The 41,587-nt window shown below is 44.8% G+C and carries 42 protein-coding genes (1 of these 42 running past the window's edge); 3 read left to right on the top strand and 39 right to left on the bottom strand.

Annotated elements, in window-relative coordinates; translation table 11 throughout:
- The 20 genes from trmD to LH47_RS00430 all read right to left on the bottom strand — a co-directional run.
- Nucleotides 1-734: tRNA (guanosine(37)-N1)-methyltransferase TrmD (gene trmD / locus LH47_RS00525; protein ID WP_019418397.1), on the bottom strand; the 734-nt coding region annotated here is incomplete at its 3' end.
- Nucleotides 731-1,252 (bottom strand): ribosome maturation factor RimM, encoded by a 522-nt coding sequence (rimM, locus tag LH47_RS00520; protein WP_326938895.1) that lies wholly within the window; start codon nucleotides 1,250-1,252, stop codon nucleotides 731-733. The genes trmD and rimM, both read right to left, overlap by 4 nt.
- Entirely contained in the window at nucleotides 1,252-1,635 is a 384-nt protein-coding gene (locus tag LH47_RS00515) for a YlqD family protein (protein ID WP_043963705.1), read from the bottom strand. The genes rimM and LH47_RS00515 overlap by 1 nt, the downstream gene beginning before the upstream one ends.
- A gap of 48 nt (nucleotides 1,636-1,683) precedes the next feature.
- Nucleotides 1,684-1,911: a KH domain-containing protein gene (locus LH47_RS00510; RefSeq protein ID WP_043963703.1), complete on the bottom strand. Its 228-nt coding sequence runs from the start codon at nucleotides 1,909-1,911 to the stop codon at nucleotides 1,684-1,686.
- Between the two features lie 3 nt (nucleotides 1,912-1,914).
- Nucleotides 1,915-2,187 (bottom strand): 30S ribosomal protein S16, encoded by a 273-nt coding sequence (gene rpsP, locus LH47_RS00505; protein WP_004891099.1) that lies wholly within the window; start codon nucleotides 2,185-2,187, stop codon nucleotides 1,915-1,917.
- Nucleotides 2,188-2,282: 95 nt separating this feature from the next.
- A complete protein-coding gene (ffh, locus tag LH47_RS00500; RefSeq protein ID WP_043963700.1) occupies nucleotides 2,283-3,623 on the bottom strand; it encodes a signal recognition particle protein in 1,341 nt (446 codons plus the stop codon).
- 12 nt (nucleotides 3,624-3,635) lie between these two features.
- Nucleotides 3,636-3,968, bottom strand: a complete 333-nt coding sequence (locus LH47_RS00495; protein ID WP_042533855.1) for a putative DNA-binding protein — start codon at nucleotides 3,966-3,968, stop codon at nucleotides 3,636-3,638.
- Nucleotides 3,969-4,039: 71 nt separating this feature from the next.
- Nucleotides 4,040-5,038 carry a signal recognition particle-docking protein FtsY gene (gene ftsY / locus LH47_RS00490; RefSeq protein WP_043963697.1) on the bottom strand — a complete coding sequence of 333 codons (999 nt, stop codon included), beginning with the start codon at nucleotides 5,036-5,038 and terminating at the stop codon, nucleotides 4,040-4,042.
- 6 nt (nucleotides 5,039-5,044) lie between these two features.
- On the bottom strand, nucleotides 5,045-8,605 hold the full coding sequence (gene smc / locus LH47_RS00485; protein WP_043963695.1) for a chromosome segregation protein SMC: 3,561 nt from the start codon (nucleotides 8,603-8,605) through the stop codon (nucleotides 5,045-5,047).
- A 59-nt stretch (nucleotides 8,606-8,664) separates the two neighbouring features.
- The gene (gene rnc / locus LH47_RS00480; RefSeq protein ID WP_009732858.1) at nucleotides 8,665-9,381 is read right to left on the bottom strand and encodes a ribonuclease III; all 717 of its coding nucleotides are present in this window, start codon (nucleotides 9,379-9,381) and stop codon (nucleotides 8,665-8,667) included.
- Between the two features lie 69 nt (nucleotides 9,382-9,450).
- Nucleotides 9,451-9,687 carry an acyl carrier protein gene (acpP, locus tag LH47_RS00475; RefSeq protein ID WP_003394967.1) on the bottom strand — a complete coding sequence of 79 codons (237 nt, stop codon included), beginning with the start codon at nucleotides 9,685-9,687 and terminating at the stop codon, nucleotides 9,451-9,453.
- Nucleotides 9,688-9,745: 58 nt separating this feature from the next.
- Nucleotides 9,746-10,489: a 3-oxoacyl-[acyl-carrier-protein] reductase gene (gene fabG, locus LH47_RS00470; protein ID WP_043963691.1), complete on the bottom strand. Its 744-nt coding sequence runs from the start codon at nucleotides 10,487-10,489 to the stop codon at nucleotides 9,746-9,748.
- Entirely contained in the window at nucleotides 10,486-11,427 is a 942-nt protein-coding gene (fabD, locus tag LH47_RS00465; protein WP_043963689.1) for an ACP S-malonyltransferase, read from the bottom strand. Before fabD ends, fabG begins: the two co-directional genes overlap by 4 nt.
- Before the next feature lie 11 nt (nucleotides 11,428-11,438).
- On the bottom strand, nucleotides 11,439-12,428 hold the full coding sequence (plsX, locus tag LH47_RS00460; protein ID WP_043963688.1) for a phosphate acyltransferase PlsX: 990 nt from the start codon (nucleotides 12,426-12,428) through the stop codon (nucleotides 11,439-11,441).
- Entirely contained in the window at nucleotides 12,425-13,009 is a 585-nt protein-coding gene (gene fapR / locus LH47_RS00455; protein ID WP_043963686.1) for a transcription factor FapR, read from the bottom strand. Before fapR ends, plsX begins: the two co-directional genes overlap by 4 nt.
- Before the next feature lie 75 nt (nucleotides 13,010-13,084).
- Nucleotides 13,085-15,142, bottom strand: a complete 2,058-nt coding sequence (gene recG, locus LH47_RS00450) for an ATP-dependent DNA helicase RecG (RefSeq protein WP_200890833.1) — start codon at nucleotides 15,140-15,142, stop codon at nucleotides 13,085-13,087.
- Nucleotides 15,126-16,013 (bottom strand): L-serine ammonia-lyase, iron-sulfur-dependent, subunit alpha, encoded by an 888-nt coding sequence (sdaAA, locus tag LH47_RS00445; protein WP_042533838.1) that lies wholly within the window; start codon nucleotides 16,011-16,013, stop codon nucleotides 15,126-15,128. The genes recG and sdaAA overlap by 17 nt, the downstream gene beginning before the upstream one ends.
- Before the next feature lie 23 nt (nucleotides 16,014-16,036).
- Nucleotides 16,037-16,699 (bottom strand): L-serine ammonia-lyase, iron-sulfur-dependent subunit beta, encoded by a 663-nt coding sequence (gene sdaAB / locus LH47_RS00440; protein ID WP_043963682.1) that lies wholly within the window; start codon nucleotides 16,697-16,699, stop codon nucleotides 16,037-16,039.
- A gap of 84 nt (nucleotides 16,700-16,783) precedes the next feature.
- Nucleotides 16,784-18,442, bottom strand: a complete 1,659-nt coding sequence (locus tag LH47_RS00435) for a DAK2 domain-containing protein (protein WP_043963680.1) — start codon at nucleotides 18,440-18,442, stop codon at nucleotides 16,784-16,786.
- Nucleotides 18,443-18,459: 17 nt separating this feature from the next.
- On the bottom strand, nucleotides 18,460-18,822 hold the full coding sequence (locus tag LH47_RS00430) for an Asp23/Gls24 family envelope stress response protein (protein ID WP_006323120.1): 363 nt from the start codon (nucleotides 18,820-18,822) through the stop codon (nucleotides 18,460-18,462).
- A gap of 220 nt (nucleotides 18,823-19,042) precedes the next feature.
- Here LH47_RS00430 and rpmB point away from each other — a divergent pair, with 220 nt between their 5' ends.
- Entirely contained in the window at nucleotides 19,043-19,228 is a 186-nt protein-coding gene (gene rpmB, locus LH47_RS00425; RefSeq protein WP_003394988.1) for a 50S ribosomal protein L28, read from the top strand.
- Nucleotides 19,229-19,257: 29 nt separating this feature from the next.
- Here the strand turns inward: rpmB and spoVM are convergent, their stop codons facing one another.
- From spoVM to LH47_RS00345, 16 genes are all read right to left on the bottom strand, one after another.
- On the bottom strand, nucleotides 19,258-19,338 hold the full coding sequence (gene spoVM / locus LH47_RS00420) for a stage V sporulation protein SpoVM (protein WP_003394991.1): 81 nt from the start codon (nucleotides 19,336-19,338) through the stop codon (nucleotides 19,258-19,260).
- Nucleotides 19,339-19,412: 74 nt separating this feature from the next.
- Entirely contained in the window at nucleotides 19,413-20,051 is a 639-nt protein-coding gene (locus tag LH47_RS00415) for a thiamine diphosphokinase (protein ID WP_043963672.1), read from the bottom strand.
- Nucleotides 20,052-20,091: 40 nt separating this feature from the next.
- The gene (gene rpe / locus LH47_RS00410) at nucleotides 20,092-20,748 is read right to left on the bottom strand and encodes a ribulose-phosphate 3-epimerase (protein WP_043963671.1); all 657 of its coding nucleotides are present in this window, start codon (nucleotides 20,746-20,748) and stop codon (nucleotides 20,092-20,094) included.
- 2 nt (nucleotides 20,749-20,750) lie between these two features.
- Nucleotides 20,751-21,632 (bottom strand): ribosome small subunit-dependent GTPase A, encoded by an 882-nt coding sequence (gene rsgA, locus LH47_RS00405; RefSeq protein WP_043963669.1) that lies wholly within the window; start codon nucleotides 21,630-21,632, stop codon nucleotides 20,751-20,753.
- 12 nt (nucleotides 21,633-21,644) lie between these two features.
- Nucleotides 21,645-23,573: a Stk1 family PASTA domain-containing Ser/Thr kinase gene (gene pknB, locus LH47_RS00400; RefSeq protein ID WP_043963667.1), complete on the bottom strand. Its 1,929-nt coding sequence runs from the start codon at nucleotides 23,571-23,573 to the stop codon at nucleotides 21,645-21,647.
- A 6-nt stretch (nucleotides 23,574-23,579) separates the two neighbouring features.
- Nucleotides 23,580-24,329 (bottom strand): Stp1/IreP family PP2C-type Ser/Thr phosphatase, encoded by a 750-nt coding sequence (locus LH47_RS00395; protein WP_043963665.1) that lies wholly within the window; start codon nucleotides 24,327-24,329, stop codon nucleotides 23,580-23,582.
- A 41-nt stretch (nucleotides 24,330-24,370) separates the two neighbouring features.
- Nucleotides 24,371-25,420, bottom strand: coding sequence for a 23S rRNA (adenine(2503)-C(2))-methyltransferase RlmN (gene rlmN, locus LH47_RS00390; protein WP_043963662.1), 1,050 nt, complete (start codon nucleotides 25,418-25,420; stop codon nucleotides 24,371-24,373).
- Complete coding sequence (gene rsmB / locus LH47_RS00385) at nucleotides 25,417-26,763, bottom strand: 16S rRNA (cytosine(967)-C(5))-methyltransferase RsmB (RefSeq protein ID WP_043963660.1); 1,347 nt, start codon at nucleotides 26,761-26,763, stop codon at nucleotides 25,417-25,419. Before rsmB ends, rlmN begins: the two co-directional genes overlap by 4 nt.
- Nucleotides 26,756-27,700: a methionyl-tRNA formyltransferase gene (fmt, locus tag LH47_RS00380; protein ID WP_043963658.1), complete on the bottom strand. Its 945-nt coding sequence runs from the start codon at nucleotides 27,698-27,700 to the stop codon at nucleotides 26,756-26,758. Before fmt ends, rsmB begins: the two co-directional genes overlap by 8 nt.
- Nucleotides 27,697-28,170, bottom strand: coding sequence for a peptide deformylase (def, locus tag LH47_RS00375; protein WP_043963656.1), 474 nt, complete (start codon nucleotides 28,168-28,170; stop codon nucleotides 27,697-27,699). The genes fmt and def overlap by 4 nt, the downstream gene beginning before the upstream one ends.
- Before the next feature lie 17 nt (nucleotides 28,171-28,187).
- Nucleotides 28,188-30,602 (bottom strand): primosomal protein N', encoded by a 2,415-nt coding sequence (gene priA / locus LH47_RS00370; protein WP_043963653.1) that lies wholly within the window; start codon nucleotides 30,600-30,602, stop codon nucleotides 28,188-28,190.
- A complete protein-coding gene (gene coaBC, locus LH47_RS00365) occupies nucleotides 30,599-31,801 on the bottom strand; it encodes a bifunctional phosphopantothenoylcysteine decarboxylase/phosphopantothenate--cysteine ligase CoaBC (RefSeq protein ID WP_043963652.1) in 1,203 nt (400 codons plus the stop codon). Before coaBC ends, priA begins: the two co-directional genes overlap by 4 nt.
- A 68-nt stretch (nucleotides 31,802-31,869) precedes the next feature.
- A complete protein-coding gene (gene rpoZ / locus LH47_RS00360; protein ID WP_043963650.1) occupies nucleotides 31,870-32,079 on the bottom strand; it encodes a DNA-directed RNA polymerase subunit omega in 210 nt (69 codons plus the stop codon).
- Between the two features lies 1 nt (nucleotide 32,080).
- On the bottom strand, nucleotides 32,081-32,701 hold the full coding sequence (gmk, locus tag LH47_RS00355; protein ID WP_171334606.1) for a guanylate kinase: 621 nt from the start codon (nucleotides 32,699-32,701) through the stop codon (nucleotides 32,081-32,083).
- A gap of 24 nt (nucleotides 32,702-32,725) precedes the next feature.
- Complete coding sequence (locus LH47_RS00350) at nucleotides 32,726-33,604, bottom strand: YicC/YloC family endoribonuclease (protein ID WP_043963648.1); 879 nt, start codon at nucleotides 33,602-33,604, stop codon at nucleotides 32,726-32,728.
- 102 nt (nucleotides 33,605-33,706) lie between these two features.
- Nucleotides 33,707-36,376 (bottom strand): calcium-transporting P-type ATPase, PMR1-type, encoded by a 2,670-nt coding sequence (locus tag LH47_RS00345; protein WP_043963647.1) that lies wholly within the window; start codon nucleotides 36,374-36,376, stop codon nucleotides 33,707-33,709.
- Nucleotides 36,377-36,477: 101 nt separating this feature from the next.
- On the opposite strand from LH47_RS00345, the gene LH47_RS00340 reads away from it, so the two are divergent.
- Together LH47_RS00340 and LH47_RS16575 are read left to right on the top strand one after the other, a co-directional pair.
- Entirely contained in the window at nucleotides 36,478-38,190 is a 1,713-nt protein-coding gene (locus LH47_RS00340) for an Rqc2 family fibronectin-binding protein (RefSeq protein ID WP_043963645.1), read from the top strand.
- Nucleotides 38,191-38,293: 103 nt separating this feature from the next.
- Nucleotides 38,294-39,343, top strand: coding sequence for a hypothetical protein (locus tag LH47_RS16575; protein ID WP_152619583.1), 1,050 nt, complete (start codon nucleotides 38,294-38,296; stop codon nucleotides 39,341-39,343).
- Nucleotides 39,344-39,379: 36 nt separating this feature from the next.
- Here LH47_RS16575 and pyrE read toward each other — a convergent pair whose 3' ends face one another.
- The 3 genes in view from pyrE to LH47_RS00320 are tightly spaced (each overlapping or abutting the next) and all read right to left on the bottom strand, a layout consistent with a single transcriptional unit that may run on beyond the window.
- Entirely contained in the window at nucleotides 39,380-39,994 is a 615-nt protein-coding gene (pyrE, locus tag LH47_RS00330) for an orotate phosphoribosyltransferase (RefSeq protein WP_043963642.1), read from the bottom strand.
- On the bottom strand, nucleotides 39,994-40,707 hold the full coding sequence (gene pyrF, locus LH47_RS00325) for an orotidine-5'-phosphate decarboxylase (RefSeq protein ID WP_043963640.1): 714 nt from the start codon (nucleotides 40,705-40,707) through the stop codon (nucleotides 39,994-39,996). Before pyrF ends, pyrE begins: the two co-directional genes overlap by 1 nt.
- Nucleotides 40,679-41,587, bottom strand: the 3' portion of a protein-coding gene (locus LH47_RS00320) for a dihydroorotate dehydrogenase (RefSeq protein WP_043963637.1). It continues 30 nt past the right edge of the window; 909 of the gene's 939 nt are visible here — the last part of the coding sequence; its start codon lies beyond the right edge, outside the window; the stop codon is at nucleotides 40,679-40,681. Before LH47_RS00320 ends, pyrF begins: the two co-directional genes overlap by 29 nt.

The following is a 41,587-nucleotide window of genomic DNA, read 5'->3' as shown; positions in this document are numbered from 1 at the left end:
CGCTCATTTTTTTCCCATTGTTCAATCCATTTTTTTTGCTGTTCTGTTAGTTCATACGTCTCAAGTAAATCCGGTCGTCGCAACCACGTACGACGCAACGATTCTTTTTGACGCCATTCTTCAATTAAACGATGGTTTCCAGAAAGAAGAACGTCTGGTACTTTCATGCCTCGAAAATCCGCAGGACGCGTATAATGCGGATGTTCAAGTAAGCCAGAGCTATATGAATCAAGGACAGAGGAATGTTCGTTGCCGAGCACGCCGGGGAGCAAGCGAACGACGCTATCGATAACGACCATCGCTGCCAACTCTCCCCCTGTTAATACATAATCTCCTATTGAAATTTCATCCGTTACGACATGCTCACGAATGCGCTCATCATATCCTTCGTAATGGCCGCAAATGAAAATTAAATGTTGTTCTTTGGCGAGTTCCTCCGCCTTTTTTTGTGTGTACCGTTCTCCTTGTGGACAAAGTAAAATAATGCGCGGGCGATGTTCGCTCTGTTTCGTTAAATGATCGACCGCATCGAAAATCGGTTGTGGTTTTAATACCATCCCAGCTCCACCGCCATAAGGATAGTCGTCTACCGTTTGGTGTTTATTATCGGCAAACTCGCGGAAATTGACGAGCTGAAACGTAACCGCTCCTTTTTCTTGCGCTCGTTTCAAAATTGACTCTTGAAGCACGCCAGTAAACATCGTTGGAAATAAAGTGAGCACGTCGATTTTCATTCGTCAAGCAATCCTTCCATGACATGAATGGTAATCGTTTTATTTTCGACATCGACTTGTTTGACGACATCGGCAATATAAGGGATAAATACATCTCCACCTTTTTTCCGTTTCACGACCCATACATCGTTCGCCCCTGGCGTTAAAATTTCCTTTACTTCCCCAATCGTTTCACCATCTTCGGTCACAACTGTGCAGCCGATAATTTCGTGGAAATAATATTCTCCTTCGTCAAGCGGTTGAAGCTGGCTTTCTGGCACTTTAATCATCGCGCCTTTGAATTTTTCAACTAAATTGATGTTGTCATATCCTTCAAACGTCAATAAATCAAACGACTTATGAACACGATGGCTCGCCACTTTCACTTCAATTGGTGGCTCGTTTTCCATAAAAATATATAGTGCATTTCCGATTTTATACCGTTCTTGCGCAAAATCTGTGCGTGAAATGACGCGCACTTCACCGCGAATGCCGTGCGTATTGACAATTTTTCCGACATTAAACCATTTCACAACGATCACCCCTCGCGTATGTCAACAACAATTCCATCTTCAATAATAATCGTTTTTTGAGGCGACCAACGATCACCGATGTGAACGTCGACAATCCCCTGCACCTCTCGTTCTTTTATTTCGCTTCCTATCGGTAATATGCGCAATTGTTCGAGAAGGAAGTCAAGTTCCGCTATTTTTTGACGTCGAACTTGCATTTCCCGTTCAAACTTTTCTTTAATTTGTTTCGGTGGAAATGATGTTTGCTTTTCCATTCGTTTTTGTTCAAAAATAAGCTGCTCACATTGTTGTTCAAGCTGTCGCTTTTGTGCCGTCAATTGTTGAATGAGTTGTTGCTTACTTTTTTCTGTCAATCGTTGTCTCACTTCAACCGTTTGAATAATTTTCATGGCGCACCGCCTTTCTGAACGAAAAAAGGGGAGGTATCTCCCTCTCCCTTACTCTTCGATGCGTACGTCTATTCGCTTATTCGACTCGTTTGCTGCTTGAACAACGGTACGAATCGCTTGAATGATTCGTCCGTTTTTTCCGATCACTTTTCCAACGTCTTCGTGATGAAGGGCAATCGAATATGTGATCGATTGTTGCTGTTCCGTTTCGCGAATGACGACGCATTCCGGATGATCGACAAGTGACCGAACAATCGTCTCAAGCAACGTTTTCATACATTACTTTCCGTACTTTAAGTTGTGGAATTTTTCTAAAATTCCTTGTTTTGAAAGCAAGTTGCGCACTGTGTCAGATGGTTTCGCACCGTTTTGTAACCATTTTAACGCAAGCTCTTCGTTAATTTTAATTTCTGCAGGCTCTGTTAACGGGTTGTATGTGCCGATTGTTTCGATGAAACGACCGTCACGTGGAGAACGAGAGTCTGCAACAACGATACGATAAAATGGTGATTTTTTTGCACCCATACGTTTTAAACGAATTTTTACTGCCATAATTGTAGCACCTCCGAAAATATTTCACACAAGATAGTATATTAGCAATAAACGTTTTGTTTGTAAAGTGTTTTTTCTTAACACTATCATTTTGTTTACATGAACGGGAAACGGAACCCTTTCTTTTTCCCTTTTGGCATAGTTGTCATCATTTTCATCATTTTTTTCATTTCGTCAAACTGTTTCAACAAGCGGTTGACGTCTTGAACCGTCGTTCCGCTTCCTTTGGCGATTCGCTTTTTGCGGCTTGAGTTAATGATGTCTGGGTTCATTTTTTCTTCTTTTGTCATCGAGCGAATAATCGCTTCGACGCGACTAATTTGTTTTTCATCAATTTGTAAGTTGTTGAGCCCTTTCACTTTGTTCGCGCCCGGCAACATTTTTAAAATTTCATCAAGCGGGCCAAGTTTACGCACTTGTCCAAGCTGTTCTAAAAAGTCGTCAAGGGTAAATGAGGCTGTGCGCATTTTTTGTTCGAGCTCTTTTGCTTTTTCTTCATCGACGGCCGCTTGCGCTTTTTCAATGAGCGTCAGTACGTCGCCCATGCCTAAAATGCGCGATGCCATCCGCTCGGGATGAAACGGTTCAAGCGCATCGAGCTTTTCGCCCATACCGACGAATTTAATTGGCGTATTTGTGACAGCTTTAATCGACAATGCCGCTCCGCCGCGCGTATCGCCATCGAGCTTTGTCAAAATGACGCCCGTTAAGCCAAGCTGTTCGTTAAAGCTTTGCGCGACGTTTACCGCATCTTGTCCTGTCATCGCATCGACGACGAGGAAAATTTCATCCGGTTTCGTCACTTCTTTGATTTGTTTTAATTCATCCATGAGCGCTTCGTCGATGTGCAGTCGCCCTGCGGTATCGATTAGCACATAATCGTGGTGTTCTTCTTTCGCTTTTGCGATCGCTTGCTTGGCGATTTCAACTGGGCTTACTTGATCACCGAGCGAAAATACAGGGATGTTTAATTGTTTACCTAGCGTTTCAAGCTGTTTGATCGCCGCTGGACGGTAAACGTCAGCGGCGACGAGCAACGGTTTGCGATTATGTTTTTTGCGCAGTAAGTTCGCTAATTTCCCCGTCGTCGTCGTTTTTCCTGCCCCTTGCAAACCGACCATCATAACGACGGTTGGCGGACGACTTGCGACAGCAATTTTGCTATTTTCTCCTCCCATTAATTCCGTCAATTCTTCTTTGACGACTTTAATGACTTGCTGTCCCGGGGTCAAACTTTTTAACACTTCTTGTCCGACAGCTCGCTCGCTTACTTTTTTCACAAAGTCTTTGACGACTTTAAAATTGACGTCAGCTTCTAATAGCGCTAGCCGCACTTCGCGCATCATTTCTTTTACATCGGCTTCCGTGACTTTGCCTTTGCCACGAATTTTATTCATGACATGTTGCAGACGGTCGGCCAATCCTTCAAATGCCATCGTTACCGCCCCCTACTCTAATTTCTCCAACTCCACAACGAGCTTTATCAGCTCTTCATCGTTCGGATAGCGTTCGGCAATATGCGTTTTTAACGAATGCAATAGTTTTTGCCGCTGTTGAAATTTTTGAAACAGCAATAGCTTTTGCTCGTAATCTTCTAGCATCGCTTCCGTCCGTTTAATGTTATCGTATACAGCTTGACGACTCACTTCGTACTCTTCGGCAATTTCACCGAGGGAGTAATCGTCTAAGTAATAAAGGGACATATAGTTCCGCTGCTTCGGTGTCAACAACGATTGGTAAAAGTCATATAAGTAGTTCATTCTCGTTGTTTTTTCTAGCATGAAACTCCCCCCTGTTAAGTGAAACGCCTTTACATGACTTTAGTGTATATGTTTTAACCGATGCTGTCAAGTTATTCTCCTTGCACTTCTTCACGTTCCATAAACGATGAAAATAGTCCATAAACGAATTGTTCTGCTTGAAACGGCTCTAAATCGTCCATTTTCTCTCCTAACCCGACGAACTTCACCGGGATGTTTAGCTCATGGCGGATCGCTAACACGATGCCGCCTTTGGCCGTGCCGTCAAGTTTCGTGAGTACAATACCGGTAACATTCGTTGCTTCTTTAAACGTTTTCGCTTGGCTCATCGCATTTTGTCCCGTTGTTGCATCTAACACGAGCAACACTTCATGCGGTGCACCTGGCACTTCACGTTCAATGACGCGCTTCACTTTTTCAAGCTCTTTCATTAAGTTCACTTTATTTTGCAAGCGACCGGCTGTATCGCACAACAAAATGTCAACGTTGCGCGATCTCGCCGCTTGAATCGCATCGTACATCACCGCAGCCGGATCGGAGCCTGCTGACTGTTTAATCACTTCGACGCCTACTCGCTCTCCCCATACTTCTAACTGTTCAATCGCACCAGCACGGAACGTATCGCCTGCCGCAAGCATCACTTTTTTTCCTTCGTTTTTTAATTTATACGCGAGCTTTCCGATTGTCGTCGTTTTTCCGACGCCGTTTACACCGACAAATAAAATAACCGTTAAACCGTTTGGCTGAATGTTTAATTCTGTCGTTTCATCGCCGCTCGCTTGATATATATCGATGAGTTTTTCGGAAATGACGCTATACATTTCTTTCGGGTCTTGAATGTTGCGGCGCTTCACTTCCATTTTCAACTCATCAATGAAATCCATAACCGTTGCCACACCAACGTCTGACGCAATTAAAATTTCTTCTAGTTCTTCAAAAAACTCTTCGTCCACTTTGCGGTAGCGGGCAATTAAGTCATTCACTTTTCCTGCAAAAGAGTCGCGCGTTTTTTCTAAGCCGCGCTTAAACTTTTCGGTCACTGTATCCGCTTGTTTTGCAATTTTTTCTTTTAACTTTTTAAAAAAGCTCACCGTTTCTCATCCTTTCTTTCCAGCTGCTTCTTCCAATCGAACTGAAACAAGTTTCGATACGCCTGATTGTTGCATCGTTACTCCGTACAATACGTCCGCTTCTTCCATCGTTCCTTTTCGATGAGTAATGACGATAAATTGCGTCTCGTTGCTGAATTTCTTTAAATATTTCGCATATCGTTGCACGTTTGCTTCATCTAGTGCAGCTTCCACTTCATCGAGCACGCAAAAAGGAACAGGTCGAACGTTTAAAATAGCAAATAAAAGCGCAATCGCAGTAAGGGCTCGTTCACCGCCTGATAATAAACTTAAATGTTGCAGTTTTTTGCCCGGCGGCTGTGCGACGATATCGACACCTGTATGAAGTAAATCGTTCGGATCGGTCAGCTTTAAATCCGCTTTTCCTCCTCCAAACAATTCGACGAACACGCGCGCGAATTGGGTACGAATTTGTTCAAACGTCGCCGCAAATCTTCGCTTCATTTCATCGTCCATTTCGTCAATTACTTGATAAAGTGTATCTTTCGCGCGTTGTAAATCTTCTTTTTGTTCCGTTAAAAAGCGATGGCGCTCGAATACACGTTCATATTCTTCAATGGCGCCAAGGTTCACCGTCCCAAGCTCATCAATCGCCAGTTGAATGAGCTTTACTTTTTTTCGGGCTTCTTGCGCTGGGATGTGAAGCGGGAACGATTCTTTTGCCGCTTCAAACGATAGTTTATATTCTTCACGAAGTCGGTTCAACAAATGATCTAACTCCATATCAAAACGTGCAAGTTTCACTTCTTCGTCTTTTAACGTATCCGTTAACTGTTTATGTTGACGTTTCAGCTCTTTTATTTCTTTTTCGAGCTGTTCAAGCTTCGTTTGGTATTGTAGTCGCTGTTCACGCCGACTTGCGATCAGTTGAATCGTTTCTTCTTTTTGTTTCGTTTTTTCTTTACATATTCGTTCGAGCTGTTGTTCATCTTCCGTTTGCTCGTTCATATGCTGAATGAGTTCATGCCGCTCCTCTTCCATTTTTGCGCGCGTTCGTTTCGTTTCTTCCCATTCTTCGACAAGTCGACGCACATGTTGTTCTTCATTTCTTACGTGTTCTTGCTTTTCTGCGAGCGCGACTTTTAAAGCGGTCAGCTGTTCTTGCATTTGTTCTTTTGATTGTTGTTCGAGCTGTTTTTTTTCTGTCCATTGCTGTACTTGTTCGTCAATATGAGCGATGTTTTTCTCTAACTCATTAAGCTGCTTCATAACATCGTGAAGTCGGGCGGTCAGCTGTTGTTTTTCTTCTTCAAGCGTTTGTCGTTCATAGCGATACACAGCTAGTCGCTCATCCATATGTTTTTTCCGGAGGTCTAGTTCCGTCCATGCGCTTTTTTCTTCTTGCAGCGCCATACGGTTTGCTTCTAGTTCCGCATAAAGATGTTCCCGTTGCTGTTCTGCTTGGACGATCGCCTCTTTTTCACGCTGGATGCGCTGTTCGAGTTCAATCGTTTTTCGTTCGATTTCGCGAAAACTTGCTGTCACTTCTTCAAGTTCACGCGTGCGGCTTAATAATGAACTCGTCTGTTTGTTTACCGTTCCTCCCGTCATCGCCCCACCAGGATTCACAACATCTCCGTCAAGCGTGACGAAACGATAGCGGTATTGCAGTTGGCGGGCAAGCTCATTCGCTCCTTTTAAGTCACGCGTAATAATGACCGTTCCAAGAATGTTTGTCATCACTTGCGCGTACGTTGCTTCATACGAAATTAATTCGGAAGCGACGCCAACATACGCGGGATGTTTCATCATATCCGCTCGCACAGATGGAGGAAGCGATTTTCCTTGAATGACGTTGAGCGGTAAAAAAGTAGCTCGTCCGTACGCCTGTCGTTTTAAAAACTGAATGGCTTCGCGGGCGCTTTGTTCGTTCTCTACGACGATATGTTGCGCTGCTCCGCCAAGCGCCACTTCGATCGCCGTCTCTAGCTCAGACGGCACCGTCATCAGTTCAACGACAGCCCCATGAATGCCTGGAAGGCGATCTTTTGCTTTTAATACTTCTTTTACACCTTGGAAAAATCCAGCGTATTCTTGCTGCATCGCTTCAAGCATTTCTTTTTTTGATTTCATTTTTTGTACGTATTGGTACGCTTCATATAACGTCGCTTCTTTTTTGCGATATTGTTCTTTTTGCGCCGCTAATTGTTGTTCTTTTGTTTTTACTGCTTCTTCTTGCTCGGCGATGAGCTGTTGTAATTTGTGAACAAGCTGTTGCTTTTGTTCCCATTGTTGAGCGATTTGCTCGTATGCCTGAATATGCTCGTCGTTTGCAGCAATCAGCTGTCGTTGTTTCTCTTCGTTTTTTTGCAACTGTGCTTCCATGTGCGTCCGTTCATTTTTCAACGTCGCTTGCTCGTGAACGAGATCGATATATTCACTTTTGAGCCGTTCAATTTCTGCCTCTGCTTTCGGACCGTAAGCGGAAAGCACGTTGTTTTTTTCTTTTAATTCGGCTTGAAGCGCTTGCACATTTGTTTGAAGCTGTTGAAGCAACTTCTTTTTTTCTGCAATGGTCGCTTCCAGTACACGTTCGCGCTCAGCCAGTTGGGACACCGTTTGTTCCATTTGGTGTTGTTGCTTATGGGCGTTGTTTTTTCGCTCTTTTAATACTTGTTTTTTTCCTTCCATTTTTTCTAGCTCTTCGCTCACAAGCAATAACACTTGTTGTAAGCCGTCAATCGACTCATCGAGCGCCGTCAGTTCATGGCGCAATTCAGCGATGTGCGCTTCTTCTTTTTGTAGCGTCGTTGCTAATTCGATCTCGTTTTGTTCATGTATAGCGAGCTGTTCTTTTAACGTTTCCCATTTTTCATGTAGCTGTTCAATTTCATAGACGATTAGCCCGACTTCGTATGTTTGTAATTGTTCTTTTTTCTCGATATATTCTTTCGCAATGGACGCTTGTTGTTTCAACGGTTCTAGTTGTTGGTTTAGCTCATGTAAAATATCTTGCACGCGTTGTAAATGATCTTCTGTTTCGCTCAACTTGTGTTCAGCCTTTTTTTTCCTCATTTTATATTTTAACACACCGGCTGCATCTTCAAAAATCATGCGACGGTCTTCCGGTTTACTGCTTAAAATTTCTTCGACTTTTCCTTGGCTAATGATCGAAAACGCTTCACGACCAACGCCTGAATCCATAAATAAATCGACAATATCTTTTAAGCGACACGGCTGTTTATTAATAAAAAATTCGCTATCCCCCGAGCGATACACACGTCTTGTTACACTTACTTCTTCGTATTCAAGTGGCAAAAATTGATCGCTATTATCAAGCGTTAATGTTACTTCCGCAACGTTTAACGGTTTGCGCGATTCGCTTCCTGAAAAAATGACGTCTTCCATTTTTGCGCCGCGAAGAGACTTTGCCGATTGCTCCCCAAGCACCCAACGAATCGCATCTGTAATGTTGCTTTTTCCACTTCCGTTCGGACCGACGATGGCCGTCATACCCGGAACAAAATCGATTGAAATGCGATCTGCAAAAGATTTAAATCCGATAGCTTCTAATCGTTTGAGGAACACTTGTATCCCCCTTTATCTCAAAGATGTAACAACAAGCAAGGCTGTCCTTTCGCACCGGATCAGCCTTGTTGTGATTGTTTTAGCTTAGCTAATGCCATTTGTGCGGCGCGTTGTTCTGCCTCTTTTTTCGAGCGACCAATGCCAACGCCAAGCTCTTCCCCGTTTAACGATACGCGCGATACGAACTCTTTATTATGTGCAGGACCTCGTTCTTGTAAAATTTTATATTCTAAAATGCCGCTGCCATCACGTTGTACAAGCTCTTGTAGTTGACTTTTGTAATCCATCACATGAGAAAAAGCACCTTCGCGAATTTTCGGGAACATCGTTTTCCCTAAAAATTGCACGACTGCCTCGATCCCTTGATCTAAATAAAGCGCTCCAATAAAAGCTTCAAACACGTCCGCTAACAATGATGGACGCATTCGTCCCCCCGTCAACTCTTCTCCTTTACCGAGCAAAACGAGATCGCCAAACGATAGCGCATGAGCGAACGTAACAAGCGATGGTTCGCAAACGATCGCTGCCCGCAGTTTCGTTAATTCCCCTTCGCTCATTTGCGGAAACTGTTCAAATAAATATTGCGAAACGGTCAATTCAAGGACGGCATCTCCTAAAAATTCAAGGCGCTCATTATCTTCATGTAGCCGCTTTCGATGCTCATTCACATATGATGAATGGGTAAATGCTTGGATGAGCAATTTTTCATCGCGAAAAAAAATGCCAATTTGCTCTTGAAACTGTTTAAACTTCACGTACGGTCGTTGCTTCGACATGCGTATGAACCCCCAACTATAAACGTAAAAAGCATAGAAAGCCCCGCTTACAAAACGGGACTTTGCTTATTATGATAGACGGCTTTTTATGTAGTTTACTGCGTCGCCGACAGTAACAATTTTCTCCGCCTCTTCATCTGAAATTTCCATATCAAATTCGTCTTCTAACTCCATAACAAGCTCAACGACATCAAGCGAATCTGCTCCTAAATCTTCTTTGAATGAAGATTCAAGCGTCACTTGTGACTCCTCGACACCAAGGCGATCTACGATAATTTTCGTTACACGCTCTAATACGTCTGCCATTTTATTCACCTCCCCTCAAGCCATTATACTGAATTATATCAGAAAATAAAACGAATTTTTACATGACCATGCCGCCATCGACGTGAATCGTTTGCCCTGTCATATAGCTTGCCCCATCTGAGACAAGAAACGCGACGACATGGGCAATATCTTCTGGATTTCCGAGGCGAGCGAGCGGAATTTGTTGCAACATCGCTCGGCGCACATCTTCGCTTAATTGGTCTGTCATATCTGTCGTAATAAATCCAGGCGCAACGGCGTTTACCGTAATGTTTCGGCTCGCGAGTTCTTTCGCTGCTGTTTTCGTCAAACCAATGACGCCTGCTTTCGCTGCAACGTAGTTTGCTTGACCAGGATTGCCGCTCACGCCAACGATCGATGCGATGTTGACAATGCGACCGTACCGTTGTTTCATCATCGGACGGGTGACGGCTTTCGTACATAAAAAGACGCCTTTTAAGTTTGTGTTAATGACTGCATCCCATTCTTCTTCTTTCATGCGCATAAGCAAATTGTCGCGCGTAATCCCTGCGTTGTTTACTAAAATGTCGACGCGCCCCCAGCGTTCAAGCACTTCTTTCACCATGCGCTCGACCGCTTCGCTATTTGCCACATCGGCTTGCACAGCGAACGCTTCGCCACCATGTTCAACAATTTGCGCAACAACTTCATTCGCTTTCGCTTCGCTCCCTGCATAATTGACCGCTACTTTTGCACCGAGGCGAGCGAGATGCAAAGCGATTTCGCGCCCGATTCCACGTGACGCCCCTGTCACAATCGCTACTTTTCCTTCCATCTTCATTCCCCTTTCAATGCAGTCACCGTCGCTGCAAACGAAGCTTCATCAAAAATTGAATAGACGTTAACATGACGGTTTATTTTTTTCACTAGACCGCTTAATACTTTTCCAGGACCGATTTCGATGAACGTGTGTACACCAAGATCGATCATCGTTTGAATCGATTGCTCCCAACGAACAGGCGAATACAATTGTTCAACAAGACGTTGTTTTATTTCCGTTGGATTTTTCATCGGCTCAGCTGTTACATTTGAAATGACCGGCACAGCACCTTCTTGAAACGACAATGTGTCAAGCACAGATGAAAACTGCTCTGCCGCCGGCTTCATTAAAGCGGAGTGAAACGGTCCGCTTACTTCAAGCGGAATGACTCGTTTTGCCCCTTTTTCTTTCGCCAGTTGTGACGCTTGCTCAACCGCTTCTTTTGCTCCGGAAATGACAATTTGTCCCGGACAGTTTAAGTTCGCTAATTGCACAGGCGATGATTCCGTCGTGACTTCATCAACAATGTGCTGTAACGTCGCCTCATCCATGCCGAGCACCGCTGCCATCGTCCCTTGTCGCGCTGGAACGGCTTTTTCCATCAATTCCCCGCGCTTCCGCACCGCATATACCGCATCAGAAAACGACAACACAGACGCTGCAACAAGCGCGCTATATTCTCCGAGGCTATGTCCCGCTACATAATGCGGATGAATGCCTGCTTCTTTTACTTTTTGTAAAAATGCGATGCTTGTCGTGAGCAATGCCGGTTGAGCGTTTTCTGTTTTTGTTAATACGTCTTGTGGTCCTTCAAAAATAAGTTGTGACAAAGACATTTGCAATCGTTCATCTGCTTGGCGAAAAATCGATGCTACCTTCTCATCTTTTTTCGCCCATTCTTTTCCCATTCCGACTGTTTGCGAACCTTGTCCTGGAAAAATAAATGCGATTTTCCCCATCATAGCACCTCTTATTTTGTAATTTCCGCGATCGATTGTTTCACCGTTTGTACGACTTCGTTGGCGACCATATCACGCGCTTGGCGTACGGCATGAAAAATAGCGTGGGCATCCGATGAACCGTGCGCTTTAATGACAGGTGCACGTAACCCGAACAACGCTGCCCCACCGTATTCAGCGTAATCCATCTTTTTCTTTAATTGCATAAGCTGTGGCTTTAAAGCAAGCGCGGCTATTTTACTTACTACTCCGCTTGTCAGCGCCGATTTTAACATCGAAAAAACAGCGATCGCCGTTCCTTCAATTGTTTTTAATGCCACGTTGCCGGTGAACCCATCCGTGACGACGACGTCAGCTACTCCTTCTAATAAATCGCGCGCTTCCACGTTGCCGATAAAGTTTAGCGGCGTCTCTTTGATAAGTTGAAACGCTTTTTTTGATAATTCATTTCCTTTTTGATCTTCTGTTCCTACGTTTAATAAACCGACGCGCGGGCGAGCAACACCGCGCACTTTTTCGGCATATGCTGCGCCCATTAACGCATATTGCAATATATGTTCTGGGCGGGCATCAACGTTTGCGCCAACGTCCAACAACACAAATCCTTTTCCATCAATCGTTGGCAACGTCGGAGCTAAGGCAGGACGATCAATGCCGTCTATGCGACCGACGATAAACAACCCTGCTGCCATTAAAGCTCCTGTATTTCCTGCCGAAATACACGCATGAGCGCGCCCTTCGCTCACTTCGTTTGCCATTAATACCATGGACGCCTCTTTTTTACGGCGAACGGCACGAACAGGTTCGTCTGTTGCTTCAATGACTTGTTCTGTATGAATGATCGATAGTCGTTCATCGTTTGTGATATATGGGCGAATGAGCGTCTCATTCCCGACAAGCGTAATTTCAATATCGTGAAAATGCTCAATCGCCTTTTGTGCACCGATCACGACTTCTTTCGGAGCGTGATCGCCTCCCATGGCATCGATTGCGATTTTCATTTTTCTTCTCCATCCTTTTTGACAACATTTGAACGATACATGTGAAATTCTCCTTGAAAAACAAGCTCTTGACCAACGTAGCTATTCACTTCAACGACTGTGCGCCCATTTTCATTTAAGTTTTTTACTTTCGCTTTCGCGACGACGCGCTCCCCTTCTTTGACGGGACGCATAAAACGAATGTTCGCTTTTGCCGTTAAAGCTAATTCATCGTTAATGACAGCTACAGCAAGCGAATTCGCTTGTGCAAATAAATGATGTCCTCGCGCAATTTGATTTCGTTGAAATACATGTTCCTTTTTTACATCAAAAATTGAAATAGCACTTTCGTCTAACTGTATATCAATGATTTCTCCGATCACTTCTTCAATAGGCAACGACTTTACTTCGTCAGCAAATGTGCGCTCAGCGACATGTTTAATGCGCTCGCGCAACTCCGGAATCGACAGTTCCAGGCGATCGAGGCGGATCGTTTGAATGCTGACTGAAAATTTTTCGGCAAGCTGTTCGTCTGTAATAAATGGGTTTTCTTCGATCGTTGCTTGCAGTAATCGTTGCCGTTCTCGTTTATTTCTTCTCATTTTCGATCCACCATCCGAATTATTACTAGGTACTAATAGTAGTATATAACACCCAAGATGACATTTCAACCACTTTTAATCTAATTTTTCACCGCTTAAAATGCCTGATTGTTGTAAATGTTCGCGAAGAAGGGCGTATTTTTCGTCCCGCCAAAAGGCAGGGGAATCGATGAGGCGGGCTGCATCTTGTCGTGCTACTTCTAAAATGCGATAGTCGTGGATGAGGTCCCCGAGACGAAACTCAGGCATGCCGCTTTGTTTCGTGCCAAAAAAGTCGCCCGGCCCGCGCAGTTCTAAATCTTTTTCAGACAGCACAAATCCGTCGTTCGTTTCCGTCATAATGCGCATGCGCTCTTTTCCGGTTTCCGACTTTGGATCGGCAACTAAAATACAATACGATTGGGCTTGTCCGCGCCCCACTCGCCCGCGCAACTGATGGAGTTGGGCAAGGCCGAATCGATCGGCATCGTAAATGACCATGACCGTCGCGTTCGGGACGTTTACCCCAACTTCCACAACGGTTGTAGATACTAAAATATGAATATCATTTACACTAAACGCACGCATCACTTCTTCTTTTTCTTCTGAAGATAAACGGCCGTGCATCAATCCGATGCGATACCGTCCTTTATAATAGTGCGTTAACATCGCATGAACGTCGATCGCATTTTGAACATCAAGCTTTTCCGACTCTTCAATCAATGGGCAAATCACATATGCTTGATGACCTGCCTCAACTTGTTTGGCGATAAACTGAAAGACACGCTCAAGCATGTCGTGCTTGACCCAATACGTTTCAATTTTTTTTCTTCCTTTCGGCATTTCATCAATGACGGAAACGTCCATTTCTCCAAATGCAGTAATCGCAAGGGTGCGCGGAATCGGTGTTGCCGTCATAAACAACACATCGGGCGATTGCCCTTTTTCACGTAAAATGCGACGTTGTTCGACACCGAAACGATGTTGCTCGTCTGTAATAACTACTCCAAGCTGAGCAAAATTGACGTCATCTTGAATGAGCGCATGTGTGCCAACAACAACATGAACGTCTCCCGCTGCTAATTGTTCAAGTAGCTGTTTCCGCCTTTTTCCTTTCACAGAACTCGTCAATAGTTCGACACGAATGCCCATCGGTTCAAGGAGAGCACGAAGCGATTCGGCGTGCTGTTCGGCTAAAATTTCGGTCGGTACCATTAATGCCCCTTGATATCCTGAAACATATACTGCATACAACACAATAGCGGCAACGACGGTTTTTCCTGATCCCACATCACCTTGTAATAGCCGATTCATCCGATATGGCGACTTTAAATCTTGAACAATTTCACGCACAACCCGCTGTTGTGCATTTGTGAGCGGAAAAGGAAGCGATTGAATAAACGATTGAAGCTGTTCATCTGAAAAACGATGCGCAATGCCCGGTGACTGTTCACGGCGATATTTTTTTAACGCTTGCATTTTTAATTGAAAAAGTAAAAATTCTTCATAAACGAGTCGCCGTCGCGCTTGTTTCAGCTGCTCGTGCGAAAGCGGCATATGAATCGCTCGTATCGCATCACGTTTAGATACGAGCCGATATGTTTGCAGCAATTCGCAAGGCAACGGGTCGACAATCGCATCGCCGTATTGTTGTAAAGCGAGCGCTATAAAACGGCGCATCCCTTTCACCGTTAAGTCGCCACGCGTCGAATAGACCGGTTCGATTTCCTTTTGTTGTTTCATTTCACCGATATGAAGCTGTTGCACCGTAATTGTTTGGCGATGTTTATCCCACTTTCCTGTCAACGTCACCGTCTCGTGCAAAGCTAGTTTCTTTTTTAAATAAGGTTGGTTAAAGCAAACAGCCGTCACTAAAAAACGGTCTACAAGCACACGAAACGTTAATCGCGACTTTTTGCGTTGATAATACGTAAGGGTAGGCTCGCTGTACACTTTGCCGACAATCGTTATTTTTTCATCGTGCTTTGCTTCTTCTAATGCACATATGCGATAATCTTCATAACGAAAAGGGAAGTGATACAACAGTTGTTCAATCGTATCAATTCCCATGTCATGAAGCGCTATGGCTGTTTCTTCTCCAATTCCTTTAATCGCTGTGACTGGTTGTTGTAATACGTCACTCACGTTTCTCATTCGGCTTGCCGAAAATGCGCGCTTCTAATTTGCGAGCAGTCGGCGTGGCCGCTAACCCTCCTTGTGCTGTTTCTTTTAATGCAATCGGCATCGTTTGACCGATGCGAAACATCGCTTCAATGACCTCATCGCACGGAATGCGGCTTTGTATGCCAGCAAGCGCCATATCGGCAGCGATCATCGCATTCGCCGCTCCGATCGCGTTTCGTTTTACGCACGGTACCTCAACTAAACCCGCGACCGGATCACAGACAAGTCCAAGCATATTTTTTAAAGCGATAGCCATCGCTTCTGCCGCTTGTCTCGGCGTGCCACCAGCCATTTCGACGAGCGCTGCTGCTGCCATGCCTGCCGCTGATCCAACTTCTGCTTGGCAACCGCCTGCCGCACCAGAAATAGATGCATTGTTTGCGACTACAAACCCGAATGCTCCAGCTGTAAATAAAAATTCAACCATTTGTTCGCGTGTCGGTTGAAGTTTTTCTTTCACCGCAAATAATGTGCCTGGAACGACACCAGCTGATCCTGCTGTTGGTGTCGCACAAATCATCCCCATCGCCGCGTTCACTTCGTTCGTTGCCATCGCCTTGCTGACGGCATCTAAAATCGTTTCCCCTGATAAAAATTGTCCACGCGCAATATATTGTTGTAAGCGTGTCGCATCGCCACCTGTTAACCCAGAATGAGAGCGAACGCCCGCTAATCCGCGCATAACGGCTTGTTCCATCACCTGTAAGTTTTTCTCCATTTGTGCCACAATATCCTCTCGGCTACGCTCGGTCACTTCCATTTCTTGACGAATCATCACTTCTGCAATTTTTATTTGTTCGCGTTCTGCCCGTTCCACAAGTTCTGCTACATTTCGAAACATCGTTGTCTCCCCTTTGCGCCGCTTTACTCCACAATTTTTGTTACGTCAATAATATGTGGCAACGTTTTTAATTGCTCCACAATCGCGTCGTCAATGTTTTGATCTACTTCAATTGTCATAAGCGCTTGTTTTCCTTTTTCTTTTCGTGATACTTCCATATGGCCGATATTGATGGCGTATTTCGCTAATACATTCGCAACGCCTGCAATCGCCCCGTAACGATCGTTATGCATAATTAAAAGTGCAGGATGATGTCCAGAAAGTTTAAGCTCAAAGCCGTTCAGCTCGATGATTTCAATTTTTCCACCGCCAATAGAAATGCCGACAAGCTCGAGCTCCCCTTTTTCATCGCCGATGCGAATTTTGGCTGTATTCGGATGAGGGGGAATCGCTTCTTCTTCATGAAACGTAATGCAGATCCCTTCTTGTTTGGCGATGTGTAACGATGTTTTCATCCGTTCATCAAACGTATCAAAGTTTAATAACCCGCCGACGATGGCGACATCTGTTCCGTGTCCTTTGTACGTCTCAGCGAATGAACCGTAAAAGAAAATGTCCGCCCATGCTGGTTTTCTCCCGAATAAATTGCGTGCGACTTTGCCAATGCGCACCGCCCCGGCTGTATGCGAACTCGACGGACCGATCATAATCGGGCCAATGATGTCAAATACACTCCGATATTTCACCTTTTATTCTCCCCTTTGTCATCTTCATGAAAAAGAAGGGGAACGTTCCCCTTCTTTATCGTATGTCAATTACAACAATACGCTTTATTCAATCGCAAAAATAAACGGATATAACGGTTGTCCACCGTGATGTGTTTCTACTTCAACTTCCGGGAATTGTTTTTCAATCCATTGAACGACATGTGCGGTTTGTTCATCCGTCGCATCTTCACCAGAAAGAATGGTGACGATTTCATCTTCTTCGCTAATGATATGTGAAAGTAACGTTTCAACGACATGCATGAGCTCTTTGTGGGAGACGACAATTTTCCCATCGGCAATGCCCATATAATCGTCTTTCGCAATTTCGACACCGTCAATATTTGTATCGCGGACAGCAAACGTCACTTGACCTGTTTTTACACGATGAAGCGCCTCTGTCATCGCTTCTTCGTTTTCTTCTTTTGTTGCGGAAGGATGAAATGAAAGCAACGCAGTCATTCCTTGTGGCACAGTTTTTGACGGAATGACGACAACATCACACGAAGCGACAGAAGCGGCTTGTTGAGCTGCTAAAATAATATTTTTATTATTCGGCAAAACAAATACCGTTTGGGCATTCACTTCTTCAATCGCCTTCACGATGTCTTCCGTGCTCGGATTCATCGTTTGTCCACCTTCAATGACCGCATGAGCACCGATGCTTTTAAACAATTCAGCAATGCCACCCCCCATCGCTACTGTAACGATGCCGTATGGGAGACGTTCTTGCTTTTTCGGTTGCGGCATGTTTTCGTGGACAATATTCGCATGCTGTTCGCGCATGTTTTCGATTTTAATGTTAATTAAACTTCCGTAACGTTGCGCATACGTGAGCACTTCTCCCGGCTGTTCTGCATGAATGTGCACTTTGACTAATTCATCGTCTGCGATGACAAGAAGCGAATCACCGAAGCGGCTTAAATCTTGGCGAAACGTTTCTTCTTGAAACGGATGTTTCGCTACTTTTTCTTGCTCAAATTTCACCATAAATTCCGTACAATATCCAAACTCAATATTATCTGCGCTCAAATGGCTTTGCACGTTGCGGTGATGTTCGGTACGGACGAGTTGTTCCATCGACAACGCTTCCGATTCCGCAATCGTTTCCCCTTTTAATGCCGCTAAAAATCCTTCGTATACAAACACAAGACCTTGTCCACCGCTGTCCACAACGCCTACTTCTTTTAATACAGGAAGTAAATCTGGCGTCCGCTTTAACGATGCTTTTGCTTCTTTTAATACTTCCGTCATGACAACGATCATGTCTGTTTCTTTTTTCGCAACAGTAGTAGCGCGTTTCGCCGCATCTTTAGCAACGGTTAAAATCGTTCCTTCAACCGGCTTCATTACCGCTTTATACGCCGTTTGTACGCCCGCTTCAAGCGCGGCAGCAAACTCTTTGCTATTGATTTCGCTTTTTTGTTCAATCGCTTTCGCAAATCCACGGAATAGTTGCGATAAAATAACGCCTGAGTTTCCGCGCGCCCCCATTAATAGTCCTTTCGCTAATGCGCTTGCCACTTTTCCGATATGGTCAGATACGTGATTTTTCACTTCTTTCGCACCAGACGTCATCGACAAGTTCATATTTGTCCCTGTATCCCCATCTGGCACAGGAAAGACGTTTAATGCGTCTACCGTTTTTGCATTGTTCGCTAAATGTGTCGCGCCTTGCAATACCATTTGTGCAAAGCGCTTTCCATCTAATGTTGTCACTCTCACAGACTTGTTCCTCCTCACTACGGATTCGTCACACGAACCCCTTGAACATAGATGTTGATTGACTGAACAGATAAACCTAACGTTTGATCTAACGTATACTTCACTTTCGTTTGTACGTTATGAGCCACTTCAGAAATTTTCGTACCGTAGCTAACGATGACGTATAAGTCAATGTGCACTTCATCGTTCTCTTGACGGACAACAATTCCTTTGGCGAAATTTTCACGGCGTAAAATTTCAGCAATACCGTCTTTTAATTGATTTTTTGATGCCATGCCGACAATCCCATAACAATCGACTGCCGCTCCTCCAGCAATCGCTGCAATGACATCGTTACTAATTTCAACACGACCGTATTTTGTTTGTAATTCAATGGACATCGCTCAAGTCCCCTTTCTGATTAGGTAGCTAACGCCATTGTACTATACTCAGCTTATTTTTAAAAGCTTCTACCCATAGTATATTTACCCGAAACAGAAAACGGATGTCAAGGTTATTTTCTTGAAAGAGTATGTCAGAAGTATTGCAATCCGTTTTTATGTATGATAAATTATAGTAGTGTTTTGAGCACGTAGTTTGGCAAGTGAGGAGGGAAACAAAATGGCAAAATGCTTTGTGACTGGTAAGAAAAAGTCTTTCGGAAACGCTCGTTCTCATGCAATGAATGCGAGCCGCCGCACATGGAAAGCAAACCTTCAAAAAGTTCGCATTTTAGTTGACGGAAAACCAAAGCGCGTTTGGGTTTCTGCTCGCGCATTAAAATCCGGAAAAGTAGAACGTGTGTAATAGAAAAAAGCACCAATCATTTGGTGCTTTTATCCTTTTTTAAATGAATTCAACATTGCCCGAACAATTCCACCTAAAAACTTCGGCAACTTAATCGTATAAAATTTCACGATCATTCCCTCCCCTACTGTGCACACTCTGCCACTAATATATTCATCTCCGCACAAATCGTACCTCGAAGCGTTTATTTTTCATCCTTGCTTCTTATCATCATTAATATGCCTTCAGCGAATGAAAAAGTACCAAAATGATGGATGAGTTCGTTGCTTACGCATAATGTTGATCCGAGCGGCACATCGCATGCATCGAGCGGATACTTAAATCCACGAAGCGTTAAGGCGCGAATTGGAGTCAAAGGAATAAATGAAATATACGTGTATTCGTCTCTTTTTTCAACGATATGCTCCCCGTTGCGATATAGCGTCACAACATTTTGTCGATCAATTAACTCAATTTGCCCATCTTTTCCTTTAAACAAAAGCTGAACGTTTCCGAATAAATGATCAAGTCGGCCCCCTGTCGCTCCAAACAAACGAATTTTTGTCGCTTGTTGTTCAAGCGCCCACTCAAGTGCAATGTCTGTATCGGTTTGATCTTTTTCCGCTGGCCATATATCGATATGCGGTAATTTCATTTTTAATTGTTGTAACTCTTGTTCGTCGATGGAATCAAAATCTCCGAACGCCCGTTTTGGCATGATGCCGGCATGAAGCAACGCGAGCACCCCCCGATCTACCCCTACCCAATATACGTCCTCCCCATCATACGCCTGTAAATGAGGCAAAAAGCTTGTCGGACCACCTGCAACAACATGAATAATCAACGGATGTCCCCCCTTTATAAAAGTATAAAAGAAGGATGTGTCAAGATGACACACCCTCACGAATGGCGCGAATCGCTTGAGCACGATCGGCTTGATTATAAATGGCTGATCCCGCAACGAGAACGTTCGCACCAGCTTGTACACAAAGCTTTGCTGTCTCAGCGTGAATGCCACCATCTACTTCAATTTCAACGGAAAGCCCTCGTTCGCGAACGAGTGTCGAAAACGCACGAATTTTTGGCAGCACAGCTGGGATAAACGATTGTCCGCCAAAGCCTGGATTGACCGTCATAAATAAAACTAAGTCGATATCTTCTATGATGTGTTCAATCATCGCTATCGGTGTATGCGGGTTCAGTGCCACCCCTACTTTCACACCGTGTTCTTTTATTAAATGAATCGTGCGGTGCAAATGCGGGCAAGCTTCGACATGCACCGTTAAATAATCTGCCCCCGCTTTCGCAAACGTCGGAATATAACGATCTGGTTGTTCAATCATTAAGTGAACGTCAAGCGGGAGTGTCGTCACCGGACGAATAGCTTCAACGATTAGTGGGCCGATGGTGATGTTCGGAACGAAATGACCGTCCATCACATCGATATGAATGTAATCCGCTCCTCCCCGTTCTACATCTACAATTTCTTCGCCAAGTTTGGCAAAATTCGCAGATAAAATCGATGGTGCAATTTTAATCATGTTCAATACCTCGGCTTTCGTTCTTTTATTTCCTCGACAAAGCTCACGTAATGTTCATAACGGTAACAAGGAATATCTCCGGATGCGAACGCCTCTTTCACCGCGCATTTTGGCTCCGCTGTATGCGTACAACCGCGGAATTTACAACCGCCGCTTCTAGCAACAAACTCAGGAAAACAAAGTGGCAATTGTTCGAGTGCGATTTCATCAAATTCTAGCGCACTAAATCCCGGCGTATCTGCGACGAAACCGCCTCCGATTTCAATTAATTCAACATGTCTTGTCGTATGTTTTCCTCGTCCAAGATGATGGGAAATATGGCCCGTTTTTAACTGTAAGTCCGGACGTAACGCATTTAATAAAGATGACTTTCCGACACCTGACTGCCCTGCAAATACGGATACGTTTCCTTCGAAGTAAGGGAGTAATGATTCAACCCCTGCCCGCGTTTTCGTCGACACTTCTAACACATCATATCCGATTTGACGATAATCGCAAATATATTGTTCGATGCGTGGTTTTGTTTCATCGTCTACTAAATCCATTTTGCTCACAACAATAATTGGGCGAATATGCTTTGCTTCAATTAAGACGAGAAATCGATCGAGCAATGCTGGGTTAAAATCTGGCTCTACCGCTGAAAACACTAAAATCGCTTGGTCGATATTTGCAATTGGCGGGCGAACAAGTTCATTTTTCCGCTCAAATACGTCTAATATATACCCTTCTCGTTCATTTTCCGCTTGAAAGGAAACGTAGTCGCCGACAAGCGGCGTCACTTTCCGCTTGCGAAACACCCCGCGACCACGACATTGATATACTCGACCTTCGCTTAACACGTAATAAAAACCGCTTAACGCTTTAATAATTTTTCCTTCCGCCATGCCTTCCCTCCTTTAAGGTGTTGTTGGATATGGCACGATGCCCTCACGCACCGTCGTGCCGTTGACGACGACGCGATAACGCCCTTGTTTTCCTTGTTGAATGACAAATTCTACACGCTCTTTCACATCACTTGTTAAACGATAACGTTTGTACGGTTGGGCAAACGAATAGTTTTCGTCTTCTATATATAATTCTGCCATGACTGGTTCGTTTACATCAACAGGCGGTTCGTACGGAATGCTAATTTCTTGAATGACTTTCTTTGTTAATACCGGTTCTTTTCCAAGAGAAATGAAGACCGTCACAGTTGCTCCTTTTTCTAATTTTGCGTTCGCTTGTGGCGTTTGAGAAATGACGAGCCCTTTTTCGACCGTATCTGAATATTGCTGTTTGACGATGACGTACAGTTGTTGGTCTGCAGCATAATCGCGCACACTTTTTTCCGTGTATCCTGTTAAATCTTTTAAAACAATTTTTTCTGGTCCAAGGCTGACGGTCAAACGCACTTCTGTTTCTTCCGGCACAACTTTTTCGCCTGGAAGCGGGAATTGTTCGATAATCGTACCTGCTGGTTCGTCGCTATACACTTCTTTTTTGTCGATGAGCAAATAGTTGTCCGATCGCAATTGTCGCTCAACGTCATCAATTGGCTCGCCAACATAATTTTGAAACTCCACTTTTTTCTTCCCTATACTTTTATAAATCGTCACCGCCGTACCCACTTTGACGACTTTTCCAACTTGCGGATTCGTACGAATGACAAATCCTTCTGCGATGTCATTATGTTCTTCTTCGACCGTCTTTTTGATTTTTAAGCCTAACGACGTTAATTCCGTCACCGCATCTGTATAACTTTTGTTCGTCACATCAGGCACCGTCACATCTTTCGGGAAAAATAAATCAGGAATCCACGTCACCGCACTCACTCCAGCGCCGACGAGCAAGAAAAGAAATGCCGCCCATAAAATGAGCCATTTTTTTGAACGCTTTTCTTTTGGAGGAGGCACGTCCTCTTTCTTTGCTGACGGTGCAGAAGCGGTCGGCTTCACAATTGGGATAATTTTCGTTTCTTCGTCGTCATCTTCGGTCGGCAACGTAAATTTTTGTTCGTTTATGCGCTCAGGCAAAAGAGCGGTGCGAATATGTTTTTGCATATCTAATGCGCTATTGTAACGATGCAACGGATTTTTCGCTGTCGCTTTTAACACAATATTTTCTACGCTTTGGGGAATGTTCGGGTTCCATCGTCGCACAGACGGCGTATCCGTTTGCAAATGTTTTAACACAATCGCTACGGCAGATTCACCAGAGAACGGCAATTGTCCCGTTAACAACTCAAACATGACGATGCCGAGCGAATAAATATCCGATTTTTCTGTCGCCATTCCGCCTTTTGCTTGTTCAGGCGATAAATAATGAACAGATCCTAAAACAGAATTCGTTTGCGTAATCGTTGTCGAGCTTAACGCGACAGCTATACCGAAATCGGTAATTTTAATTGTTCCGTCTTCTGCGACTAAAATGTTTTGTGGCTTAATGTCGCGATGAATGACTCCGTTTTGATGAGCGTGAGCAATCGCCCCTGTTAATTCATCCATCATGCGCAACGCTTCTTGAACAGGAAGCGGAGCACGTTGTTGAATGTATTGTTTTAACGTGCAGCCACGCACATATTCCATGACCATGTAGTAAATGCCGTCGTCCTCTCCAACATCGTAAATCGTGACAATATTTTCATGGTTTAAACTTGTCGCGGCTTGTGCTTCACGTCGAAACCGTTTAATAAATAATTCATCGTTTACAAAATCTAAACGCAACACTTTTACGGCAACGTCGCGTTCTAAAATCATATCCCTTGCCAAATAAACGTTCGCCATTCCGCCGCCGCCAATGAGTTGTAATATTTTATAGCGACCGTTTAATCGTTTACCGATGAGCACGAGCGATCACCTACTTTCACTCACATCTAAAAATTGTACGATCGCTAACGTAATGTTATCTTCCCCACCGTGCTCGTTTGCCACATCAATTAACGCTTGCGCTTTTTCTTCAAGCGAACGATCCGACGTTAATACGTCTACCATCGTCTGTTCAGGCACTTTATTCGAAAGGCCGTCAGAGCAAAGCAGTAACATATCTCCTTCATCGACAGTGACCGTTTTTATATCGAGTTCAATTATTTGCTCTGTTCCGAGCGCCCGCAATAGCACATGTTTACGCGGATGATATTCCGCATCTTCTTTTGATAGTTGTCCGCTTTTCACTAATTCATTGACAAGGGAATGGTCTTCTGTCATTTGTTGAAATCCGTTTGCGTTTAGTAAATAACAACGGCTATCACCGATGTGGCCGATCGTCGCAAACTGTTTTGTACAAATGGCGGCAACGATCGTCGTACCCATCCCTTGACAGTGATCGTTCGTTTGAGAGTGTCGAAAAAGCGATTCGTTCACTTTCATAATATGTTCTTTTAACCACGTCTCCGCTTGCTGTGGGGACGTCACTTCTTCCGTCTCTTCCCAAAACTGTTTTAGCTGCGTCATCGTCATTTCACTTGCCACATCACCTGCAAGATGACCGCCCATTCCATCAGCAACAACGGCTAAATAATCGCCTGTTTGATTCATAAAAACGCCACCGTTATCTTCGTTATGTGACCTTATTTTCCCGACATCCGTTTGAAATACCGCCTTCATATACGTATCCCTTCCTTACTTCGATCTGTGTTTCCACATCGTTACGCTTTCGTTTCTTCTTTCCGCTCCTTCGCACGTAGCTGACCGCATGCTGCGTCAATATCGTGCCCTTGTTCACGGCGAATCGTTACGTTAATGCCGTGTTTTTTCAACGTTTTCTCAAACGCAAAAATTTGCTCGCGCGGCGTGCGCACGTAGTTGCGTTCAGGCACATAGTTGACCGGGATTAAATTGACATGACATTTTAATCCTTTAATCAGCTCAGCAAGCTCTTCGGCATGTTCAATTTGATCGTTCACACCGCCAAATAAACCGTATTCAAATGTCACGCGCCGCCCTGTTTTTTCAATGTAATAGCGAACCGCTTCCATCAGCTCTGGCAATTTATAAGCGCGGTTAATCGGCATTAACTTCGAGCGCAATTCCGTATTTGGTGCATGAAGCGAAATGGCAAAGTTAATTTGCATATTTTCATCGGCAAATTGATAAATTTTTGGGATGATGCCGCTCGTTGATACGGTGATGTGACGCGCGCCAATATGCAACCCTTTCGGATGGTTCACGATTTTTAAAAACTTGATGAGCTCATCATAGTTATCAAACGGTTCCCCAATTCCCATAACGACGATGCTGCTCACCCGTTCGCTCGTTTCATCGAGCGCTTTTTGTACTTTGACGACTTGGGCAACAATTTCACCTGCTTGTAAGTTGCGCTTTAAACCGCCTAACGTCGAAGCACAAAACGTACAGCCGATTCGGCAGCCGACTTGTGTCGTCACACAAATCGAATTACCGTAGTCATGGCGCATAAGCACCGTTTCAATCGAATAGCCGTCATGAAGCTCAAATAAAAACTTCATCGTTCCGTCTTTTGACGTTTGTTGTACGAGCGTTTTTAATGTTGTGATGACGAAATGTTCATCTAACTGTTCGCGCAACGCTTTTGGAATATTTGTCATCTCTTCAAAAGACGTCACTCGTTTTTTATATAACCATTCAAAAATTTGTGTGGCGCGAAACGGCTTTTCCCCTTGCTGTTCCACCCAACTTTGCAAGTCTTCTAAACGCAGCGAGTAAATGGATGGTTTCATATCATTTCACCTTTCTTTTTCAATGTTGCGATAAAAAATCCGTCGCTATATACGTGATGTGGAAGCAGTTGCAACATGCCGTGACGCACGTATGGCGCAACCGATGATGGCAAGCGCGAAGCAAGCGTTTCATCAAGCTCATATTGTGGATGTTCGTCTAAAAATGCAGCGATGACTTGTTCGTTTTCTTCCCGATCGACCGTACATGTGCTATATACGAGCGTTCCACCACGTTTTACAAGCGGGGCGACCGTCCGTAAAATATTTAATTGAATATCGGCAAGTTGTGCGATATCCTTTTCGTTTTTCGCATATTTAATTTCCGGCTTCCGCCGAATGACGCCAAGTCCTGAGCACGGAGCATCAACTAATATGCGATCAAACGTTTCAGCAGCAAATTGCGTATGTGCTTGACGGCTATCGAGTTGTTTCGCTTCAATATTCGACAAGCCTAGACGTTTTGCCTGCTGCTCAATCAGCTTTACTTTATGATCGTGAATATCTAACGCAACGACACGACCTTTGTTGTTCATTCGTTCAGCCATATGCGTCGTCTTTCCGCCCGGTGCCGCGCAACAGTCTAACACGACGTCTGTTTCGGTTGGAGAAAGAGCGTAAGCAACAAGCATCGAGCTTTCGTCTTGAATCGTAAGAAGCCCTTCTTGAAACACGCTCGTTTTCGCTGCATTTCCCTTGACCATTTTTACCCCAACCGGCACGACGGAAGAAGGAACGGCTTCAATCCCTTCTTCTTTTAAGCGTGCGATCGCTTCGTCAACCGTTACACGCATCGCGTTTACCCGCGCCGTTTGTTCTGGCGGCAAGTTGTTTGCTTCGCACATTCGTTTTGTTTCTTCTACGCCAAACTGCGCCACCCATCGGCGCACGAGCCAAAGCGGGTGGCTTGTCGCAACGGCTAGACGTTCAATGTCGTCTTTTATTTCATCAAATGAGCGCAACCCTTGGCGCTGAATGGAACGCAATACCCCGTTTACGAGCGAGGCGATGCCGCGATGACCGCGACGTTTTGCTATTTCTACCGCTTCAAATAACACCGCGCGATCAGGAATCCGGTCTAAAAATACCATTTGATAAAGCGACATTCGGAGCAACAGGCGCACCCACAGCTCAATTTTTCCTTTCACAAACGGCTCTAAATAGTAATCAAGCGTATCGCGCCGTTGGATCGTGCCGTACACGATCTCTGTTAAAAGCGCAACGTCTTGAGCGGATAATTCGTTCGTTTCGATCACATGATGTAATGATAAATTGCTATATGCTCGTTTTTTTTCGATATCTATTAGCACATCTAACGCTAAGTTTCGGACGTTTTTTTTACTCATTCTTTCCTCCTAATACTGTCCCGATTTCAATCGTTGCACCGCGTAAAAAGTCAGTAGCGCTCATTTTCCGCTTTCCTGCTGGTTGCAATTCAGTAATTTTGATCGCTGTTTCGTTGCCCGTTGCAACGACAATGCCGTCGCGTTCAACGGTGACAATGGTGCCTGGCTTCGCTTGTGAAGAAGCTCGTACTTTTTCTCCCCACCAAATTTTCCAACGTTCATCGCCATACGTCGTGTAAGCGACAGGCCACGGATTCATGCCGCGAATATGGTTATAAATGTCTTCACCCGTTTTTGTCCAATCGATTCGTTCTTGTTCTGGTTTAATGTTGTATGCAAACGTTGCTTGTTCATCATCTTGCTTTATCGGTGTAATGTCGCCACGAAGCAGTTTCGGAAGCGTTTCAGAAAGTAGTTTCGCCCCCGCCTCGCTAAGTTTGTCGTGCAACGTCCCGACTGTATCACGTTCATCAATCGGCACTTCCACTTGCGTTAATATGTCGCCTGCATCTAGTTTTTCAACCATGTACATAATTGTAATGCCTGTTTTTTCTTTTCCTTGCAAAATGGCGTAATGAATAGGAGCCCCTCCGCGCAACTCTGGCAAAAGCGAGGCGTGCACGTTAATGCACCCATGCTTTGGCGCTTCAAGAAGCGGCTTCGGTAAAATTTGTCCAAACGCAGCTGTCACAATCAAATCAGGTTGCAAGGCGATCACTTGTTCATATTGATCTTTTTCACGAATTTTTGTCGGCTGCAATACTGGGATGTTGTATGATTGTGCAGTCACTTTGACTGGCGGTGGGGTTAATTGCTGTTTCCGTCCTTTCGGTTTGTCCGGTTGTGTCACGACGCTGACGACGTTGTATCCGTCTTTGATCAACTGTTCTAAAATCGGAACAGCAAAGTCAGGTGTTCCCATAAATACAATGTTCATTGTTCGAACTCCCCTTCTTCATAATAACGAATCACTTTTGACGTAAATAATATGCCGTGTAAATGGTCGATTTCATGTTGTAACGCGCGAGCTAAAAAGCCTGTCGCTTCGATTTCAAACGGGCGACCGCGACGATTTTGCGCGCGTACTTTCACATATTGAGAACGTTTCACTTCCCCAAATAACCCCGGAAAACTTAAGCATCCTTCTGGTCCAGTTTGTTCACCGATTTGGGAAACGATGACGGGATTCACTAACTCGATGCGCCCATGACGGTCGCCAATATCAACAATCGCAATTTGTTGGTCAATGCCGACTTGTGGGGCGGCTAGTCCGACCCCATCAGCCGCAATCATCGTATCGTACATGTCGTTTAATATTTTTGTTAGCTTGCGGTCAAAAACGGTGACCGGCTGGCAAACGGTTTCTAAAATCGGGGCAGGATATGTTACAATCGGTAAAATAGCCAAAACGGTTCCTCCCTTATTTACATCATCATATATGGATTTAAATCAATCGTAATCGTCACATCACCGCGCGTCATCTCGCGCTGATAATGTTCCATAATAGTGCGGAGCGCTGTCGTTAAGTTCGCTTCCCGCTTGTATTTTATCATGCATTGGTAACGATATCTATCGTTCATGCGCGCAATCGGAGAAGCAACAGGCCCAAGTACAACCGATTCAGCTGACAAATGTTTTTTCACATGTGCAGCAATTTTTTCAGCGATGCTTATTCCTTTCAGCGCATCGACATGCGACACCGTAATGAGCGTTAAATAGTAAAACGGTGGATACCCGTGTTTTTTTCGGTTCATCATTTCACGTTCATAAAACGCCTCATAATGATGTTTGCTTGCGAATTGAATGCTGTAATGTTCAGGTGTATACGTTTGAATGACGACTTCACCCGGCAAATGATGCCGCCCCGCTCGACCGCTTACTTGCGTCAACAGCTGAAACGTTTTTTCTGCCGCGCGAAAATCAGGGACGTGAAGCATCGTGTCTGCTGCTAATACGCCAACTAACGTGACGTTTGGAAAATCGAGCCCTTTAGCGATCATTTGCGTGCCGAGTAAAATGTCAGCCTTTCCCTCTCCAAATTCCCGAAGCAGTCGTTCATGTGCTCCTTTTCGGCTCGTTGTATCGACGTCCATCCGAATGACGCGCGCTTCTGGAAGCAGCTTCGTTAATTCTTCTTCTACTTTTTGCGTTCCCGTTCCGAAAAAGCGAATATGTTCGCTTTGACAAGCAGGACAATGCGACGACATTCGCTGTTCATACCCACAATAGTGACATTTCAATTGTTGTTGGACGCGATGATACGTGAGCGAAATATCGCAATGTGGACATTGAATGACGTGACCGCAATCGCGACACATGACGAAAGAAGAATAACCACGACGATTTAAAAATAAAACAGATTGTTCACCTTTTTGTAAACGCTCCGTTAATTTTTCAAATAAAAGGCGGGAAAACATCGAGCGGTTTCCTGCGCGCAGTTCTTCGCGCATATCAACAATGTCTACAGGTGGCATCGCATGATCGTTCATTCGCTTCGTTAACGTGACTTGTTTATATACCCCTTTTTGAGCGCGCGCAAACGATTCGAGCGATGGCGTAGCGCTGCCAAACACAACAGGACAACGATGGTAACGACCTCGGAAAATCGCCACATCGCGCGCATGATAGCGGGGCGATTCTTCTTGTTTGTAGCTCGTTTCATGTTCTTCATCAATAATGATGATGCCGATGTTTTCAAACGGTGCAAAAATGGCAGAACGAGCTCCAACAACGAGCTGTACTTCTTTTCGTTGAATTTTTCGCCACTCATCATACTTTTCTCCGAGCGATAAGCCGCTATGAAGAACGGCCACTTTCGAACCGAATCGTTCTTTAAACCGCTTCACCATTTGAGGAGTCAGCGAAATTTCAGGCACGAGCACAATCGCTTCTTTTCCCTTCTTTAAGACGAGATCAATCGCTTGCATATACACTTCTGTTTTTCCGCTTCCTGTGACGCCGTACATTAAAAAAACGTCATGCACATCTTCGTCAATCGTTTGTCCGATCGCCTGTAACGCTTGGCGTTGTTCGTCTGTTAAGGCGAGGGGTTTTGTTTTTGTAAACGAGCGGTTGGCATACGGATCGCGATATATTTCTTTTTCTGTCACAGTGACGAGCTGTTTTTTCATGAGCGCTTGAACAGTAGAAAATGTACTATTTGTTTCGCTAAGCAACTGTTTTAAAGGGAAAGAGCGGGCTGTAAGCAAACGCTCAAGCACTTGTTTTTGTTTTATGGCGCGATGCGAGAGAGATGCAAGCGCATGTGTGACATCGTCATCGCTCGCGCACAGTTCGACCCACTTTTCTGTTTTTATTTTTCCTTTTTCTTCAACTCGGTAAACGACTTCTATATGGCCTCTTGCGATTTCTTTTTGCAACAGCGGAACGTATGGCGTTTGTGCCACTTCCCCCCACGGAATGACAAGACGGTCGCGAAACAACGCGCGTACTTTTTCGTGTATGAACGGCATATGTTGCTCGATGAGCCGAATATCTTTTTCATATTTCGCTTTCATTGCGGCAGGTAACATCGCTTGAAACGCCGATACCGTGAAACAAAGCGTCGTTTCAGCTAGCCATTTTCCAAGTCGCAACAATTCTTCATTAAATACAGGAACAACGTCAAAAAGAGAATGAATGGGCTTTAATTGTTCGAGCGGCATATCCGTCGTTTCTTTCAGTTCAATAACAAATCCTTGTAAAAAACGTGTGCCAAATGGGACGACAACGCGCATGCCTGGTTGTACAACACCGACAAGTTCAGGTGGGATCGCGTAATCAAATGGGCGATCCGTTTGACTCGTAGGAATATCAACGATGACAGAAGCAACCGTCATAGGCGTCCCTCAATTTCATAATGAATTTCACGCAAAATTTGTTTTGCCACTTCCGATTTTGGCAAGAGTGGAAGTTGCTTTGCCGTTCCGTCTCGTTTAAATATCGTCACAATATTTGTATCCGTGCCGAACCCTGCCCCTTCTTGGACGACGTTATTTGCGACAATCATATCGGCATTTTTGCGCGCGAGCTTTTCTTTCGCATATCGTTCTACATCGTTCGTCTCTGCCGCAAAGCCAACTAAAAATTGGTGCGTTTTTTGCTTGCCGAGCGTTTGTAAAATGTCGATCGTTCGCTCAAGAACGATAGTGTAGTCTCCTTGCTGTTTTTTTATTTTATTGTCGGCCACATATTTCGGACGATAGTCTGCTACTGCTGCTGTTTTAATGACGATATCGCTATGTTGAAAATGCTTCATGACCGCTTCATACATGTCTTGCGCACTCTCTACTTGAATCGTCTGTATTCCTTGCGGACGAACAAGCGAAGTCGGACCGGAAACGAGGGTGACGTCAGCTCCAAAATCGCGCGCCGCCTCTGCGATGGCATATCCCATTTTTCCTGTCGAATGATTGCTGAAAAAGCGGACAGGGTCTAATTTTTCACGCGTCGGACCGGCTGTCACTAACACTTTTTTTCCTTTTAACAGTTCGTTTGATGCAACATGTTGTTCAAGCAAAGCGACGATCGTTTCTGGCTCTTCTAATCGCCCTTTTCCAACGTAACCGCACGCAAGCATCCCTTCGGCTGGCTCAATAAAGCGATAGCCATATGACTGCAACGTGCGCATATTTTGTTGTACCGCTGGATGTTCGTACATATGGACGTTCATCGCGGGCGCAAGCCAAATCGGTGCTTTCGTCGCAAGTAAAATCGTTGTCACCATGTTATCAGCTAAACCATAGGCGAGCTTTGCGATCGTGTTTGCGGTCGCAGGGGCAACGAGTACGATATGTGCCCAATCAGCTAAGTCAATATGTGCAATGACGTTCGGGTTTTTTTCATCGAATGTATCGACGTACACTTCGTTTTTTGATAGCGCTTGAAACGTAAGCGGTGTAACGAATTGACAAGCAGCTTCCGTCATGACGACTTTGACATTCGCCCCTGCTTGCACAAGTTTGCTTGTGAGTGCCGCTGCTTTATATACAGCAATGCCCCCTGTGACACATAATAAAATGTTTTTTTGCTGAAGCATCGACGTTGCCCCTTTCGTTCGGTATTTGTAAAAAAATAACAACCTAAAACTAGGTTGTCGTAAATAGTTTATTGCGCTGCTTCTTCTTCGCTAACGACTTCAATATGACCCGCTGCAATTTCCTCTAACGCTTTGCCGACAAATTTTTTCGACAAAGGTTTTTCGATCGTTAAGTCATTTTTTACTTGCAATTGGCGGGCGCGCTTCGCCGCAACTGTGACGAGCGTATATTTTGAATCGAGTTTTGTAATAAGCAAGTCAATGGAAGGATATAACATATTACTCCACCTCCAACATCTTTTTATATCGTTGTGCAACACGTTCACGTCGGCAATGTTCCGCCATGACAATGGCTTTAATGCGCTCGCATGCCAGTTCTACTTGATCGTTTTCAACGACGTAATCGTATGCATCCATCATTTCTAATTCTTCTTTCGCCGCTTGTAAGCGATCACGAATTAAGTCTTCTGATTCCGTTCCGCGCATTTCAATTCGTTTACGCAATTCGCTTAAGCTTGGGGGAGCGAGGAAAATAAAGAGCGCCTCTGGGAACACTTTGCGAACTTGCATCGCTCCTTGCACTTCAATTTCTAAAAACACGTCTTTTCCTTCTTGCAATGTTTTTTCTACATAATCAATTGGCGTGCCGTAGTAGTTCCCGACATATTCTGCCCACTCCAATAGCTCATTTTGGCGAATCATTTGTTCAAATTGCTCGCGCGTTTTAAAAAAGTAATCGACGCCATCGACTTCTCCTTCGCGTGGTTTGCGCGTCGTCACAGAAATGGAATATTGCAATTGAATATCTGGCTGTGAAAATAATGCTTTTCGTACCGTCCCTTTACCGACGCCAGACGGCCCTGATAAAACGATTAATAAACCTCGTTCCTTCACGCTCATCCCTGCCTTTCTATCATAAACAAACTACTCTACATTTTGCACTTGTTCTTTAATTTTTTCAAGGGCGCTTTTCATTTCGACAACTTCAGAAGCAATGTGGCGATCGTTTGCTTTTGAACCGATCGTATTCATTTCACGATTGAGCTCTTGAACGAGAAAATCGAGCTTTCGTCCGACCGCTCCCCCTTCAGAAACGATGCGACGAAATTGTTCAATATGGCTATATATGCGTTTTAATTCTTCATGAATATCGACTTTTTCCGCAAATAAAGCAACTTCCGTCAATAGCCGTTGTTCATCAACGACGCCTTGTACAAATTCACTCACTCGTTTATGTATGCGTTCGCGATAAGAAGCGACGACTGTTGGCGCCAGTTGTTCAATGCGACGTGCGCTGTTTTCAATCTCCTCAAGCTGCATAAGCATATCCGCTAATAGCGCTTTTCCTTCTTGTTCGCGCATATGTTTCAATTGCTCGACCGCTTCTTTTGTCGCTTCTAAAAGAAGGGAAAGAAGCGCATCGTTTTCGATCGGCTGTTCCGTCATTTCAACCGCATCCGATAGCATATGTACAACATCTCGAAGCGATACATCATCGGCAAAATGAAAGCGACGACGCACATCGGCAAGCATCCGGTAATACGCATCAACAAGCTGCCAATCGACGTGAAGCGTTCGTTCAACGAGTTGTTCTCCTTCAACTGTAATAAACACTTCCACACGTCCACGGGCAATATGTTCTGTAATTACTTTTTTTATTTTATCTTCAAACATCACCCACTGTCTAGGCATGCGGATCGAAATTTCACAAAAACGGTGATTGACTGATTTCATTTCCACCGTAACGCTCACGTTTTCGTCTTCTTTTTTTCCTCGACCAAATCCTGTCATACTTACGATCATACTCTCACATCCATTATGTGTTATCGACAATAAAAGAAGGTAATAGATTCACTCCATTACCTCCTCTCATTATAGCACATATCGCTATATAGCGAAAACATTTCATGAACGACGGCGTGTAAATAACGAGCCAGCAAGTAAAAACGTCGGAATAGACGATAGGCCAATAATAAGCAACCAATCCGTAATCGGCAACGAAACGGTATGGAAAATCGGTTGTAGCGGCGGATAGTAAATGACGACAAGCAACAATACAAGCGACGACAAAACAGCGAGCACTAAATACATATTTTCAAACGGATTTCGATCAAACACCGACCGTTCGCTTCGGCAATCAAATACGTGAATGAGTTGAGCGAGCACGAGCGTCGCAAAGGCAACCGTCTGGGCATACGTTAAGTTTTCAGGGTGTCGCGTATGCACGACGAGAAAAGCGATCAACGTCACCATGCCGATGAGAAAGCCGCGACTAATGATTTTCCAACCGAGCCCTCTGGCGAAAACCCCCTCTTTCGGATGACGCGGCGGCCGTTTCATGACATTTTCTTCGGCTGGGTCTAATCCGAGCGCCATGGCAGGTAGTCCGTCTGTAACGAGATTCACCCATAAAATTTGAATCGGTACAAGCGGAAGAGGAAGCGCCAATATCATCGCAAATAACATAACTAAAATTTCCCCGACGTTTGATGCAAGTAAGTAGCGAATAAATTTACGAATGTTTTCATAAATGTTTCGCCCTTCTTCGATCGCCGCTTTAATCGTCGCAAAGTTATCATCTAGCAAAACGAGTGATGCGGCTTCTTTTGATACATCTGTTCCTGTCACTCCCATTGCGATCCCGATGTTTGCTGTTTTAATGGCCGGAGCATCGTTGACGCCATCGCCTGTCATTGCGACAATATGCCCTCTTTTTTGCAACGCTTGCACAATTTTTAATTTATGTTCTGGCGATACGCGCGCAAAAACGTACACATCTTCAACAACTTCTTCTAATTCTTCGACAGATAACGTCGCTAACGTCTTACCGTCCATCACTTTGCCGTTTGGCGGCATCATGTGCAGCTGTTGGGCGATCGCTTTCGCCGTTAACACATGGTCTCCTGTAATCATTACTGTTTTAATGCCTGCTTTTTTACATTCGGCAATTGCTTGTTTTACTTCTTTCCGCGGCGGATCGATCATTCCTTGTAAACCGATGAACGTCAAGTCGCTTTCCGCTTTCGTTTCATCGTTCATTGTTTCCGTCAAAGAAAGCGGTCGATAGGCGATCGCAATCGTTCGCAACGCTTGGGAGGCGAGCGTATTGACGGTTTGTTGCACCAGTTTCCGCTCTTGGTCGCGCATGAGTTTCGCCTGACCGTCGATATATATGAAACGACAACGTTCTAGCAACATATCTGGCGCACCTTTTGTGACAATAAAGCGCCGATTCGCGCGATCTTTCACGATGACCGTCATCATTTTTCGAGTCGAATCAAATGGAAATTCATGTTCAATCGTGAATTCAGTGGCAATTTTTTCTTTCGTCCATCCTGCTTTCGCCGCCGCAACAACGAGGGCGCCTTCGGTCGGATCACCGTCAATCATATATGTTTTTCCTTTTTTCTTTATGTCCGCATGATTGCATAGCGCCCCAAATAATAATATTTGCTGTAATGCGGCATCTACTTTTTTTTGTTTGCCGTTATATAAAAACGTTCCTTTCGGTTCATAGCCCGTCCCGCTTACCGTCCATAACCGATTGTTGACCCACACATGCGTGACGGTCATTTGATTTTCCGTCATCGTTCCTGTTTTATCAGAACAAATGACAGAGGCACAACCGAGCGTTTCAACGGCCGGCAGTTTGCGGACGATGGCGTTTCGTTTCATCATTCGTTGGACACCGAGCGCCAATACGACGGTGACGATCGCTGGCAACCCTTCTGGAATGGCGGCAACCGCAAGCGACACACCGGCTAAAAACATGTCGTATACCGCATGTCCTTGCCATACGCCAAGCACGACAACGAGCGCTGTGAGCGCTAAAGCGATGACGATTAAAATTTTTCCGAGCTGTTCGAGCTTTCGCTGCAACGGTGTCGTCATCGTTGGCGCCGACTGAATTAAATGGGCAATTTGTCCCATCGCTGTATGCATTCCTGTCGCTACGACAATCCCTACGCCGCTTCCTTTCGTCACGAGCGTTCCCATAAACGCCATATTTGTGCGATCCCCTAGTGAAACATCTTCTATTAGTGGCGCTGTTTGTTTCTCGACGGGAAGCGACTCGCCCGTCAACGACGACTCCTCAATATATAACCCTTTCGCTTCAATGATGCGCACGTCCGCCCCGATGCGATCACCGCTTGCAAATTTGACAATATCGCCAACGACTAACTGAGCAGACGGCACTTTTCCCCATTCGCCGTCCCGCAAAACGAGCGATTCTGGTGCCGACAATTTTTTTAATGCTTCCAGCGACTTTTCCGCCCGGCGCTCTTGTATAAATCCTAAAAAAGCGTTGATGATGACAATCGCCACGATCGCGACCGCATCAATGTATTCCCCTAATACAGCGGAAATCGCCGTTGCCGCCAATAGAACGAGCACCATAAAATCTTGAAACTGACTAAAAAATTGTTTTAGCGCAGACGGTTTTTTTTCTTCCGATATCTCATTTTTTCCAAATTGTTTTAGCCGTCTTTTCGCTTCTTTTTCCGTTAATCCAAAGCCAATCTTTGTATTTACTTGTTGTTCCACCTGCTCTATACGCAGTCCGTGCCAGCTCATTTCTCTCCCCCTTCCGCTTGTCTTATCTATGACAGCTTATTCAGGCATGTACAAAAAAATGATATGGTATAATGAAAAGAAAAAAGAGAAAGGTGTTTTCGATGTCGTTTGACGGAGTATTTACATATGCGATGACAAAAGAATTACAGCGCACGCTTGTCGGAGGGCGCATTTCAAAAATTTATCAGCCATTTCCATACGAATTAGTGCTTCATATTCGTTCGCACGGAAGCAATTATAAGTTGTTATTATCTGCCCATCCTACGTATGCGCGCGTCCATTTGACGAACGAGACGTACGATAATCCTCATGAACCGCCGATGTTTTGTATGCTTCTGCGCAAACATATCGAAGGGGGCGTCATTGAAGCGATTACGCAAGTCGATTTTGATCGCATCATTATCATTCATGTTAAAGGAAGAAATGAGCTCGGCGATGTATGTACAAAACAGCTCATCGTTGAATTGATGGGCCGCCACAGCAACATCGTTCTCGTCGATGAACAGACGAACACGATCATCGATAGCGTCAAACATCTCTCGCCTGCGGTGAACCGATACCGAACGGTGCTGCCAGGGGCGCCTTACATATTTCCGCCATCACACGACAAAATAAATCCGCTTGAGGCGACGGAAGAAACGGTAGTAAAGAAAATCGATTTCCTCGCAGGAAGACTAGCCGATCAACTCGTCGCCACATTTACAGGCATTTCGCCGCTTTTTGCGCGCGAAGTCATCTATCGCGCAGGGCTCGCTAACCGCGCGACGTTGCCGAAAAGTTTTATCACGCTTATGAAAGATGTGCGAAACGAGAAATTTGCTCCGTGTATATATACAAACGGGACAAAAGACGTATTTTATGCGTTGCCGCTCACCCATATCGAAGGGGAAGAAAAACATTTTGCTACGTTAAGCGAGATGCTTGATCGCTTTTATTTCGGCAAAGCAGAACGCGATCGCGTGAAACAACAAGCGCACGATTTAGAACGTTTTGTAGCGAACGAAAAAGCGAAAAATGAAAAGAAGCTATTGAAACTTCAACAAACGCTTGAAGAAGCAAAACAGGCGGAACAATATCGGCTATATGGGGAATTGTTGACCGCAAATCTTTATGCTATAAAGCGCGGAATGAGCGAAATCGAAGTCGTCAACTATTATGACGAAAACGGCGCCACCATCACCATTTCGCTTGATCAACAAAAATCGCCGTCAGAAAATGCACAAAGCTATTTTCAAAAATACCAAAAAGCGAAAAATTCGCTTTCCATCGTGCAGGAACAAATTGAGCGGACGAAAGAAGAAATCATGTATTTCGATACGCTGTTGCAACAGCTTGAAACGGCATCACCAAAAGACATTGACGACATTCGCGACGAGTTAATCGAACAAGGCTATTTGCGCGCCAAAGCAACAAAACAGAAAAAACAAAAGCCGCGCACAATCGAACTTGAACGCTACGTATCAAGCGACGGCACCGACGTTTTCGTCGGCAAAAACAATAAACAAAACGACTATTTAACAAATAAATTCGCGAGCAAAGACGACATTTGGCTTCATACGAAAGACATCCCAGGCTCGCACGTCGTCATTAAAAGCAAAAACCCATCAGAACAGACGATCATCGAAGCTGCCCACTTAGCCGCTTACTTCAGCAAAGCGCGCCACTCAAGCTCCGTTCCGGTCGACTACACGCGCGTTCGCTATGTCAAAAAACCGAGCGGTGCCAAACCCGGCTTTGTCATTTACGAAAACCAGCAGACGATTTACGTCACGCCGGATGAGGAGATGGTAGTGAGGATGAAAAAACCCGTCTAGGTAGGCGGGTTTTTCATTTTCGTCAAAATATTTTGTTATTGTTTTGTTCTCTCTTTCTGTCGAATGGTGGTATAATAGAGGCGGAAAAAAGGAGGTGAACGTGATGGAGCAGCTGTTTCAACGCATTTTTGACGAGCTGGCATTTTTGCGTGCGAACATGGCAACAAAAGATGATGTCGCCGCGTTAAAAGATGATATTCGAGCGTTAGAAAGTCGCGTCAGTCATATTGAACAGACGATGGCGACAAAAGATGACATCATCAGCATCGAACAGCGCATGGCCACAAAAGACGATATCGCTAGCATCGAGCAGCGTATGGCGACGAAAGATGACATCGCTGCTATGGACAAGCGTATCGAACAGATCGAACAGACGATGGCGACAAAAGATGATATCATCAGCATCGAACAGCGCATGGCCACAAAAGACGATATCGCTAGCATTGAGCAGCGTATGGCGACGAAAGATGACATCGCTGCTATGGACAAGCGTATCGAACAGATCGAACAGACGATGGCGACAAAAGATGATATCATCAGCATCGAACAGCGCATGGCCACAAAAGACGATATCGCTAGCATCGAGCAGCGTATGGCGACGAAAGATGATATCGTTGCTATGGACAAGCGTATCGAACAGATCGAACAGACGATGGCGACAAAAGATGATATCATCAGCATCGAACAGCGTATGGCCACAAAAGATGACATCATCAGCATCGAACAGCGTATGGCCACAAAAGATGACATCATCAGCATCGAACAGCGTATGGCCACAAAAGATGACATCATCAGCATCGAACAGCGTATGGCCACAAAAGATGACATCATCAGCATCGAACAACGCATGGCCACAAAAGACGATATCGCTAGCATTGAGCAGCGTATGGCGACGAAAGAGGATGTGGCGCTTGTGCCAGCGATTCGTGAAATGGTTGGACAATTAATGGAACGAATGACTGTTGTTGAGTTGCATGTACAAGAAATTCCAATGATTAAACAACAAATCGAACAGTTGTCGCAACAAATGCAAGAAGGGTTTGAAAAGTTAGATCATCAAGAAACTGTCCTACAAGCACTTTCACTCCGTTCGATTCAACAAGCAAACGATATCCACTATTTAAAAACAAACGCAATTTCCACGAAATCATGATAAAGGGTGTCCGGCTTTCGTTGGACACCCTTATTGTTATGCTTCTAACTGTTCACGCCAATGGTGCAGCGTTGTTTGCTCCTCTTTAGTGATGATGCCAAGTTCTGTCGCTGTTTCCATGAGCGTATCGTAGTCGGTGACGGTATAGTATGGGACTTGTTCTTGTTGAAATGCTCGTTTTCCTTTTTCTAATCCGTATGTAAAAATCGCAACGACACCGAGCACGTTGCATCCCGCTTCACGCAAGGCGCGCACCGCATGCAATGAGCTGCCGCCTGTTGAAATTAAATCTTCGACGACGACGACGTGTTGCCCCTGTTCTACTTTCCCTTCAATTTTCTTTCCTTTTCCGTGTCCTTTCGCTTGACTCCGAATGTAACACATCGGCATATTTAACCGCTCGCTCACCCATGCAGCATGGGGAATGCCTGCCGTCGCTGTGCCAGCGATGACCTCTACATTCGGAAAATGCGTGCGAATGAGTGATGTCAGTTCGTCTGCAATTGCCTGTCTAACGGCGGGGTACGCTAACGTCAAACGATTGTCGCAATAAATCGGCGATTGTATGCCTGAAGACCATGTAAACGGTTCGTTTGGACGCAACGATACAGCACCGATCGAAAGAAGTTGTTTTGCGATTTCTTTTTTCATTATTTCCCACCATCCCATTCTCGTTTTAGCCGCTCATATGCTACATATGGATCATGTGCTTTTGTAATGCTTCGTCCGATGACGATATAATTTGTTCCAAGCCGTTTCGCCTCATACGGTGTGACGATACGCACTTGATCGTCCGCATTGTCGCCCGCAAAGCGAATGCCTGGCGTAACGGTGATAAACGATGTGCCAAACGACGCACGAAGAAGAGGCACTTCTTGGGCGGAACAAACAACGCCATCAAGCCCGCTACGGTATGCGAGCGTGGCATAATGAACAACCGTTTCTTTCATCGGGCGATCAATGAGCAGTTCATCGCGGAGAACTCGCTCGCTTGTGCTCGTCAATTGCGTAACGGCAATGCAACGTGGACGGCTCATCCCGTGCGGTGTTCCTTCTTCTAATCCTTCGATCGCCGCAAACATCATCGCACTTCCTCCTGAAGCATGAACGTTCACTAAATCAACGCCTAGTTTTGCCAACCCTTTCATCGCTTGTTTTACTGTATGTGGAATATCATGAAGCTTTAAATCTAAAAAAATATGATGGCCTTTCTGTTTGAGTTCGTCAATCATCGCTGGACCTTCTTGAAAATATAGCTCCATGCCGACTTTTAAAAAGAGCGACGTATCGGAAAATGGTTGTAAAAACGTACGCACTTCTTCTTTTGATGCAAAATCAAGTGCCACAATAAACGGTTTGTCCATTGTTCCATCCCCTTCCCGTACATTGTGAAATATGATCGATACGAAGTTCATCTAAAACATTCGGTAAGTCGCGAATAATGTTTGGACAAACGTACGGGTCGATGAAATTGGCTGTACCGATCGCGACCGCACTCGCACCAGCATAAAAAAATTCGATGACGTCTTCCGCGCTTTCAATCCCGCCCATGCCGATAATCGGAATCGATACCGCTTGGCTCACTTCATAAATCATCCGAATCGCAATCGGCTTAATCGCTGGGCCAGATAGCCCGCCTGTTCGGTTCGCTAAAATCGGCTTCGCTGTTTTCACATCAATACGCATGCCTAATAACGTATTAATCATCGTCAGTCCGTCCGCCCCTGCTTGTTCAACCGCTCTCGCCATCGCGACGATGTTTGTGACATTCGGGGATAGTTTCACATAAACAGGAACGTCCGACACTTCTTTTACCGCCCGCGTCAGCTCCGCAGCGACTTCTGGAACGGTTCCGAATGCGATGCCCCCCTTTTTCACGTTCGGGCATGAAATGTTTAACTCAAGCGCATGAACGTTTGGCGCTTTTGATATGCGCCGAGCGACTTCTACATATTCTTCTACGGTCGAGCCGGCCACGTTGGCGATAATCGGCACGTCATATTGCGCTAACCACGGCAATTCTTCATTTATTACTCGATCTACTCCCGGATTTTGCAACCCGATCGCATTTAACATGCCGCTTGGCGTCTCCGCTACGCGCGGCGTCGGATTGCCGAAGCGCGCCTCTAACGTCGTCGCTTTAATCATAATCGCACCAAGCACGCTTAAATCGTAAAATTTCGCATATTCTCGTCCAAATCCGAAACATCCGGAGGCAGGCATAATCGGGTTTTTTAATGAAAG

It is taken from the genome of Anoxybacillus thermarum, from assembly GCF_000836725.1.
Classification (GTDB): Bacteria; Bacillota; Bacilli; order Bacillales; family Anoxybacillaceae; genus Anoxybacillus; species Anoxybacillus thermarum.
This window is presented reverse-complemented; position numbering and strand designations above follow the sequence as displayed.

Bases quoted from the DNA above. Each gene is read 5' to 3' on its own strand.
- LH47_RS00510 (WP_043963703.1), bottom strand. From the start codon at position 1,911: ATGAAAACGTTGCTTGAGACGATTGTTCGGTCACTTGTCGATCATCCG.
- LH47_RS00345 (WP_043963647.1), bottom strand. From the start codon at position 36,376: ATGAGCTGGCACGGACTGCGTATAGAGCAGGTGGAACAACAAGTAAAT.
- LH47_RS16575 (WP_152619583.1), top strand. From the start codon at position 38,294: ATGGAGCAGCTGTTTCAACGCATTTTTGACGAGCTGGCATTTTTGCGT.
- LH47_RS00515 (WP_043963705.1), bottom strand. From the start codon at position 1,635: ATGAAAATTATTCAAACGGTTGAAGTGAGACAACGATTGACAGAAAAA.
- rnc (WP_009732858.1), bottom strand. From the start codon at position 9,381: ATGTCGAAGCAACGACCGTACGTGAAGTTTAAACAGTTTCAAGAGCAA.
- priA (WP_043963653.1), bottom strand. From the start codon at position 30,602: ATGACGGTTGCTTCTGTCATCGTTGATATTCCTACGAGTCAAACGGAT.
- ffh (WP_043963700.1), bottom strand. From the start codon at position 3,623: ATGGCATTTGAAGGATTGGCCGACCGTCTGCAACATGTCATGAATAAA.
- LH47_RS00495 (WP_042533855.1), bottom strand. From the start codon at position 3,968: ATGCTAGAAAAAACAACGAGAATGAACTACTTATATGACTTTTACCAA.
- rpmB (WP_003394988.1), top strand. From the start codon at position 19,043: ATGGCAAAATGCTTTGTGACTGGTAAGAAAAAGTCTTTCGGAAACGCT.
- LH47_RS00350 (WP_043963648.1), bottom strand. From the start codon at position 33,604: ATGATCGTAAGTATGACAGGATTTGGTCGAGGAAAAAAAGAAGACGAA.
- coaBC (WP_043963652.1), bottom strand. From the start codon at position 31,801: ATGCTTCAGCAAAAAAACATTTTATTATGTGTCACAGGGGGCATTGCT.
- fabG (WP_043963691.1), bottom strand. From the start codon at position 10,489: ATGAAGATGGAAGGAAAAGTAGCGATTGTGACAGGGGCGTCACGTGGA.
- recG (WP_200890833.1), bottom strand. From the start codon at position 15,142: ATGAGAAACGTGAGTGACGTATTACAACAACCAGTCACAGCGATTAAA.
- rsgA (WP_043963669.1), bottom strand. From the start codon at position 21,632: ATGGCGGAAGGAAAAATTATTAAAGCGTTAAGCGGTTTTTATTACGTG.
- LH47_RS00430 (WP_006323120.1), bottom strand. From the start codon at position 18,822: ATGTCCATTGAATTACAAACAAAATACGGTCGTGTTGAAATTAGTAAC.
- rpe (WP_043963671.1), bottom strand. From the start codon at position 20,748: ATGATTAAAATTGCACCATCGATTTTATCTGCGAATTTTGCCAAACTT.
- pyrF (WP_043963640.1), bottom strand. From the start codon at position 40,707: ATGGACAAACCGTTTATTGTGGCACTTGATTTTGCATCAAAAGAAGAA.
- plsX (WP_043963688.1), bottom strand. From the start codon at position 12,428: ATGAAAATCGCAATCGATGCCATGGGAGGCGATCACGCTCCGAAAGAA.
- rlmN (WP_043963662.1), bottom strand. From the start codon at position 25,420: ATGAAACCATCCATTTACTCGCTGCGTTTAGAAGACTTGCAAAGTTGG.
- pyrE (WP_043963642.1), bottom strand. From the start codon at position 39,994: ATGAAAAAAGAAATCGCAAAACAACTTCTTTCGATCGGTGCTGTATCG.
- fmt (WP_043963658.1), bottom strand. From the start codon at position 27,700: ATGAACATTGTATTTATGGGAACACCTGACTTTGCTGTTCCGATTTTA.
- acpP (WP_003394967.1), bottom strand. From the start codon at position 9,687: ATGGCAGACGTATTAGAGCGTGTAACGAAAATTATCGTAGATCGCCTT.
- LH47_RS00395 (WP_043963665.1), bottom strand. From the start codon at position 24,329: ATGAAGGCGGTATTTCAAACGGATGTCGGGAAAATAAGGTCACATAAC.
- fabD (WP_043963689.1), bottom strand. From the start codon at position 11,427: ATGGGGAAAATCGCATTTATTTTTCCAGGACAAGGTTCGCAAACAGTC.
- gmk (WP_171334606.1), bottom strand. From the start codon at position 32,701: ATGAGCGTGAAGGAACGAGGTTTATTAATCGTTTTATCAGGGCCGTCT.
- rpoZ (WP_043963650.1), bottom strand. From the start codon at position 32,079: ATGTTATATCCTTCCATTGACTTGCTTATTACAAAACTCGATTCAAAA.
- rsmB (WP_043963660.1), bottom strand. From the start codon at position 26,763: ATGAGTAAAAAAAACGTCCGAAACTTAGCGTTAGATGTGCTAATAGAT.
- sdaAA (WP_042533838.1), bottom strand. From the start codon at position 16,013: ATGTTTCGAAATGTAGCAGAACTTGTGGAACGGGCAGAACGCGAACAA.
- rpsP (WP_004891099.1), bottom strand. From the start codon at position 2,187: ATGGCAGTAAAAATTCGTTTAAAACGTATGGGTGCAAAAAAATCACCA.
- fapR (WP_043963686.1), bottom strand. From the start codon at position 13,009: ATGAGAAGAAATAAACGAGAACGGCAACGATTACTGCAAGCAACGATC.
- LH47_RS00340 (WP_043963645.1), top strand. From the start codon at position 36,478: ATGTCGTTTGACGGAGTATTTACATATGCGATGACAAAAGAATTACAG.